We start from the raw sequence: 55,834 nt of genomic DNA, 5'->3' as shown, positions 1-55,834 counted from the left end.
CAAGTCAATTCATGGAATTTTGGACTTGGGATCAAGAAAGTTTAGATTTACTCAGTGAACATATCGAATCAAAACAAACTTTACCAGCCGATCTGCTAAAAGCACTGCAAGATGCACGTTTCTTCCAGTCTGGGATGCAAACATTACGTCAAATTGAATTTGCCATGTTTGACTTAAATATCCATAAGGCCAACCCTGCTTTGGACGCTGCAGGCATCCAACAAACCTTAGACGATATTCGTCAAAAATATGCAGTTGCACCCACTACTTCGTACAACCGTTTCCAACATGGTTTCAGTCATATCTTTGCAGGTGGTTACGCTGCTGGTTATTATTCATACAAATGGGCAGAGGTTTTGGCAAGTGATGCCTTCGACCGATTCGAAAATGAAGGAATTTTTAATACTTCGACTGGCAAGTCGTTTAGACAATTTATTCTAGCAGTTGGCGGAAAAGATACGGCACTTGACGCATTTATCAATTTCCGCGGACGCGAGCCAAAAATAGATGCTTTGCTGCGTCATCAAGGTTGGACGAACGCATCTAAAAACGCTTAAACTAGAGACCTTAGTTAGATTCAAGGTAAGTATGATGACCATTAAACGACGCTTCATTGCAGGTGCAAAATGTCCAAAATGCCAAGCGATGGACCGGGTTGTCATGCTGACCTCTGGCGAAGACGAATGGATCGAATGCATTGATTGTGGTTACAGTGAAAATCGACCGACTCATGTCGATCAACCTGAACAACCTGCCGTGCCAGACGATATCGGTGTGATCCAATTTAAGCCACGTCAGCCTAAATAAAAATTAAGGTCAAGCAATGACAGAAGATCAAAGACATAATCCAAAATTGTTAGTTGGAATCATTGGGGGCTTAACGTTATTGATTGCTATCTTTTTTGCATATCAATGGTTAAGCAGCAGTACAGCAGATAAATCTGCACTTCAAGAAGAACTGGTCGCTGCACCGGCTAAACCGCCTGTTGCAACCCCTGTCCAATCTGAGACTGAAGCATCAGTCCCTGTCGCAGAGACTGAAACCCTTAAATTGGTCGAAGAAGACATTTTAGATGCAGCTGTACCTGAAAATGCCTCTTTAGCCAAAGAGGAAATTGCCAAATTAGATGACATTCAACAACAATTGAATGATCAGGAGCAAAGCTTAAAACAGCAACATTCAGATGCAGATGAGCTGATTAAACTGAAAGAAGAACAAATTAAATTACTCGAAGCACAGTTAGCACAACAAGCAAAATAACCGACCTCTGCTACACCATGCGTACTTATAGGCTAGAATATCATCAGATATTCTAGCCTTTTTGTTATGTCCACTACTACACCACAAAATATCCCCAAAGCAATTGGCTTTCTCATGCTATCAGCGCTGCTTTTTTCCATTATGGGGGTTTGTATACGCTTCGCATCTCACACAGTAGATAATGCCACCATCGTTTTTTTTCGCAATGCGGTTGGCTTATTGATCTTTCTACCTTTGATCCTACAAAAGGGCAGCACATTTTTTAGAACTGAAAAATTGTGGATGCATACATGGCGTTCAATTGTAGGCTTGGTGGCAATGTATGGCTTTTTTTATGCCATTGCCCACTTAAAACTCTCCAATGCCATGGTCTTCACCTATTCCTCGCCGATCTTCATCCCCTTAATTGCATGGTTATTTTTAAAAGAAAAAATGACCCTGAGTATGCTCATTGCCGCAGTCATTGGTTTGATTGGCGTCCTCTTCGTCGCAAAGCCCGATGCAGGAATGTTCAATCAGTTATCACTGATCGGACTGACCGCAAGCTTCTTGGCAGCCATGGCATTTGTCACTGTCCGTGCCCTTACAGCAACTGAACCACCTGAACGCATCGTGTTTTATTTCTGCTTTTTTGGCACGCTCATATCGATGATCCCGATGCTCTGGCTCTGGCGTCCTTATAGTTTAAAGGAGTTAGCTTTTCTGATTACAGCGGGACTTTTGGCCAATATCAGTCAAATTTTTATGTCCAATGCCTATAAGCTTGCACCCGCAGGTCAAATTGGTCCCGTCAACTATATCGCGATTATTTTTGCCGGTATTTGGGGCTTTACACTGTGGCAAGAATTGCCAGATATTTACAGCCTATTCGGCTTTGCTTTTATATTTTTAGCGATTTTGCTTTGTAGTCCGATCCTACAAAATAAATTTAAAGAGTCATAATAGTCTCATTCACTTACCATCAATCGCACAGCCCCTTATTCAATAAAAAAGCACCCGAAGGTGCTTTTTGTATAGCTCACTGCGAATTTATTGGTACCAACCAAACAGTTTCAGAATATAAGGAGCATAAGTCACGATCACCAAAGCTGGGAACAATACAAGGATCGGTAAAATCCAACGTTCATAGCGATAATAGAAATTGGTGTATTGGGCTTTTGCTTCTGCATCTGCTGCCCGCACCTCCTCATCCCCGACGGAGAGTCGTGTCAATAAGTGATTCAGCGCTACAGGTGGCGAAACATAACCGAGCTCAAAGGCAACCAAAACGATCATCCAGAAGTGAATCGGATGAATACCATTTTCATAAGCTACTGGTGCAATCGTTGCTGCAACCAAAATCACTGCCCCGAATGGATCTGTCGTCATACCAATAATCGCCAACAACAATGCGATAAAGGCCAACGAAATATAGATATTGCCCAAATGCGTTGGTAATAATTCAACGATCTCTGTCCGTTCAATCAAACCGCCGACACTTGCCGACAAGGCCATTAAGATAATTAATGCGCCAATGTGTCCAACCGTTTCTGAAGAAGCAAACCAAATTGAACTACCGAAACCACGACGGTTAGCCCCATGTCCACCATGTTCACGCATGAACTCAGAACTTTGCTCATGTTGTAAGCTGAGTTGTTCATGTGCATCTACAGTTTGCGAAGTAAAACGATCTGCAAACCAACGGTCAAACATAATGTAAACAATCAGAATAATCGGTAGAACCACAGGCGCGGTGAACTCATCCATTTGTGTATCTAAACCGTACTTGTAGAAAGCAATCACAAGCAAGGTCAGTACAATATACGGAATCACGGGAATGAATGCTTTGAGCATGCCCGGAATAGCCACTTTCGGCGATGCCACACGGAAACGTGTTTCTGCCAAGAATAGTGAAATACCCAAGAACAAGAATGCTGTTAGCCAGAACACATAGATACCGTGATCAAATAGTTCATCTGACGTGACATGGCGGCTATCAAGCATCGAGATCAAGATAATCAATAGACACGGACGAATGACCACACCTAAGGAACCTGACATTGCAGATACAGCGAGTGCGAACTGTCGACGAGAGCCAGAGTTCCACACTTCTTTATAAATAATTGCACCGGCTGCCACAACGAAAATCCCTGAAGCACCGGTATAAGCGGTTGGAATCGCCGCGGCAATCAGAATTAACCACGTCAAGGTCTCAGGTGCTAAGTTCCATGGACGTAAAATCCCCAAGAACAAATCCATCACACGCGTTTGGGTCAATAACATCCCGGCCCAAATAAACAGTGCAAGGTTCAGGAAAATCCCAGAGAATTCGACCAATTGTCCGAGGTAAATCCCCTGACCCATTGGGTAGTCCATAAAGAAGGTAAATGCTACACCCGTAATAATCGCCATAAAGGCATACAACGGTACACTCAATAGCGCAAAACCAATATTCCCCGCCCCCTGCTCTTTCGCCGCAGGTGGTTTAAAGAACTGATAAATACTGATGAGGGTGACAATACCAAACAGGGCTAACCACAACCAATATACCGCCAAAGTTTCTGTGGTCGATTTCACCCCAGAATTCAGGACTGAATTAAATTGGCTATATACCGAGAAGGTTAATAGGCCATTACCAATCGCCATGAATAAAGCATAGACTTTATAATCCAAGCGTGTTGTTGGCGCACGTAGACCGATATGGTGAAATTTCACTGAAGCGGTAATGGCAGATACCAAGACCATCAATAAAAGAATCAATACACGGTTTTCAGAACCAAATTTAAAGATGCCAAAGAATGTCGTTTCAATCGCACGATAAGTACGAATACTTGGATGCTCATCTAAATAAGCTTTTGCTTTGTCATAAAATTGGAATTTTTCTTCACATTGCTGTACACCTGCCATGACTGATGCACGTACATCGGATTCAGATGCTGTACCAAAAATGTCAGCAAATTCATCCGCCGCATTGGCTTTCATTTGCGTTTGCACCATTTTTTCTACATCTGGGTGGCGGTCACAATCTGGCTTGGTCGGTTCTGCACGTAAAAATGAATACTGCATCCCAATGCTTTCATTACCATACAAACGCTCACCAGTACGCAGAAGCTGACCATGAATCATCTCCCCTGTCCCGATAATCAATGTAAGCAGAAGCAAGATCAACACGACTAGAGTCGAAATCCATTCTGTCCAGACATACCTTAACAGCCCGACGATGCCGGATCTGTTTTGTGTATCATTTTGCATGAGTCTTCCTATTTTTTATTTTGGAGCCTAGCGGGGCTAAGCATCCTTTTCCTTATCGGCTCGAGAAGTTCCTTTCCCTGACCTAACTGTTTTATTATTACGTTTAAATTTGCATCAATATTCAAAACATTAAAATGACAATATGTATTTTCTTTTCGGTTTTTTTTGTCAACCCAATCACCTAAAGTGCGTTAGCGATCCCAGAAATAATTACCAATAAGATAAAACACGGCGATGACAATGCCCCAAATCACCCCCAATAAATGGGCTTCGACTAAAACGGGGCTTCCTATTAATTCTGCCGTTCCGGTATTCCCTACGGTATTTTCCCACACCAATTTTGCCAAAATCAGCAAGAGGACAAAGGCTGCAAAATTTCGCTCCCGCTTATACATTAAATGTACGCAAGCGACCGCAACATAGGCGCCATGCAAGACACCAGATAATCCTGCATAGGCTTCAATATCGGGAAGGAAAAAATAGAAACTTAGACTGATTAAAGGGGATAAAATCAATAAGATGGCAACAAAGTGCCATATTGAAACTCTTGGAAAAATAAACGGTAAGCAGATAAAGGCCAACATATTTAAAGCAAAATGAATCCAACCAACATGAACCCAATGGGCCGTCCATAAGCGCCAAAAGTCATGAAATAAATCATCTTGCCAGTAGATAAAATAGTCTTTAAATACCTGTAGCGAGGCACAGATCGAAACGAATACGGCAAGAAAGACAATTTTCGGAATTAAAAATTGTGTTTTCATTTTCGCTCCTCCTGTACCTCACATTTGGACTACATGCTTTATTAATTTGTTGCAGCACCACTCGTTTCTGTAGCACCACTGCTTTCAGCATCACCACTAAACAAATCATCAAGCTCGGAACTATTGGCACTTTCATCCCAGAAATGTTCCATACCATCATCACCGGTACGAACGCCTGTATGTTCAGTCCAATAACGATCTGAAATCCCTTTCACCATGCTTTCAGCCATACTGTCGATAAGCTTAAATTGCGGGTTAACAGGTTTTTCATCACTACGCGCTTGTGCAAAGGTACGTAAGGCATCACGGATTTTCGCATCATCGCCACTGGCTTGTGCAGCAACTGCATATAACGCATGTGACAGTCTTACGCCTTTTTGCTCACCAATTTGCGCCGATTGTTTTAAGGTTTGGTATGGATCAGGTTTTCCATCTCCTGCACCCGGCAATAACGTCCAGATCACAGCGCGGGTTGCATTTGGTGCGCCCCAGAATTTTTCATTATTCAGACACACCATACCGCGTTCAACGATCGCAGCAATGTCTTTCGGAACGTTTACCGCCCCACCTGAGTTAATATCATTGGTCATGGCCTGTAAGCCACTTAACATTCCCAACATATACACTGTTTGGTCAATGTCGCTGTTCATTTTTGGACAGCCTTCACCTAGACTTTTCTTATACTTCTTTTCAAAACGATCTTGAAATAATTGATAGCCGGTATATTGACGCTGTGCCGCAAGTGCCGCCCAACGCTTTTGCTCAACACGGGCATCCTGTGCTTCGGTCACTTGGTTGGCTTTAGATGCACGTAAATAGCGTAACTCTGCGTCCAAGGCTTTTTGTTCTGCACAAATCCCTGCTGCTGAATACATCAACACAGCCACACGTGTTGGGTCTGCGCCCATATCTTTGGTGGCCATAATGGCTGGAGTTAATGAATTACCTGAATTACACACCATTTCAGCATCTTCCATGGCTAAAATGGGTGGCACAATATGTTTTTCGGTAAATCCGAGTGCGACATTAGCACCGGTTTTTACAACCTGCGAACAACCCGCGAATAATGTACTTGTTATTGCTACAACTGCCACACCCTGGCATATTTTTTGGACGCTCGACATTTTCCTGTCCTCTATAATTGTGTTATGTCCATCACGACAAACATATCAGAAGCAAAAAATGAATAAAAGAGTATTTGCTCTAATTTGAACGACACACTGTGCCATGAATCACGCTGAATGCAATTGACTGATTTTTTAGAAAGACTAAATTTTAGGCAAAAAAAAGTAGCATAGCGACGGTTCGGCACATGCTACTTATTAACTGTGAAAGCGTTTGACTGCTTATTTTTGAGTTAACTGTTCCTTCAGCACTGTTCCTAGTCGTCCTATAACAATTGCTAACACAATCGCTATTACCAGAAACATCCAAGTTGGCATCATCATGATGATTTCCTTTAAGGGCTGTTGGTAAGGCTAATATATAGGCAGAGAATCACCGCACAGCTTAAAATTGTCTGACAATTTAAATATTTTGCCAATAAAATCCAATCCTGTCAGACAAGATTATTTTACCTACAAGATAAGATAATGAAATATTTGTATTTTATTGAATTTTAAAAAATAAGGTTGTCTAACAATTAGATCATTTTGGCCAATACTTTGAGTGATTTCCACTGTTTCAATGACAATTGATCGCGCCAAATAATCACCGGTTTTGCACGTGCATGCATAAAGTACACCACAATATACATTTGATGATCCAAAATATGGCTAATTTGAACACGTTGTACTGGGCGGTTCAGTCGTTGCAAAGACCAATCAGTTCCATCCAAATATTCTAGACTGGTGACGTGTAAATGCTTACGGAAAAACAGAACATAAACCACTAGCCCGATGAGAAAAAATATCCCCCAAAGCATGGGTGTTAGTAACTGATAAAGCAGCGTCATCAATACCGCAAAAATAAAAAACTGAAACGCATGCGATAAAAAACTGCGTTTCAGTTTGAATTGCCGATTATCCATGAACGTAATGTTTTAATTTTTGAATAAACGTTTTTAATTCAGGACGTGGCGGTTCACTAACTTCCATAAACCAATCCAACAAATCTGGATCTTCTGCAGCAACGAGTTCTGCAAACATGTCTTTTTCAGCTGCATCGGCTTGTAAATAGTAATTTTTGACGTAGGGATCAAAATAAACATCAATCTCTTTTAAACCACGACGTGCACGGTAGATCACTTTACGCTCTTCTAAGCTGATTTCATCAGTCATTGTCTTCCCCAATCGTTGAACCCGTCTAGTGTAACTCATCCACCCCATTGAAGTGGAGTGTTTTCACAGATTGACCGAATGCTTCATCGCATTTCCTGCTTTTGAATGTTCTGCACATTGCAGTCACTCGCTGCATCTTATAAGTTGAGACAAAGCCATAAAAATGAATAGGATATTCAAAATGCAATCTGGAGCGATTCGCCCACTCAACAACATGCTGCCACGTCAATTATTTAATGCAGAACATGATGCATTTCGTGAAACAGTACGAAAATTTTATGAAAAAGAAGTTGTGCCCAATATCGAAAAATATGAAAAACAACAACATGTAGACCGTGACTTATGGAATAAAGCCGGTGCCATGGGCTTGCTTTGCCCGACCATGCCCGAAGCTTATGGCGGCTATGGTGTAGACCGACTCTATAGCATGATTCTGATTGAAGAGCAGGCCTATGCCATGGACTCCTCTACTGGCTTTTCACTGCATTCCGACATCGTGGCCAATTATATTCATAACTTTGGCAATGAAGAACAAAAGCTGCATTGGCTGCCGAAAATGGCTTCTGGCGAAACCGTGACTGCCATTGCAATGACCGAACCGGGCACAGGTTCAGACCTACAAGCCGTACGCACAACTGCTACAGAAGATGGTGATGACTATATTATTAATGGGTCAAAAATTTTTATCACCAATGGCTATTTATGTGACATGGCGATTGTGGTCTGTAAGACAGGCAATAGTGAAAAAGGCTCAGCTAATTTATCGCTAATTATCGTCGAGGCAGATCGCGTCGGTTTTAGTAAAGGCAAACCTTTAAACAAAATTGGCATGAAAGGTCAGGATACCTGTGAACTGTTCTTTGATAATGTCCGCGTCCCTAAAAGCAACTTACTCGGCATGCAAGGTATGGGCTTTATGATGCTGATGAAGGAATTGGCTTGGGAGCGCATGTTGGTTGCGATTATTTGCCAAGCCGGTGCAGAAGCAGCCTTTGCGCACACAGTTCAATACACCAAAGAACGTAAGGCATTTGGCAAAACGGTATCAAGTTTCCAAAACACCCGTTTTAAATTGGCAGAACTACGTACTGAAATCGATTTTTGTCGAGCTTATCTAGATCGCTGTATGGAACTACAACTTGAGGAACAGCTCGGTATTGACGCTGCAGCCGCTGCTAAATACAAAATTTCAGAAATGTTTTCCAAAGTCGTGGATGAATGTCTGCAGTTGCATGGTGGCTATGGCTATATGCTTGAATATCCAATTGCACGGGCTTATATCGACAATCGAGCCAATCGTATTTATGCAGGTACCAATGAAATTATGAAAGAGCTGATTTCCCGCTCTTTATAACAACAAAGCCCATCATCTGATGGGCTTTTTTCATTCTTTCGATATCAACTTAAATCATTCACAAAATCACAGATCAGTGCAGTGGCCAATGCGGGTTGCTCTTTATGCGGCATGTGATGAAGCCCTTCCAAAATCTCTAGTTCAGCATCACCTTGTATACCCGAAAAAAGTTTCTGAGCTTGTGCTGTCGTCCCGTATTCATCCAGTTCTCCATGGATGATCAAGCTTGGACACTGTACTTTTCCAACATATTGCTCGAGGTTCCATTGACGAAAACTCGGTGAGAGCCAAGTTTCAGTCCAAGCATCCAAAACCCATTGGGCTTTATCCCCATGATATTTAGCCAAGCGTTCAAGTTGTCCCAGCTGCGCAAACCCTGTTTTAGCTTCACGTATACCCGATAATGTCAGTTCTTCCACTTCATACTGTGCTGCTATGGTGATCAGACCTCGACATTGTTCAGTATATTCACTGGCAATCACGACAGACATTCCCCCACCAACACTATGTCCCATCACGATAAACTGTTGAATGGAATAATGTTGAAGTAGCACCTTAAAGCCCTGCTGTGCTTCGGCATAGACAAAATCAGTACTTAATACATCAGGATTTGCTGACGAACGACCAAAACCCAACCGATCATAAGCAATCACCTTTCTGCCAGACTCAGCAGCCAATTGCGCAGGAAAATCACGCCACAAATCCACACTCCCCAGTGAATCATGCATCAATATAATCGGGGCCAAAGTTACATCTTTATCTGCTGTTTCAGGCTGCCAAGCTTTGGTATATAGCTCATAAGCATTTAATTTTATAAATTCTGAATGTTCTTGAATATTCACATTAACCCTGTGTACTTTTCCTTATTTTCAACATGATATATTTTTCAACAAATAAAGCGCATCAAATAAAACCCTAAAGTCACTCATCTAAAGCAAAAAAAAGGAGCATGATGCTCCTTTTTCTATAACTGACTTAAGAAACTAATCTGGGTTTAGCCGCCACTTGATCTGACTTTTTTTCAAATTTCAGCACTCCATCTTCAAATGAAGCATGCTTTAATTCTTTACGATCTGCCAAATAGTTGTTACTGACTTTCCACGGTGCATGTTTACCCTGTTTTGGCATCACATCCGCTGCACGTGCAATATAGCCTGACGTCAAACTTCCCATTACGGTATCTTCTAACAACTCGGTCGCATCGCCTTGTGGAATCACTTGGTTATAACCATTTTGATCCATATAGTTAATCAATTTACAGATGTATTCAGAAGCAATATCGACTTTTAATGTCCATGAAGCATTAATATAGCCAATAATCATCGCCATATTGGGTACATCACTGACCATCACGCCACGGTACAACATATGTTTAGAGGTATTTAATGGCTGTCCATCAATTGTGGCACTGATCCCGCCTAAAATTTGAATATTTAGACCTGTAGCTGAAATTACTACGTCCGCATCAAGATGCTTGCCTGATTTCAATTGAATGCCATTTTCAGTAAAACTTTCAATTTGATCGGTTTCAACAGATGCACGGCCTTCACGTAAAATTTTAAACAAATCACCATCTGGCACCACACAAAGGCGCTGATCCCAAGGATTGTAATCTGGGGTAAAGTGCTTCATATCCACTTTACCTTTCAATTGTAACTCAATTGATTTTAATAAAAACTTACGTAGTAATTTAGGTTGCTTTTGTGCAACAGCATAAACAGCCCGTTGGACACCGATATTTCGTGCACGGGTCAGTTTATAAGCAACATCTTCAGGTAATACTTTACGCATTTTGTCATAAATGATGTCAATAGAAGGCACTGAGGCAATATATGTCGGAGAGCGCTGTAGCATAGTCACATGCCCTGCACCGCCTTTTGCCATAGCTGGCACAAGGGTAATTGCTGTTGCGCCACTACCAATAATGACCACTTTTTTACCTGCGTAATTAAAATTTTCAGGCCAATGTTGTGGATGAATGAAGGTACCTTTAAAGTTTTCCTGCCCTTTAAACTCAGGCTGGAACCCTTGGTCGTAATTATAATAACCCGTACAGCCAAAGACGAAATTTGCAACCCAGGTTTGTTGTTTCTTCTTCGCATCTTCAATAACAACAGACCATTTACGAGTTTGTGAATCGTAATTCGCACTCACAACACGGTGCTGAAAATGAATTTTTTCTTTAATCTTATATTCATCAATCACTTCAGAAAGATAGCCTTTGATCGAAGGACCGTCTGCAAGCACACTAGATTTTTTCCACGGCTTAAAATTAAAGCCAAAAGTTGACATGTCCGAATCAGAACGAATACCCGGATATTTAAAAAGATCCCATGTACCACCGAAACTTTCACGACGTTCAATAATTTCAAATGAACGATTTGGACAATTTTTTGAAAGATGCGCAGCCAAACCTACACCGGAGATCCCTGCACCTACAATGAGAATATCAACTTGTTTTTCCATGTTGTTCTTTTAACCTATCTTAGATTTATATTTATTAAATCACATTTTTGACAATGCACAATGTCAAGTTTAAGCAAAAGGCGTTTTATTTTTATCTTTTAAGGACAAATTGAATTATTGTCTAACAATATACAGCTAACACAAAACTGCAGGCATTAAAAAAGGTCGGTTAAAAACCGACCTTTTTTAGAACAACGTACGCTGCTCTTCACGAAATTAGTTAACTTCGCGATCTACTAGCTCAACGTAAGCCATCGGTGCAGCATCACCTGCACGGAAGCCCGCTTTAAGAACACGTAGATAACCGCCGTTACGCTCTTTGTAACGAGGGCCAAGAACGGTAAATAATTTACCAACAGTTGCAGCTGAACGAGTACGAGCAAACGCTAAACGACGGTTTGCTACAGAATCGACTTTAGCTAAAGTGATTAAAGGCTCAGCAACACGACGTAATTCTTTTGCTTTAGGAACAGTAGTTTTAATTAACTCATGTTCGAACAAAGAATTAGCCATGTTTTGGAACATCGCTTTACGATGACTGCTTGTACGGCCTAATTTCACACCACTATTACGATGACGCATGGTGATAGTCCTACTTAATTAACGGCTACGATAAGCAAAGCGATCGTCCATGCGGAGGCTAGCCGGTGGCCAGTTCTCTAAACGCATGCCCAATTGCAAGCCTTTCGATGCCAGAACATCTTTAATCTCAGTCAACGATTTTTTACCTAAGTTAGGAGTTTTAAGCAACTCAACTTCAGTACGTTGAACAAGATCGCCAATGTAGTAAATATTTTCTGCTTTCAAACAGTTAGCAGAACGAACAGTAAGCTCTAGATCATCTACTGGACGAAGCAAAATCGGATCAACTTCTTCACGAGGCTCTTGAGCAACTGGTGCTTGATCTTTCTGAAGATCAACAAAAATTGCAATTTGTTGTTGCAAGATTGTTGCCGCTTTGCGGATTGCTTCTTCAGGATCAACAGTACCGTTGGTTTCAAGATCAATGATCAATTTATCAAGGTCAGTACGTTGTTCTACACGAGCGTTTTCCACTGTATAAGACACACGTTTGATTGGGCTGTAAGAAGCATCTAATTGTAAACGACCCACTGGGCGAGTTTCGCCTTCAGGGAAGCGTGAATCAGAAGTCTCATAACCACGACCTTGAGAAACTTTCAGGCGCATTTTTAATGAGCCAGAAGCACTTAAAGTACCGATCAAATGTTCAGGGTTAACCACTTCAACATTGTGTGGTAAACGAAGATCAGCGGCTGTAACGTCGCCAGGACCTTGTTTTTCCAATGTCAGATAAGCTTCATTTTGATCGAACAGCTTAATAGACAATCCTTTTAGGTTCAGCAAGAGCTCGACGATGTCCTGCTGCAAGCCTTCCAAAGTACTGTACTCGTGCTCGACACCTTCAATCTCTACTTCAACCACGGCTGCGCCAGGTAAAGAAGACAAAAGGATACGACGTAAAGCATTACCAAGAGTATGACCAAAGCCACGCTCTAATGGTTCTAGAATAACTTTTGCCGAGGTCCCGCTTGCCGCTTCGACCTTGATCGCTTGCGGAGTTAGAAACTCATTTGCAGTACGCGTCATTATTGCTACCTCAAGGATTATTTAGAATACAATTCTACAATCAAGCTTTCGTTGATTTCAGCAGGTAAATCAGAACGATCTGGTGCAGCTTTGAACGTACCTTCCAATTTAGAATGATCAATTTCAATCCAAGCTGGAATGCCACGTTGAGTCGCTAACTCAACTGCGTTTTTGATACGCAATTGTTGTTTAGCACCTTCGTGAACTGCAACAACGTCACCAGCTTTAACTTGGATAGACGCGATGTTAACACGACGACCATTTAAAGTGATTGAACGGTGAGATACAAGCTGACGAGCTTCTGCACGTGTAGAACCAAAACCCATGCGATAAACAACGTTATCTAGACGGCTTTCAAGAAGTTTCAACAAGTTTTCACCTGTTGCGCCTTTAACACGAGCAGCTTCTTTGTAGTAGTTACTAAATTGACGCTCTAAAACACCGTACATACGACGTACTTTTTGTTTTTCACGTAATTGTAGTGAGTACTCAGATTGTTTGCCGCCACGAGCGCCACCATGTTGGCCAGGTGCTTTAGCAGCTTTTTTTGTTTTGACGTCAAATGGTTTAACGCCAGATTTTAATTGCAGGTCTGTCCCTTCGCGGCGAGAGAGTTTGCATTTTGGACCAATATAACGAGCCATGAATGTTTCTCCTTACACGCGACGTTTTTTAGGTGGACGGCAACCGTTGTGCGGGATTGGCGTCACATCGGTAATGCTGTTAATTTTATAACCCACTGCACCTAAAGCACGAACCGCAGATTCACGACCTGGACCAGGACCTTTTACAAGGACGTCCAAGTTTTTCAAACCGTAATCTAAAGCAGCTTTACCAGCAACTTCAGCAGCTACCTGAGCAGCAAACGGAGTTGATTTACGTGATCCACGGAAGCCTTGTCCACCAGAGGTAGCCCAAGCCAGTGCATTACCTTGACGATCGGTAATAGTCACAATGGTGTTATTAAAAGAAGCGTGAATGTGTGCAACACCTTCAGAGACGGTACGAGTGACCTTCTTGCGTGTGCGAGTATCTTTAGCCATCTTTTAGCTTCCAGAAATCTTATTTCTTAATAGGTTTGCGCGGACCTTTACGGGTACGTGCGTTAGTTTTGGTGCGTTGACCACGGACAGGCAAGCTGCGACGATGACGAAGACCGCGGTAGCAGCCTAAATCCATTAAACGTTTAATGTTCATGGAAATTTCGCGACGTAAATCACCTTCGGTAGGAACCTTAGTAACTTCTGCACGAATCGCATCAAGCTGAGCGTCATCTAATTCACGAATTTTAGTTGTTGGTGCAATACCAGCAGCAGCTAAGATAGCTTTTGCAGTGTGGCGACCAATACCAAAAATGTACGTTAGAGAGATAACAGCATGCTTGTTATCCGGAATGTTTACACCGGCAATACGAGCCATTCAATTTTCTCCAAAAAGGCAGTTAAGATAATCAACCGCCCGACAAAATCTTTGAGGGGCGGATAATAACCTAATTAGCCTACTGAAATCAACAGGTCTTGATCAGATTAACCTTGACGCTGCTTATGACGAGGTTCTGCGCTGCAAATTACGCGAATAACCCCATTACGACGGATAACTTTACAGCTACCACAAATTTTCTTTACAGAAGCTTGAACTTTCATAATGAAACCTCTAAGTGCGCTTATCCTTTCGGATGAGCAGTCGTTTTACGCATTAACGATTGATTGTCATATTGATGCGATGTGAGATGAGCTTGAAGCTGAGCCATAAAGTCCATCACCACCACCACTACGATCAGTAAAGACGTACCACCTAAGCTAAATGGAATACCAAATGAACTTTGTAGAATCATCGGCATTAAACAGATGATTGTGATATAAACCGCGCCAATAAAAGTCAAACGATTCAAAATATGATCTAAATAGCGTGCAGTTTGCTCACCAGGACGAATACCCGGTACATAAGCACCACTACGTTTTAAATTCTCTGACACTTCTTTCGGGCTAAATACTAGCGCAGTATAGAAGTAACAGAAGAAGATAATTAATGCGCCAAATAGCACCAAATACATCGGTTGACCCGGCGACAATACGAGTGCCAAATCTTGTAGGCCACGTTTAATCACGCCAGCATTTGGATCTGCGCTGCCTACCCATTGCCCTAAGCTCGCTGGGAACAATAGCAATGAACTAGCAAAAATTGCAGGAATCACACCCGCCATATTAATTTTTAATGGCAAATGTGTTTGCTGGGCAGTAAATACACGACGACCTTGTTGTTTTTGAGCATAGTTTACCGGAATACGACGCTGCGCCTTCTCAATAAACACAATTGCTGCTAACACTGCAACAGACAGCAATGCAAAAATTGCAAGACCAATTAAACTTGATTGGCCATTATCTACTGAGGTTAAAGATTGCAGAACCAAGTTCGGCAAACCAGCAACAATACCAGCGAAGATGATCATGGAAATACCATTCCCTACTCCACGCTCTGTAATTTGCTCACCTAACCACATCAGGAACATTGTACCTGCAACTAAAGAAGTTACAGCAGGAACGTAAAAAGCAAGTCCACTAGTCAAAGTAATATTTTGACTAATCAGACCTGCACACATCCCAACAGCTTGCACAAGTGCAAGAAACAATGTGCCTTGTCGCGTATATTGATTGATCTTACGCTTACCTTGTTCGCCTTCTTTCTTTAAAGCTTCCAGCGAAGGAACAACCGTAGACATTAACTGCACAATAATCGATGCAGAGATATACGGCATAATCCCAAGAGCAAGAATTGACATACGCTCTAATGCACCACCTGAGAACATGTTAAACAAACCAAGGATCGTACCTTGGTTTGCATTAAACAGATTCTCTAGTGCGGCATTGTTAATGCCCGGTACTGGAATATGTGCTCCCAGTCGAAAAACCAACAACGCCCCGATGAGGAACATCATACGGCGGATAATTTCACGATATTTCACATGAAAAGGCTGGCCTTTCATCATGTTAACATGACCTGTCGAACTAGGAGTCATAGACACTGGGGATTACTCCTCGACTTTACCGCCAGCAGCTTCAACAGCAGCTTTAGCGCCTTTAGTCAATGCAACACCTTGAACAGTGAACGCACGAGTAATTTCACCAGAAAGTACGATACGTGCACGTAACATATCTTTACGTACAACATTAGCAGCTTTTAAAGTTTCAAGAGACACGATGTCACCTTCAACTTTAGCGAGTTCTGATAAACGTACTTCAGCAGTTTTCAAAGCCATTTGGCTAGTGAAACCGAATTTAGGTAAACGACGATATAACGCAGTTTGACCACCTTCGAAACCAGGACGTGTACCACCGCTCTTACGTGAGTTTTGACCTTTGACACCACGGCCACCAGTCTTACCAACGCCAGAACCGATACCACGGCCTAAACGTAGGTTGTCACGCTTAGCACCTTCTGCAGGTGCAATTGTATTTAAACGCAGAGTCATGGCTTATTCCTCTACACTAACCATATAGTAAACTTGGTTGATCATACCACGGTTAGAAGGCGTATCTTGCACTTCAACTGTATGACCAATACGACGCAGACCTAAACCTTTAAGGCTAAGCTTGTGATTTTTCAAGCGATGCGATGAAGATTTAGTCTGGGTAACTTTAATCGTTTTCATGATTGATTACCCTTGAATTTGTGCTACTGATAAACCACGTTTCGCAGCAACTTTCTCAGGAGAAGTCATATCACGCAAACCGTTAAAAGTTGCGTTTACTACGTTAGCAGCGTTAGTAGAACCATAACACTTAGTTAATACGTTACGTACACCTACAGCTTCTAAAACTGCACGCATAGCGCCACCAGCAATTACACCAGTACCTTCAGAAGCAGGTTGCATGTAAACGCGGCTTGCACCGTGACGAGCATTGATAGGGTGCTGAACAGTACCGTCAACAAGGTCAACATTAATCATGTTGCGACGAGCAGCTTCAAGTGCTTTAGAAATAGCAGCTGGAACTTCACGTGCTTTACCACGACCAAAACCTACGCGACCATTACCATCACCCACAACAGTTAATGCTGTGAAAGAGAAGATACGACCACCCTTAACAACTTTGGCTACACGATCAACGGCAACCAGCTTTTCAACAAGACCTTCGTTTTGTTCAACTTTAGCCATGATTAGAACTCCAAGCCGTTTTCACGAGCAGCATCAGCCAAGGCTTTGATACGACCATGATATTTGAAACCAGAACGGTCAAATGCAACTTTAGTTACACCAGCCGCTTTAGCACGTTCTGCAATTAAAGCACCAACTTTCTGAGCCGATTCAACGTTACCAGTAGTACCAGCACGTAGAGTAGCGTCTAAAGTAGAAGCTTGCGCTAATACTTTGCCACCATCTGCAGAGATAACTTGAGCATAGATGTGACGCGGAGTGCGGTTTACACACAAACGAGTCGCACCCAATGCACGGATGTGCAAGCGTGTGCTTTTCGCACGACGCAAACGGGATTGTTTCTTTTCGTTCATAAGAACCTCGCGCCTTATTTCTTCTTAGCTTCTTTACGAAGTACAACTTCATCAGAATAACGAACACCTTTACCTTTATAAGGCTCTGGCGGACGGTAACCACGGATTTCTGCAGCAACTTGACCTAATTTAGCTTTATCAGCTGATTTAAGTACAATTTCAGTTGCAGTAGGAGTTTCTGCAGTTACACCTTCAGGAAGGTTGTAGTCGATCGGGTGAGAGAAACCAAGGTTAAGGTTAACAATGTTACCTTTAACCGCAGCTTTATAACCAACACCGATAAGCTGTAACTTACGTTCGAAACCTTCGTTAACACCTTTTACAAGGTTGTTAAGCACAGCGCGAGCAGTACCAGCCTGCATCCAAGCATCTTTAGATTCAGCTTTAGGAGCAATAACTAGAGTACCGTCTTCCTGTTTTAGCTCGACCAGCGCATGCAGGTTGAAAGACAATGTACCTTTGCTGCCTTTCACTTCGACCTGCCGGCCGTTCTGAGTAACTGTAACACCGTTAGGTACAGTTACTGGGGCTTTAGCCACACGAGACATGAGGAATCACCTATTAAGAAACAAAAGCAATAACTTCACCACCGATACCTGCAGCACGTGCAGCGCGATCAGTCATGATGCCTTTGCTTGTAGAAACAATTGCAATACCTAAACCTTGCTTAACGCTAGGAAGTGCATCTTTACCGCGATATTGACGTAGACCAGGACGGCTTACGCGTTTCACAGTATCGATAACTGGTTTGCCTTCGAAATATTTTAAAGTAATCGTTAAAGTCGCTTTGCCTTCATTGTCAGCAACAGCTACATCAGCGATATAACCTTCTTGTTGAAGTACGTTAGCAATCGCAACTTTCAACTTTGAGTTTGGCATAGAAACAGTTTGTTTCTTTGCCATTTGTGCGTTACGAACACGTGTTAGCATGTCGGCAACGGTATCTTGCATACTCATTTATAGTGCTCCTTACCAGCTTGCCTTAACAACGCCCGGTACATCACCTTGCATTACTGTTTCACGTAATTTGTTACGGCTTAAACCGAACTTACGGAAGTAACCATGAGGACGACCAGTTAAACCACAACGGTTACGTAGACGTACTGGAGACGCATTACGTGGTAATGCTTGAAATTTCATCATCGCTTCGAAACGTTCTTCGTCTGATGCATTTACGTTTGCGATAATTGCTTTTAATTCAGCACGTTTCGCAGCGTATTTAGCAACAGTAGCTTCGCGTTTCAATTCGCGATTAATCATACCTTTCTTAGCCATATCGACCTCTTATTTGAACGGGAAGCCGAATGCACGCATAAGCGCACGGCCTTCGTCATCGGTGCGAGCAGTCGTAGTGATGGTAATATCCATACCACGAATACGATCAATCTTATCAAAATCGATTTCAGGGAACATGATTTGTTCCTTAAGACCCATTGAGTAGTTACCACGACCATCAAATGATTTCGCAGAGAAACCACGGAAGTCACGGATACGAGGGATCGCGATAGAGATCAAACGGTCTAAGAATTCGTACATACGTTCGCCACGTAAAGTAACTTTACAGCCGATCGGCCAACCATCACGGATTTTAAAACCAGCGATAGATTTACGAGCTAAAGTAAGTACTGGTTTTTGACCAGCAATTGCTTGCATATCAGAAAGAGCGCCATCTAACAATTTCTTGTCAGCTGATGCAGCACCAACACCCATGTTGATGGTAATTTTTGTAATGCGAGGGATATCCATCACATTCTTAACGCCCAATGTTTCTTTTAATTGAGCCTTAAGTTCGTCGTTGTAACGCGTTTTAAGTCTGGCCATTGCCTAGTCAACCTATTACTTCGCTACCGCCACTGATTCACCATTAGATTTGAATACGCGAGTTTTCACGCCTTCAATCACTTGGTAACCAACACGGTCAGCCTTTTGGGTTGTAGCATTAAAAATTGCCACGTTAGAGATATGAAGCTCAGCTTCTTGAGTTACGATGCCGCCTTCAGCGCCAGTAGCTCGGTTAGGCTTTTGATGCTTCGTTACCAAGTTAAGGCCTTCAACCTTAACACGGTCATTTGAAACAGACAAAACAGTACCTTGTTTGCCTTTTTCTTTACCTGCGATCACAATTACTTGATCGCCCTTTTTAATCTTAGCCATGAGTGCCTCTTATAGAACTTCAGGAGCCAATGAAATAATTTTCATGAACTGTTCAGTACGAAGTTCACGAGTCACTGGTCCGAAAATACGAGTTGCAATCGGCGCTTTGTTGTTGTTCAAAATAACAGCTGCGTTATCATCGAAACGAATAACTGAACCATCTGCACGACGGATGCCGAATTTTGTACGTACAACTACAGCATTCATCACGTCACCTTTTTTAACACGTGCGCGTGGAATAGCTTCTTTTACAGTAACTTTAATAATGTCGCCAACAGAAGCATAACGACGATGTGAACCACCAAGTACTTTAATACATTGTACGCGGCGAGCACCACTGTTGTCTGCTACGTCGAGCATACTTTCGGTTTGAATCATTGCCCTACTCCAAAACCGAGCATCACCGGTCGCAATTTCGAAAGGCTCAAAGAGTACTCGAAATTGACCGATGATGCAAGAACGTTTAATTACTCAGCAGCAGCTTCAACAACTTCAACTAAAGTCCAAGACTTAGTTTTAGACATTGGGCGGCTTTCTTTGATGCTTACTACGTCGCCAACTTTAGCAACATTGTTTTCATCATGAGCGTGTAATTTAGTTGAACGGCGGATTAATTTGCCATACAACGGGTGTTGAACGCGGCGTTCGATAAGAACAACGATAGACTTGTCCATCTTGTCGCTAACTACTTTACCGGTTAACGTGCGAACTGTTTGTTCACTCATTGTCCGTTCCCCTGTTTTTCGGTAAGGAGGGTCTTAATACGAGCAATTGTCTTACGAGTAAGCGCAACTTCGTGCGATTTACCCAATTGACCAGTTGCTTTCGCCATACGAAGACGGAATTGGTTAAGCTGTTGCTCATCAAGCAAAGCTGTCAACTCTTCTACCGACTTTTCACGTAGATCATTAGTTTTCATTACATTACCGTCCGAGTCACGATAGTGGTTTTAAACGGAAGTTTTGCAGCAGCAAGCGTAAACGCTTCGCGAGCAAGTTCTTCGTTAACACCATCAATTTCGTACAAGACTTTACCTGGTTTGATTTGGCAAACCCAGTATTCCACAGAACCTTTACCTTTACCCATACGAACTTCTAATGGTTTTTCAGTAATTGGTTTGTCTGGGAAAACACGGATAAAGATCTTACCACCACGTTTAATACGACGGCTGATTGTACGACGCGCTGCTTCAATTTGACGTGCTGTCATTTGACCACGTTCAACTGATTTAAGTGCAATAGTACCAAAAGATACTGAGCTACCGCGATGTGCTAGACCAGTGTTACGGCCTTTTTGCACTTTACGGAATTTAGTACGTTTAGGTTGTAACATGGATTATTCTCCTTTTTCAGCAGAACGATCATTGCGACGACCACGACGCTCTTGACCTTCACCACGACCACGGCCACGTTTAGCTGGACGTTCTTCAGCTGGAGCTGGGTTCATGACTTGTTTCATGCCGCCCAAGATCTCACCACGGAAGATCCATACTTTAACGCCGATCGTACCGTAAGTAGTCTCAGCACGCATAGTAGCATAGTCGATGTCAGCACGAAGAGTATGAAGAGGTACACGACCTTCACGATACCATTCAGTACGAGCAATCTCAGCACCACCTAGACGGCCTGAAACTTCTACTTTGATACCTTTAGCACCAGCACGCATAGAGTTTTGAACCGCACGCTTCATAGCACGACGGAACATTACACGTTTTTCTAATTGAGAAGCGATTGCTTCAGCAACTAAACGAGCGTCTAAATCTGGGCGATCGATTTCGTTGATACTTACTTGCGCAGGAACACCCATAATGGCTGTTAATTCGCGTTGTAATTTCTCAATGTCTTCGCCTTTTTTACCGATCACGATACCAGGACGTGCAGTGCTAATAGTTACTTTAGCTGCGCCTGTAGGGCGTTCGATAAGAATATTGCTCACCATCGCATTCTTAAGTTTTTTAGTTAAAAACTCACGAACTTGAAGATCTTTTAGCAAATATTCAGCATATTGTTTCGGATTCGCATACCAGTTAGCGTTATGACGTTTCACAACACCTAGGCGGATACCGATTGGATGAACCTTCTGACCCATATCAAACCCCTACCTTAACGGTAATGTGACAAGTACGCTTAGTAATACGATCTGCACGGCCTTTAGCACGTGGCAAAATACGTTTCAGGCTCATGCCTTCATCAACGTAGATCGTAGAAACTTTAAGGTCGTCTACATCTAAACTGTTATTGTGTTCAGCGTTTGCAATCGCAGATTCCAATGCTTTTTTAACTAAAACTGCAGCTTTTTTGTTGCTGAAGTTTAAGATATTCAAAGCATGCGCAACAGATTTGCCGCGAATTAGGTCTGCAACCAAACGTGCTTTTTGTGCCGAGATAGCGGCACCGCGTAATTTAGCAGTTACTTCCATCATAGCACCTATTAACGTTTAGACTTCTTGTCAACACCGTGACCACGATAGGTACGAGTTGGCGCGAATTCACCTAATTTATGACCAACCATATGCTCAGATACAATCACTGGAACATGGTTACGGCCATTGTGTACAGAAATTGTTAGACCAACAAAATCCGGTAAGATCATCGAACGACGCGACCAAGTTTTGATCGGCTTACGGTTATTAGCCGCGATAGCCGCTTCAACCTTAGCGAACAAGTGCGCATCGACGAATGGGCCTTTTTTCAGAGAACGAGGCATTGTCAGATTCCTTTACTTGTTACTTAACGCGACGGTCGCGAATGATCATCTTAGTCGTACGCTTGTTGGTACGTGTTTTGTACCCTTTAGCTTTTTGACCCCATGGACTTACAGGTTGAATACCTTTGTTACGTCCTTCACCACCACCATGTGGATGGTCTACTGGGTTCATCGCCATACCACGTACGGTAGGACGAACGCCACGCCAGCGTGATGCACCTGCTTTACCAAGTGAACGAAGGTTGCTTTCTGAGTTAGAAACTTCACCTAACACAGCACGGCATTCAACGTGTACTTTACGCATTTCGCCTGAACGAAGACGAATGATAGCGTAAGAACCGTCACGACCCAACAATTGAGCAGATGTACCAGCAGAACGTACTAATTGTGCGCCTTTACCGATTTTAAGCTCGATGTTGTGAAGAGTAGAACCGATAGGCATGTTGCGAAGTGGCAAGCAGTTACCTGGACGGATTGGAGCATCGTTACCAGACTGAACTTGATCACCAGCGCGAAGGCCTTTAGGTGCAATAATATAGCGACGTTCACCGTCAGCATATTTCAATAAAGCAATATGAGCTGTACGGTTTGGATCGTATTCAATACGCTCAACTACAGCTGGGATGCTGTCTTTGTTACGTTTGAAGTCTACGATACGGTAGTGCTGTTTATGACCACCACCAACGTGACGAGTTGTAATGTGACCGTTGTTATTACGACCGCCAGTACGTTTTTTAGCTTCAACCAACGGAGCATATGGCGCGCCTTTGTGAAGGTGGTTATGAACCACTTTCTCTACAAAGCGACGTCCTGGAGACGTTGGCTTACATTTTTGAATCGGCATAATTTTCGTCCTTATTCCGCTGCGTTTTCAGCGGTATCGCCCAAGTCAGCCATTTCAACATCTTGGCCAGCTTTCAGGGTGACGTATGCTTTTTTAACATCAGAACGACGTCCTAATGTTTTACCAAAGCGTTTAGTCTTACCTTTAGTGATCGTTGTGTTAACTTTAACAACTTGAACACCAAATAGTTGCTCAACAGCTTTTTTGATTTCAAGTTTGTTTGCATCTAGTGCAACTTTGAACACTTGAACACCAGCAGTTTCGCCTAAAACTTGTGCTTTTTCTGAGAATACAGGTCCTTGTAGGACTTGATAGATACGTTCGTTGTTCATCCGAGTTCTACCTCAATTTTCTTAGCAGCAGCAACAGACATAACAACTTTATCGAACGCGATCAAGCTAACAGGATCGATTGCAGCAGCATCAACCACATCAACGTGTGGAATGTTGCGAGCAGCAAGATACAAGTTCTCATCAACAGCATCTGTAACGATTAATGCACGAGGTGCATTCAAGTCGTTAAGTTTTGCAAGCAATTCTTTAGTTTTTGGAGCTGCAACAGCAATCTCTTCAACTAAAACAAGGCGATCTTGACGAACAAGCTCAGCCAGGATGCATTGCATAGCACCGCGATACATTTTACGGTTTACTTTTTGAGACCAGTCTTGTGGACGAGCAGCAAAAGTTTTACCACCGCCAACCCAGATTGGGCTACGAATAGAACCAGCACGAGCGCGGCCAGTACCTTTTTGACGGAAAGGTTTTTTACCACCGCCAGAAACGTCAGCACGTGATTTTTGCGCTTTAGAACCTTGACGACCACCAGCTAAGTAAGCTGTAACAACTTGGTGTACAAGAGCTTCGTTAAAATCACGACCAAACGCAACTTCAGATAACTCAACAGCAGAGCCGGAAACAGTATTTAAATTCACGTTATTTCCCCTCAGGCCTTGATAGTAGGACGAACAGTAACGTCGCCACCAGTAGCACCAGGAACCGCGCCTTTAACAACTAGAACTGAACGTTCTGCGTCGATAGCAACGATTTCAAGACCCTGTGTAGTTACACGTTCAGCACCTAAGTGACCAGGCATTTTTTTGCCTTTGAACACGCGACCAGGAGTCTGGTTTTGACCTGTAGAACCGATAACACGGTGAGATACAGAGTTACCATGTGTAGCGTCTTGAGTACGGAAGTTCCAACGCTTAACACCACCTTGGAAACCTTTACCTTTAGATGTACCAGTAACGTCAACAATTTGACCCACTGTAAACACATCTACACCGATAGTTCCGCCAACTTCACGACCTTCAAGATCAGCTTCTGTAGCGCGAAATTCTTGAACTAGACGACCAGCAGCAACACCAGCTTTCGCAAAGTGACCTTTCTGAGCATTAGTTACGCGAGATTCGCGACGTTCACCAGTAGTGATTTGAATCGCTTGATAACCATCAGTTTCAAGCGTTTTGATTTGTGTGATGCGGTTAGGATCAACCTCAATCACTGTTACAGGTACAGAAACACCAGCATCTGTAAAGATACGTGTCATACCGCACTTGCGACCGACTAAACCAATAGCCATGTGCATAAACCTCTAAAAAAGCGGCCTAATTAACTTAGAGCGTTAATTAACCGAAAGCCTTAACCCAAAGCGATCTGAACATCAACACCAGCTGCAAGATCTAACTTCATCAATGCATCAACAGTTTTATCTGTAGGTTGAACGATGTCGATCAAACGTTTGTAAGTGCGGATCTCGTATTGGTCACGCGCATCTTTGTTAACGTGTGGTGATGTTAAAACGTTAAAACGTTCGATACGTGTAGGCATCGGGATTGGACCACAAACTTGTGCACCAGTACGTTTTGCTGTTTCTACGATTTCTTGAGCTGATTGATCAATTAGACGGTGATCAAAAGACTTAAGACGGATACGAATTCTCTGGTTAGACATACCAGTTAACTCCAAGCCAAATATATAAAGAATCACCCTTGACGCATCTCACCCCACTTTAAAAGAGGCAAGTGTCAAGAGCAGTGAAATATCACTAAGGTCACGATCGATGCCGTGACTGTCACGATGTTAACTACTTTATTCGTAGCTAACCCCCTTCATCAAAGGGTCGCCCATTATAGCTATTGTTTAATGCATAAGCAAATCCCTTTTGCTGTTTTTCTTATATTTTTCATTTTTTATGCAAGATCAATTGCTTAACTTTTAATCAACAGGCATTATTTCTTAATACATACTCTATTGCTTGGTTTAGTATTTGATTTCCCTCAATAAATTTGTTTTTTTCGCTTTTCCGCAGATCATGTACTGGCTGTACATGTGTTCCTGAAAAATATGCCACTTCTTCATCATTTTCCAAAAATAAATCGAGTACTTCAGGGGTAATTTCAGGATGAAATTGAAAGCCCAAAACATTTTGTCCAATTTGATACATTTGATTACGACATGCATCATTTTCCGCCAGTAATACCGCTCCTTTGGGAATTTCAAATGTTTCACTGTGCCACTGCATGACTTTAAACTCTTCCGGTAGTTTGAAACAGCCATGCGGTACGTTAGCGACCTTACGGATGGTCGTCCAACCCAATTCTTGTTGTGCATTTCGACTCACCGCACCACCCAAAGCATTAGCAATCAATTGCCCACCTAAGCAAAGCCCGATTGCGGGTTTTCCGAGTGCTAAATAGCGTCGCAGCCATCGTTTTTCTATTTTTAACCATGGGAAATTTGCCTCATCATTTACGCTCATGGCCCCACCCATGATGATGAGTAAATCTACATCTTCAACATGCGGCAAAGCCTCGAGATCTAAGGCTTGATCGACAGGTAATGCAAAGAATTCTGTGGCCGTAATTTTGGCCTGATGCTGTTTTAAAAATTCATAACAACTGCCGAACCCTTCGCCAGCAATATGCTGAAAATAATGTACTTTTAAATGCGACTTCATGCGCTAAACCTATTATTGTTGCTCTGATATCGGTTTTGCAAGAATGAAGCCAACTTTGCTTTTCACTTAATTTTCTATACAAAAGCATCGTAAATCCATGCGTTTTAGTCGTATTCTTTTGAACATTCATTATTATTTTGATCATTTCAGAGCGCCAAGTGAAAAAGAATCCTCAAACTGAACTCATTCATGCACCAAGAAAGGCACCGCAATACATCAATAGTGTTCAACCTCCCCTGTTTCGTGCATCCACTATAATTTTCGAAAATACAGATGCGCTATTTAATCGCCATTGGACTGATGATTATGACTATAGCTATGGCACACATGGTACCCCCACGACATTTACCCTAGGCGATCAGATTGCTCAGATTGAAGGTGGCTTGTATCACTTACTCGCACCAAGCGGTTTATCTGCAATTAATTTGGTCAATTCATGTTTTTTAAGTCAAGGGGATGAAGTGTGGGTCGCAGATAATATCTATGGCCCAAATATGGACCATTTACGCAATTTAGAAACCCGCTATGGCATCGTGGTCAAGGTTTATAACCCTATTGATGTCGATTCATTTAGCCCTTCAGCGCAAGCCAAGCTTATCTGGTTAGAAGCGGCGGGTTCTGTCACTTTAGAGTTTCCAGATTTAGTCGGCTTGGTCAAAAAAGCTCAAGCGCATAACATTCTCACTGCACTGGACAATACGTGGGGCGCAGGACTTGCCTTTAATGCTTTTGATTTTAGTGCTGAGCACCTGGGTGTCGATATCAGTGTGCATGCCTTGACCAAATACCCAAGTGGCGGTGGCGATATTTTAATGGGCTCGGTAATTACACGAGATAAAAAGCTTCATCACAAACTGTTTCGTGCGCACGCCATTCAAGGCATTAGCATCTCTGGTGATGATGCCGCGCAAATACAACGCAGTCTGCCTTCAATGCGCCTGCGCTATGAACACCAGTCCCAAAGTGCTTTAACTGTATTGAATTGGCTAAAACAACAGCCAGCCTTTGTACAGGTTTTACATCCTGCCGATGAAGCTTCCGCAGGACATCAGTATTGGAAAGAAATTTGTACAGAACAACACAGTGCCGGCTTGGTCAGCGTGGTATTTAATGAAAAATATAGCTTGCAAGATGTACGCCGTTTTTGCGATGCGCTGAAACTATTTAAACTCGGTTTTAGCTGGGGTGGCCCAGTCAGTTTAGTCATGCTATATAACTTAAAAGATATGCGTATACTCGAACATTCACACATTCAAGCTGGCTTACTTGTTCGCTTTTGTATAGGACTAGAACATCCTGCAGATTTAATACAAGATATAGAAAACGCACTACAACATTTAAATAAACAGCAACTCGAATAAATACAGGAACATCTATGGGTACACCAATAATTATTGGCAAAAAAACACAAGACACCACACAGGATGTGGTGCTTCATTCACAATTTGCAAACCGCCATGGTTTGATTGCTGGGGCCACAGGTACTGGTAAGACGGTGACGTTGAAGGTGTTGGCAGAAAGTTTTTCTCGGCTGGGTGTACCTGTATTTTTAGCTGATGCCAAAGGGGATGTTTCTAGCCTTGCCAAAGCAGGTGAAAGCAATCCTAAGTTTGACGAACGAATTAAAAGTTTAAATATCGAGAGCATTCCTTTTGCTGCCTCCCCAGTGGTGTTTTGGGATTTGTTCGGTGAACAAGGACATCCCATTCGCACCACCATTTCTGAAATTGGCCCACTGCTCCTTGCCCGAATTCTCAACTTAAATGACACGCAAGAAGGTGTGTTATCTGCGGTCTTTCGTATTGCCGATGATCAGGGCTTATTGCTCATCGACTTTAAAGACTTAAAAGCCATGATCAGCTACGTCAGTGAACATGCAGCAGAATTTAAAAATGAATATGGCAATTTATCACCTGCAAGCTTAGGTGCAATTCAACGTAATTTGCTCGCATTGGCAGATCAAGGTGGTGACAAGTTTTTTGGTGAGCCTGCGCTCAATATCATGGATTTCATTCAAACGGATGAGCAAGGTCGTGGCAACATCAACCTGCTCGCAGCCGACAAGTTAATGAATACCCCTAAGCTCTATGCGACTTTCTTACTTTGGATGCTGTCAGAACTATTTGAACAATTGCCCGAAGTTGGAGATATGGATAAACCCAAACTGGTGTTCTTCTTCGATGAAGCGCATTTATTATTTGATAATGCCAGCCCTGCTTTACAAGAAAAGATTGAACAAGTGGTTCGTCTGATTCGCTCTAAAGGGGTCGGCATTTACTTTGTAACGCAAAATCCACTTGACTTACCTGAAAGTGTTTTAGGCCAACTGGGTAACCGCGTTCAGCATGCGCTACGTGCATTTACCCCGAAAGATCAGAAAGCTGTTAAGACGGCAGCAGATACTTTCCGAGCCAATCCTGCGTTTAAAGTCGATCAAGTAATTACGGAACTGGCTGTAGGTGAAGCACTGATTAGCTGTTTAGATGAACAAGGCACACCACAAATCGTTGAACGTGCTTGGGTGATGCCACCCTACTCTTCATTTAGCCCAATTGCTGTAGAAGAACGCAAAGCACTCATGGCAAATAGCGTTGTTGCAGGTGTGTATGACACCGAAGCAGACCGTGAAAGTGCCTATGAACTTTTACAAAATAAAGTGGCGGAGCGCCAACAACAAGCCGTCCAAGCGGAACAAGATAAAATACAAGCCAAAGAACAAGAAGCGTTAGCCAAACAACAAGCCAAAGAAGCAGATGCACTCGCCAAACAGCAAGCGCGTGAACAAGAACGACTTGCACGCGAACAACAAAAAGAAGCTGAGCGTTCAGCCAAACAACGTGAAAAACTGATTCAAGACACGGTAGGAACTTTTGCAAAAAGTGCTGCACGCAGCTTGGGTGGGTCGACAGGTCAGAAAATCGTACGCGGTTTGCTAGGTTCACTGTTTGGTAAAAAATAATTCGCCATTACGATTATCTATGCTGAATTTATGGGATATTTTAATATCCCATATTTTTTTTATGGTTTTTACTAAAACATGTATTGCGCGGATGTATTTAAAAATGTATTTTAAATACATCTTATAAATAACAGCCATGAGAGATCAGCTATGACTCCGCAGCAAATTGACCTAGTAAAAGCTACTGTTCCTGTTCTACGTGAAAATGGTGTCGCGCTGACTGGTTACTTCTATAATCGTATGTTGGGCAATAACCCTGACCTCAAAGAAACCTTTAACATGGGACATCAGCGCAGCGGTGCTCAGGCACAAGCCTTGGCGGGTGCTGTATTGGCTTATGCTGAAAATATTGAGGACCCATCTGTACTTTTACCAGTTGTAGAATTAATTGCGCATAAACATGTGAGTCTTAACATTCAAGCTCCAGACTATAATATTGTCGGCGAAAATTTGCTGCACTCGATCAGTGAAGTATTAAGCATTTCAATGGAAGATCCACTGATTGCAGCTTGGGCAGCAGCATATGGACAATTGGCAGACTTGTTTATCAGCACTGAAAAAGCGATTTATGAGCAACATCAGCAAACTAAAGGCAGTTGGTTAGGTTGGCGTAATTTCAAAATCGCGAAAAAAGTGGCTGAAAGTGATGAAATCACCTCATTCTACCTTGAGCCTTCTGATGGTGGTGATTTACCAAAATATGAAGCAGGTCAGTACATCTCTGTACGTGTATTGGTCGATGAGCTGGGTCTAAAACAACCACGTCAATATACACTGTCTACCAGCCCACAAGACAACTACTTACGTATCTCTGTAAAACGTGAAGATCAGAAAGGTGACTTGGTTCCAGGTTGGGTATCAAATACACTGCATGGCTTGGAGATCGGTTCAGAAATCGAAGTGTCTGCACCAACAGGTAATTTCTTCCTGATTGATTCACAAAAACGCAATGTCTTTATCAGTGGTGGTGTAGGTCTAACACCAATGATTGCGATGCTGAATCAGTTGGTGACTTTAGACATGCCACAACCTGTAACCTTTATCCATGCCTGCCGTAGCAAACAAGTGCATGCAATGCATAAACACATTCAGGATTTGGAAGCAAAATACCCACGTCTTAGCACTTTTACAGCGTATGAGTTCCCTCATGCTAATGATAAATTAGGTGAAGATTATGATGCTGCTGGTCGTCTAGACTTAGGCAGCATGGATACTGCACTGTTACCGATCAATGCGGATTATTACCTTTGCGGTCCAATGCCATTTATGGCTGAACAACAGAAAGCTTTAATTGCTCGTGGTATTCCTGCTAGCAATATTCACAGCGAAGCTTTCGGCACTGGTGGTGTAAAACACTAACTAAGCTATTCACCTGAAATACAAAGGGTTAGTTTAGTTATGCTAGACTAGCCCTTATTTATTTCTCTCAGACTCACAGTATTATCATGCAACTCAATAAATTCACCGATTATGCATTACGCATTTTGCTCTATATCGCACGTCCTCGTGATGTGCCTTATAACATTGCTGAAATTGCAGAAGACCTGCACGTTTCGCGTAATCACTTGGTGAAAATTGTGCATTTTATGGCAAAGCAAAACTGGTTAATCACCAGCCGCGGCAAAGGTGGCGGTATTCGTCTAAACCCTGAAGCACTTGAGGCTCAGCTCGGTCAAATTGTGCGAATTTTGCAAGGTAATCACCAGATTGTTGAATGCAATGACCCACCCTGCGTACTGCGCAGTCAGTGTGGTTTAAAAAGCATCTTAGACCAAGCTTTAGAACAGTTTTATCAAAGTCTCGATCAGTACAAACTTGCTGACGTCTTACAACCAAGCAGCGCATCTAAATTTACAACACAATCTCCAATTAAAATGATCAATCTCTAATTTCACTTTGCCTGCGACAAAATTCGCTTGCCTGCCCGACTTCCTTTATAATGCGTGTTGTTAAATCAGTTATTGAAGTTGGGTTATGCATCAGCACAGAGGAAAATCACGAAACAGTAAAGCGGCCAATGCGCCGAAGCAAAAGATTACTTATGAGAAAAAAGTAGACTCTGCGATTACTGAATATGCTGTGCGCTCGCTCAACTGGCTACGCAAAGCTGAGTTCTTAATGAGTGCGCCTAAACTCAACCTCTGCGTTGAAGATACCGGCTATGAAATTGCCTTTGCTGGCCGCTCAAATGCGGGGAAGTCGAGTGCCATTAATGCGCTCACCAACCAAAAGCAATTGGCTCGTGCGTCGAAAAAACCGGGTCGTACCCAAATGATCAACTTTTTCAGTTTAGGAAATCCTGATCAGCGTTTGGTCGACTTACCGGGTTATGGCTATGCTGCTGTACCTGAAGCGATGAAAATCGTGTGGCAAAAAGAGCTAGAAAACTATCTAATACACCGTGAAAGTTTACAAGGTCTTGTGCTGTTGATGGATATCCGTCATCCACTACAACACTTTGATGTCATGATGTTGGAATGGGCACATTCACGTAAATTGTTCGTGCATGTACTGCTCACCAAATCAGATAAACTAAACCGTGGCCCAGCCTCTAAAGCACTACAAGAAGTGAAAGCAGCATTGAAAAAAATGAAGCTGAACTTCTCTATCCAATTGTTCTCATCATTGAATAAACAAGGTTTAGAAGAGTTAGCGAGTGTCATGGCGGGTCGTCTTAACTTCACTTTAGAACAATCAACAGAGTTTGATCTCGATAGCATTCCTGAAGCATCCGAAGATGATATTGAAATCGATGCAGATGCGGAAACATTCGATGACGTCGATACAACATCTGAAGATTTACCCCAAGCTGAAGGCAAAAATTCAGACCACTAATCCAGTAATTTTAAAGTCAGCGCAAGGATGATTGTCTGACAAAAAGTATCATCTGAAGATAATGAAATGTCCTGTATTGCTAATCACAATGCAGGATTTTTTTTGGATACTGAATACATCAGATGTGCACTCGATCACATAAAAACAAGGATAGGTCATGAAATTACTCTCCCGCTTGAAAAACACAAAACTTGGATCATCAATCGAATATAAAATTAAGCCACGTAAAGTGAAATTTGAGTGGCAAGATACTCAAGTTGACTGGGTACCCAACCAACCTTTTGTCAGCTATTTTATTAATGAAATTAATATGATCTTACCGGCAGGTGAGTTTTGGTTTTGCCGTCTGTATAACAAAGTATTGCCACAAATTAGAGATGAAAAACTAGCAGAGGACGTTAAAGCATTTATCCGCCAAGAAGCCATGCATGCTCAGGCACATAACTCTGCTAATAAAGAATACTTATCTCAGCGCAATATCAGTATTCAACGCAACCTTGAGATCATGGACTTTCTCTTTGGCAAACTGCTTGCGGACCAACCTCTAGGGCTCAACGTACCTAAAGCTTTGGATCATCAATGGGATCTCTTTCGTTTAGGGGTAATTGCAACAGTTGAGCACATGACCTGTGTACTAGGCAAATATGCTTTATATAATAAAGAGTGGGAACGCCTCGGTGCTGATCCGAATATGCTCGATCTAGTAAAATGGCATGGTGCAGAAGAAATAGAGCATCGTACCGTGGCCTTTGATTTGTATCGTCACCTTGGTGGGGGCTATATTTCTCGCTATTATCAAAGTGTGATTGTGATTGCTGCCGTACTTGGTCTATGGGTCGATGGTGCTGCACATATCATGCAGCAAGACTCGCGCTATGCATCGATTAAACCTGCCGTATATAAACCGTGGATTTGGCGTGAATGGGCGCGTATCGCGCAAAAAGACAATCGCTTATTGCCACATCCGCTTTGGTTAGTGTCGCAGCAATTGGGGTATTTAATGCCTTGGTACGATCCTGTGCATGAAGCGAAAACTGAAGATGCGATTGCTTACCTCGACAACTCTCCTGCTGCAAAGCGTGCCGCACTGAAAGTTGCTTAAACACCATTTAAAATCTGTATTAAGCAGGGTTCGCCCTGCTTTTCTTTGTGCTCACATCCATTACGCTCCATTTTTTTTATTGCGCAATCAACACACTCAAGATGGATAGGATCATAAGTTCGATGTTTAAAGTACAGTTATTCCGAACTCCCTATTCTCTTTAAAATGCATTTATATTCAGCCTCATCCTAAAATAAAAATACATCGTTCAGGAGCATCTCCATGCACGCTCACATCTCCGTCATTACACTGGCCGTGAATGATTTACATGCTGCATTTGCGTTTTATCAGGAGGGTTTAGGTCTAAATAGCGCAGGGATTATTGGGACTGAATTTGAACATGGCGCTGTGGCATTTTTTGATTTACAACACGGTTTAAAGCTCGCACTCTGGCCGCAAGATAGCCTTAGTCATGACACAGACATCAATACATCAGTATTTTGTCCAACTCAAATGTCTCTCGGACATAACGTCAACAGTCCCGCAGCCGTCGATCAAATCATGCAACAAGCCCAACGCGCTGGTGCAAAAACAATTAAGCCCGCACAACCCACATTTTACGGTGGTTATGCAGGCTATTTTCAAGACTTAGATGGGCATCTATGGGAGATCGTCTACAACCCACATTTTAGCTCTTAATTTGCTTAATTCGACAACGCTGGTTCATCTACATCTCGTGTATGACGATCCACCACCACACTAATCATCATATCGCCCTGTACGTTCACCACAGTCCGTACTGTATCTAAGAGTCGATCTATCGGCAGTAAAATCGCAATCGCTTCTGCAGGGAGTCCGACTGATTGTAAAACCATAATCATCGTCACCATTCCAGCACTTGGAATGCCCGGTGCGCCGAGTGACGCAATCATGGCGGTTGCACAGACAATTAACTGCTGCCCCAAGGTTAAATCTAAACCCATCAAGTTGGCAATAAATAATGCCGCAGCAGCTTCATATAGCGCAGTACCATCCATATTCAACTGCGTGCCCAATGGAATTACAAAGCCTGCCGTTTGAGGACGTACACCTAAATTTTCCTGCGCACATTTCATCGACAGTGGCATCGTTGCTGAACTTGAACTGGTTGCAAAAGCAGTGATTAAGGCAGCTCGTGTTCCTCTAAAAAACGTCAGAGGACTCATTTTCCCAAAGATCCAAAGCAGCAAAGGTAACACCACTGCCCCATGGAAAATCGTGGTCCCTGTGACTACGGCAGCAAACTCCGCGAGGCGACTCAACACCGAAATATCTTCTGTAGCAATCAATTTAGCCAATAATGCAAAAATACCAATCGGTGCAAGCTTCATCACCCAGCCGATGATCATCATCATGATGTCGAAAAATTGCTGACTGAGCTTTCTCACGCTTCGGAACTTTTCACCGCCTTTGACCAAGGCCACACCTAGAAATAGTGAAAACACCACGACAGCGAGTACATTGCCATCACTAAAGGCTTTAAACGGATTAATCAGTGTATTTTGAATAAAATTGGTAAAGAATGAACCTGCTGTGAGGGTGTCAGGACTTTGATGCTGTTGCATTGCATCTTGGAACATGACGATGTCCACGCCCTGCCCGACTTTAAAAATATGCGCGCATGCTAGACCCAAGATCAGTGCCAAAGTTGTGGTGGTGACGCAGCACGCTAAGGTAATTTTCCACGTTCGACTCAGCTGACCACCCGCTTGTAAATTCGATACCCCCACCACAATCGAACTAAAGATCAACGGAACCAAGATCATTTTCAGCAAGCCAATAAAAATACTACTGGCAATCCCCAAGCCATACAGGCTGGCAGACAAAAACTGCGTCTCTGGAAACTGAATTAATAAAAAGCCAAATGCCACACCCAATATTGCGGCAATTAAAATCTGCGTATTTAAGCTCATTGTGCCTTGCATTTATCATCCTTTATTTAGGCACTATGCCATGCGACCCTTTGGGAATCGAGGAATTTTTTGTCACATGTTCTGCTACAATTCTGCAAAGCGCGAATTCAGCTCAATTTAACCTATGCTGAAAGACACTAACGAGATAGATCAAATCTACGAGTAGGCTCATACAGATAAATAAAGGTAATAAAAAAAAACCGAATCAGAAGATTCGGTTTTTTGAGTATTCAACTTTTACTGCTAAATACATCTTACTCACTGATGTTACGCAGTAACATCAAAGCGCAATTTGCTTCAAATAAAACAACGATACGCGGTAAGGTCATCCGCAAGTGTTTGAGACAGGACTCCGTCTAATCAAAAATGTTTTTTTGCGATGCTTTGAATAATTTGACGGTAGTGAACGAGTTTTGCGGATGACAATGGTTTTGGGTACTTTTGCCGAAACAAAAGTACCTCCAGCCGAAGGCTAAGCCTTTATTCAAACCCTAGATGCAAGACTCCGTCGAATAGGCTTAAAAATCATTTTAAAAATGTGAAATTACTTTTATGTGTGTAACATCAGTTACTCAAAGCTTATTGGGTTTCAATTTCGCGTAAACGGATCAAGCCTTCTTGTGTCGTACTACAGACTAACTCACCGTTTTGCCACATGCGACCGAAATTTAAACCACGTGAACTAGCACTGACTGTGGCATCCATGTCATAAAGCATCCACTCATCCACACGGAATGGCTTATGGAAATACATGGCATGGTCAATACTCGCACACTGCAAACTTGGTGATAAATAACTTAAACCATGTGGACGTAGTGCAGTCGTCATCAGCGTAAAGTCTGAATAGAATGCCGCAATGGCCTGATGTAATGAGATATCATCAACATCGGCAGCAATCGTGTCATGGGTACGAATATAGTGTGCATACGATGGCGCAGCAGGCTGCGGTTGGTACGGGTTTTGTGGATCAATCGGGCGAATTTCTACGTGACGGTCGCGCATAAAAGACGCACGGACGTTTTCAGGGACAAACTCCACCATCATTCGTTTTAGCTCAGCTTCAGATTTTAAATCCTCTACAGCTGGATATTCTGGCTCTGCAACTTGGTAGTTCAACCCTTCTTCTTGCTCTGCAAATGACACCATACACATAAAAATGGTTTTACCATGTTGAATCGCACGAACCTGACGACTCACAAAACTGCGTCCATCGCGAATACGATCCACTTCATAAATGATCGGTGCATTGATATCACCGCCGAATAAGAAATAGGCATGTAAGGAATGGGCAGGTCGATCTGTTGTATAAGATGCCGCACGTAGCGCCTGACCTAAAACCTGTCCACCAAAGACACGTTTCCCGACCAAATTTCGGCTTTGCCCACGAAAAATATTTTCTTCTAATTTTTCAAGACTGAGTAAATCAACCAACTCTTGTGTTAAGGCATTCATAACAAACCTATCTATCATTCGGGATTAAGCTAATGCAGGCAACATCAACAGATGTTTAAATATATTTTCCATTTTGCCATAAATCCAGACTAAAACCCTAAAGATTCGCTGACTGATCTGTCACCTTGCTGATGCAATATAACTGCTAAAAATACGTTTTTTAACGATAAAATCTTACAATATCTATGCAATTTGTCAGAAAATGACATACAGTTTTTAAGTACAATTACGCAGAATAGATTCCCCTCAGAATCTCTGTGGTTTGGTCATGAAAAGTAGGAGTTTGTATGTCCAAGAGCGGCTTTGGTCAGATGTATCGAAAGCTTTCGAGTAAACTGCTTGACCTTGTGGTAACACCGCATGTTTTAGGTGAAGTCCCTGTAGAACCTGTAGTGACTGAACCCGATACAGATACCGGCGTACAGACAACGAAAATTACCTGCTACGTTCTGCAAAATCATTCACGGAGTAATGCTTTAATTGTCGATGGTGAAACCCGTCGTTTAAAGCTACACCCTGCACTCGACCCAATGACTGTGGGTACGCAAACAGAAAAAGCCTCTGTGGTGTTTTTACAACATCATGATGAAGACAACTTACTCAATCCACCGCCACATGCCTTTCCACCTCGTTTATTGCGTTTAATTGAGGTTTTGGAAAAAAATCCTGATGCGGATGTTGAGCTCGTTCCTGTAACCGTGCTGTGGGGTCGTGAACCCGATAAAGAAGATTCTTGGTTTAAATTATTATTTACCGATACATGGTCTACACCAAGCAAAGTGAAGCAGTTGGTCAATATTGGTTTGCACGGTCGTCAATCGTACCTTGAATTCCATGAGCCACAGTCTTTGCGTCGTTTGGTTGAATATGCCAAAACTACACATCCAAACTTGTCACCTGCGACTTATATTGTCAGCACACTGAATGACTATTTAGATGCGCAGCGTGAAGTGGTTTTGGGTCCGGATTTATCTGACCGTCGTAATGTGATGCACGGCCTAATCAAATCTACAGATGTGCAAGATGCGATTCGTCGTGAAAGCATTCGCAGTAAAATCAGTATGGTTGAAGCTGAACGTCGTGCGATTGGTTATTTAAATGAAATCGTTTCTGACTATTCTGCATCAACAGTACGTTTTGCTGACTTAGCCCTGACTCGCCTATGGACACAGCTTTATGATGGCGTAGAAGTACATAACTTCAGTACCGTTCGTGAACTGGCCAAAGACTACGAGATCATTTACACCCCATGTCATCGTAGTCATATCGACTATTTATTATTGTCATATGTGATCTATAAACGTGGCTTGATGGTGCCGTACATTGCTGCGGGCGATAACTTAAACATGCCATTTGTCGGGCAAATTTTACGTGGCGGCGGCGCGTTCTTTATTCGTCGTTCATTCCGTGGCAATGGTCTCTACACCACCGTATTTAAAGAATACCTCTACAGTATTTTGGCGCGTAATACACCGCTTGAATACTTCATCGAAGGGGGTCGTTCACGTACTGGTCGTTTATTACCACCGAAGACCGGCATGCTCGCCATGACTGTCCATGGTCATTTACGTAATCCAGCCAAACCGATCGTGTTCTTACCGACCTATATCGGCTATGAGCGTTTAATGGAAGGTGCGACCTACGTTGGCGAAATGAATGGTAAGCCGAAAGAAGGCGAATCGATCATTGGGATTATGAAAACTCTGCGTAAGATCGAACGTATTTTCGGTAAAGTGCATTTGAACTTTGGTGAGCCGGTTTTCCTTGATGATATGTTGAAACAGCATAATGCAAGCAACATCAAAATCGAGAAAAATGACGACCCAATTCCGCCAGAGGTTTCGGATGCCATTAACAGTTCTGCACACGTGATTTTAGAAAATATTAACCGTGCAGCAGTGGTGAACCCGGTTTCATTGCTTTCACTGATTTTATTGGCGACATCTAAACATACTTTAGATGAAGAGATTTGCATTAAGCAGTTAGATACCTATCGCGATCTTTTAAATGCCTTACCTTACGATGAACGCATGCAAGTGACACCGCTATCGGGTAAAGAAATCATTGCTTATGGCTTGAAACTCAAGCTGATTAAACGTGTTAATCATGTCCTTGGCGATATTATTGCCATTGCTGATAATCAAGCGGTGCTGTTAACCTACTTCCGTAACAACATCCTGCACGCATTTATTTTGCCATCACTCATTGCCGCTTTGGTTGAACATAATGGTTCTATTCGCCGTGGTGATTTGATTAATGTCATTCGTACACTCTATCCATTCTTAAAAGCTGAGTTATTCCTCAAGTGGAATGATGAAGAGCTTAAAGATCAGATCTGTGCGTATGCAGAAGTACTGATCAAAGCCAAGCTAATTTCTGAAGATGCAGAAGGCAACCTGATCTCCCCTGCGCCTAACTCAGAGCAGCACAATCAGTTAGTGGTCTTAGCTGCACCTGTGATGCAAAGTCTTGAGCGTTACTACATGACTTTGGCTTTAATCACACAACGTGGTTCAGGCAACATCTCAACCCGTCAAGTTGAAGAACTCAGCCACTTGGTTGGTCAACGTCTATCTGTGTTGTATGAATTTAACTCGCCAGAGTTCTTTGATAAGGCCTTGTTCCAAAGCTTTATTAAAGTCTTAACGCAACAAGGTTATATCAGTACCAATGAAAACAACGCCATTGTGTTTGATGAAAATTTCCAAAATGTTGCGCAATATGCCAACCTCGTTTTGGATGATGTGACCCTGCAAATGTTGCAGCACATTACAACCTTTAGTGATGAAGAGTTAAAAGAAGCTCTGGATAAAGTTGCTGCGGAACAAGCCAAAAAGCGCCTGAAACGTAAGAAGAAATAAACAGTTCTGATTTTTTCGCCATAAAAGCGGAAGAAGATGAGCAGAATCAGGGACAAGTTGTAAAAAGCTTGTCTCTTTTTTTTGGACTATACAAAAGTATTTAATATTTTCTTTTTTAAAATTAAGGTATGTACATTCCAAAATTTTGGAGTTCCATTGGCTAGCGGTTTATTGCCTTTAAATTCATTGATATAAATAATATCAAAGTCCGCATCAAACAATTGTTTAAGCTCTTCCTGTTCAAAACCTATAAATTTTTCAGAAAAATTATTTACCCAATCATCATCTTTCCCTAACAGTTGTATGAGTAAGATGCCTTGCTCACTTAAGGATTCCTGCATTTTCTTTAAAACACTTTCAAGCGAATCCGTTGAACAAAAAATAAACTGAATAAAGCAATAATTAAACTAGCTTTAGGAAAGCTATAGTCTTCAAAGGCCTGATTAGAAAATAAAAAATTCTTATTGTCTTTAAATTTACTTAGACAGATATTTTTAGCGTCAACAGATGGATCAAATGCATATACTTTAAAATTATGACGGAGTAGAAATGATGATTCATTTCCTGCACCACAACCACAATCAATCGCGATCTTTGGTAAATTCTCAAAATAACTCAAAGCTTTTTCCAAAATCGGTCTATGGGGTAGATTCTGAGTAAGTTCAGCAAATGATTTTGTCATTATTTAAATTTTATCCTTTGAGATCCATTCGAAAATTTGAACAATACATGTTGTAAAAGACCTATTTTATTCATTTATAGAATTTCTTTTAATACTCACCAAGCTACACTGAATTTTATACATCACCCCCAATTTTACACTACACATCACAATCAATCGTGCGCTAACTTAAAACCACTCTTCGTCATCCGCGTTGCATAAATCTTTTTCCCTGTTTCTGCTTCGCTCTCTAAAACCAATTCGGGTAAATGCATAGCTCTTTGCAAATCCAAGATTCGCTCATGCAAAGGTTGAGGTTGGTTATTAGTACAAATATATGATTTTTCATGATGTTCCACGTGAAGTAGATGACACAGAAATTTTGCCAAATCATCGATATGTATTCGATTTGACCAATGGATATTGGGATAGTGATGAGTCGTTTCTGCCAGTTTCTGCATTCGTGTTGTCGATGTGCCATAAATCCCAGATGGACGTACAATCACGCATTCGGTAGGAAATGCTTGTGAGTAGCGATGCTCCATTTCGCGTAACAACATCCCCTGCTCATCGATCGGTTGTGGCACAGTGTCATCATCAATGCGCTCCCCCGCATGCTCACCATAGACACGAGTGGACGACACCACGATTAAACGTTGTATTGGATGATGTGCTAATGCTTGAACAATTGGCTGTACAGAATCGACATAAGTGTGTCGGTAAACATCCACAGCATTGAATTGAGCATGGCGTGCAGGAGCCAAAAGAACATAGACAGCATCAATCGGTTGAACCTGCGACAAATCCAGTTGGTGAATATCTTGGATTAAATGTTCTGCAAAATCATCCTCTTTCGCACTACGACTCACTGTGGTAATTTGGTGACCTTGCTGAAATAATTGTTTAGCAACACGTTGCGATGTTTTACCATAACCGATAAATAGAATATGCATCAAACGACCTATTCTCAGAACTGATCCATTTAGATCATATAAACCGAAGTTGAGGGGACATGGCTTCCGTCCATCAATTGCAAGGGGTTGGCAATGCCGCCGCTGCTTTACTTGAAAAACTAAATATTTTCACGACAGATGATCTTTTGTTTCATCTGCCACGCGACTATGAAGATCGTAGCACGATCATCCCCATGAACCAATTGACCGTAGGGCGTAGTTATTTACTGGAAGGCACCGTCAAAAGTATCGACTTTCCACCCGGAAAGCGTAAATCGATGGCCGCCCTTTTGGATGACGACTGTGGCAAAGTCACTTTACGTTTCTACCATATCTACAAAGGCATTACTGATCGGGTGAAACCCGGCAATCGTTTACGGATTTTTGGTGAAGTCCGTGTTGGTGCTCGTGGCTTAGAAATGTATCATCCTGAACTACAGGTGATTACTGAACACACGCCTTTACCACAAACCCAACTCACTGCGATTTACCCTGCAACCGAAGGCTTAACACAGCCCAAACTACGTGAATACGTCAAACAAGCACTACAGTTATATAGTGATGACTTACCTGAATTACTGCCGGAAAAATTCACCAATGGCTATGCACTAAAACAGGCTTTGGACTATATTCATCATCCCCCTGTCGATGCCAATATGTTGCAACTCAGCCAAGGTTCTCATCCTGCACAGCAACGTTTAATTTTCGAAGAATTGGTTGCCCATCAGGTCAGTTTGCTCAGCCGCCGTGCTTATATTCAACAAATCGAAGCACCGTCATTCTCTACAAGTAAGAACTTCACCAAACAACTTTTAAGTACACTGCCATTTGAAATGACCGGCGCACAAAAACGTGTGTCCAAAGAAATTGCGGTCGATCTGAAAAAAAACAAACCTATGCTGCGACTCGTACAAGGTGATGTAGGTGCAGGTAAAACCCTAGTCGCAGGCGTTGCAGCCTGTCATGCGCTCGAGGAAGGTTGGCAAGTGGCCATGATGGCGCCGACAGAAATTTTGGCCGAACAGCATTATCTAAATTTCAAAAAATGGTTTGAGCCTATGGGTCTAACCGTGTCTTGGCTTTCCGGCAAGCAAAAAGGTAAAGCTCGAGCTGCTGCAGAACAAAGTATTCAAGATGGTTCAGCCAATTTAGTGGTCGGCACACATGCTTTATTTCAAGACAATGTACAATTTGCCAAATTGGGTTTAGTGATTATTGATGAACAACACCGTTTTGGCGTCGATCAGCGTTTGGCGCTACGAAACAAAGGTCTCAATGGCATGACACCGCATCAACTGGTGATGACAGCAACCCCTATTCCTCGTACCTTGGCCATGTCGGCTTATGGCGATTTAGATACCTCCGTCATTGATGAACTGCCACCCGGTCGTACACCGATTCAAACAGTCACTATTCCACTTGACCGTCGTGAAGAAGTGCTACAGCGGATTGCCAGCAATTGTGCTGAAGGTAAACAAGCCTATTGGGTCTGCACCCTAGTGGAACAATCAGAAACTTTAGATGCTCAGGCCGCTGAAGCGACTTTTAATGAAATTAAAGAACGCTTTCCAGACCTCAATATTGGTCTTGTTCACGGCAAAATGAAGGCCGATGAAAAACAAGCAGTGATGCAGCAATTTAAAAATAATGAATTGCAATTACTGATTGCAACCACAGTGATTGAAGTCGGTGTTGACGTCCCAAATGCCTCAATCATGGTAATTGAAAATGCAGAACGCTTAGGGCTTTCACAATTACATCAGCTACGTGGTCGTGTAGGGCGTGGTGCCAAAGCCAGTTTCTGTGCTTTGCTGTATAAAAATCCTTTATCGCAAAATGGGCAAGAGCGTTTACGCATCATGCGTGAAACCAATGACGGCTTTATTATTGCTGAAAAAGATTTGGAAATTCGCGGCCCCGGCGAGCTCCTCGGCACTAAACAAACGGGAGATATGGGCTTTCGTGTAGCCAAATTGGAGCGAGATGACCATTTACTCAATCAGGCACACTATGTGGCTCAACAAGTCCTAAATGATTATCCTGCACAGGCTCAAGCGCTTTTAAAACGCTGGCTGCCTGAAGCACCCCGTTATGCCTATGTATAATTAGGATGATGGTTCGATCATCCTAATTATACAGATTGGCTTTAACGAATAAGCTTGTCGAACAGGTTTCTGTGGTGTCGTGATTGCACTTCACAGCAATCTGTGCAAAATACTCAAAAAAGAATGATTAGAATAAAAATATGCTCCAATCCATCCAACATTTCATCCGAAAAGGAATGCAGAGCGTTTCCCCTTGCCTGCTCTGTGGTATCGATCGACAACAACATCATTCGCTTTGTACTGACTGCTGGGAACAACTGCCTTGGTTTAAAAAAATGGTTAATCGCCATGAACACAGCATCTCTTGTGCCTTTCACTATGATTTTCCAATAGATCGCCTCATCCAAAGCTATAAGTATGAGCAACAATTGCACTATCAAAATTTACTGGCACAGAGCCTTTTAAGCATGCGCTTAGCTCGAGTTCAGGCCATTGTTCCCATGCCTATTTCAGTTGAACGCCTCAAAGACCGTGGATACAACCAAATGCTGCTCGTTGCACACATGATGGCAAAGCAATTGCGCATCCCTGTTTGGCAACCCGTGATTCGTCAAGCACAGCACGCTCAAAAAGGTTTAAGTCGGCTAGAACGCCTAGAAAATATCGAACAGCAATTTATTATCGACCCAACTGAAAAACGCCGTTTCCGTAAAGTCCTCATTATCGATGATGTGGTGACCACGGGAAGTTCAATCCATGCATTAAGTACGCTGTTACATCAGCTACATTGCACGCAGGTATATGCCGCATGCATTGCAGCGGCACAACCTTAGTTTCAAACATCAACCACTAATAAAGAAACTGAGCAAGCGAAGCGGTTTAGCTTTCAGCAAGAGATCGCGCCTGCTGCTTCACCCAAGGAATCACCACCTCACGTGTTAAAGGGGCGAGTTTTGTTTGTGTATCATCCAAGCTGACCCATTGCATCGCTGCAATTTCCGCATCAATTTTCGGTTCACCTTGCAACTGAACAAGATAGACATAACTCACCAATAGATGATCGGGTTCATTCGCAGCTGCCGTTTCAAAACGACCAATGAATTGCTCAATCTGCGCAGCGCAGCCAATTTCTTCCTGAATTTCACGCAGCATGGTGATTTCAGGAGCTTCATGGGGTTCTAACTTGCCGCCTACTTGCATAAAGAATGCCGTGTGTTTTTTACGAACCACTAAAAGTTCATGCTGTTCATTTAAAATAATGGCTGCGGCAACAGTGATAATTTTCATCAATCTTGTTCCAAATCGGCGATAAAGGCTGTACGTTCAACCATGCCCCATTTCGGCTCTGGCGCAGTGAAATGTTGAAACTGCTCAACAATCGTTTCAATATTATCTTCTGCAATTAAGCCTTCGATAAAACGCGGATGGGTAAAGCCTTTTTCTGCAGTTGTTTTTAGAAAATTCAATAAATCGTCATAAAAACCATCTACATTGAGAAAGGCACATGGCTTTAAATGAATGCCCAATTGAGCCCACGTCCACTGCTCAAAAATTTCCTCTAAAGTCCCTGCTCCACCTGGAATCGCTACAAATCCATCCGAGAGTTCAGACATTTTGGTTTTCCGTTGTTGCATATTTTCTACCACATGCAATTCGGTTAAATCTGGATGTGCCAATTCTTTATCGACCAAGACTTTTGGAATCACCCCAATGACTTGCCCACCTGCACGCAAAGCACTATCTGCCACAACACCCATCAAACCTGAACGGCCACCACCATAGACTAATGTAATACCTTGGGCCGCTAAATGACGACCGACTTTTTCAGCCACCTGTAAATAGGCAGGATTGTTACCAAGGGCGGAACCACAGAAAATTGCGATAGATTTCATTTATAATCACCATCAGATCAGGAACGCTATGCTGGAAAAATCAACTTTAAACAGATTTTTTCATAAATTAAGCATTAGAACAGTGTTTTTCAGCAAATCCTTGTCTAAAATACACCCATTCATTTTTAACTTACTGCGTAAGGGGAAAAGACAACATGCTTGAAGCCTTTTACGCCACAGAGCGCGGTAGCCTGGAAGATGTCACCATCAATGGTGACTTCGATTTACATCAGGATTTAGTCTGGCTCGATCTCATTGCCCCGTCTCAGGAAGAGCAGCAATGGATTATGGATGCCTATGATCAAAATTTACCCACATTAAAATCATTAGAAGATATTTCATCGAGTGCACGATTCTACCGTGATGACGATGGTATTTTGCACATCAGCACCTATTTTTTAACGAAAAATAAAAATTTCCAGGTCGATGGCGAACCCGAAGAAAATGCCAGCACCTTAGCTACCGTGCAGACAGTTGCCTTTATTTTGCATAAAGAGCGCTTATTCACTTTACGGGGTGAAAAGCTGGTGGCTTTCCGTGCCTTTCGTGCCCGTGCGCGTCGTAATGACTATGAAATTGACTATAAAGATCCAACTTGGATTTTATTGGGTCTTTTAGAAGCCAAACTCGATGAGCTTGCGGATATCTTGGAAGATATCCACAAGGACTTAGAAAAGTATTCCACAGAAGTGCTGAATAACCGTCATCGTGAGATGATTTTAGACTTAGATGACATGATTACCCGACTTGCGCATTTAGAAGATATGCTCGGGAAAGCACAGCTGTGTCTGATCGATTTACGTCGTGTTCTCACCTTCCTATCACGTCCTCGCGCCTTGGGCAGTCATATTTATGATGCCGACATCCGAGAACTCAGTGAAGACGTGCGCTCTCTTGTTGAGCATGATGCCTTCTTGTTCCAAAAGGTTCGATTCTTACTGGATACCACTTCTGGGTTCATTAACACCGAACAGAACGATACGATTCGTCGATTCTCGATTTTACCAAGTATGCTTGCGCCACCGATGTTAGTAGCTAGCGTCTATGGAATGAACACCGATGTACTGCCATTCGCGCATGGTACAACCAGTTTTATCGTGGTCAGCTTAATCATCGTGGCATTCTTTATTGGCCCATTGATGTACTTCCGCTGGAAGAAATGGATTTAATCCGTTCCTATTGCGTAGACTTGCGAGAGTTTCTTGTCCCGCTAAAATAAAAAAAGCACCTTACGGTGCTTTTTTTTAGATCAATTGCAAGTCATGCTCAAGATGACAGGCTTGAATAATCTTCATCATTTTTTCAGGGACTGCTTTAAACTGTAAACCTTGCGCTTTTGGCGTTTGACGTAACCAACGGACCAAAACAGCTAAAGCCAAAGTACTGCCATGCTCAAGCTCAGCAAGATTGACCACTAAGGGAAAAGCTTGCTGCTGCTGTTGAATCAATTTCAAGCCGTCTTGATAGTACAATTCGGCATTGTTGTAATCGATTTTGCCTGAAACCATCAATTCTTGTTGATGAAGTTTAATCACACATCACCTATCTTATTTTTTCTTGTCTAATGCTGCATCAGCATCAGGTTTGAAGTTCGCAATTGCTTTATCAATGTTACCGCCATTACGTTTTACAGTTGCCGCAAACTGATTACGGAATTGTAAGCCTAGGTCGATACCCGAAACGTTGATATTACGAATTTTCCATTGTGAACCTTTATCCGCCAACTGGAAAGAGACTGGAATTTTTTCACCGTTGTTATGGAAATCAATCGTTACAACAGGGTTCTTACTGTTCGATGCTTTATATGGACGCATGCTATATGTTTGGTTACTAAACTTAGCAAAAGCTGAACCATAGTTTTCGATCAGTGTTGCACGGAAGTTACGTTCAAACTGCGCACGTTGAGCCGCTGAGCTGTACTGATTCGTTGCATAAGTACCCATCACAATACGTGTAAACGCTTGTGAATCGATATACGGGTCTAAGTTTTGACGAACAATCGTTTTCACAGCCGCAGGGTTATTTTGTAGTTTTGCGTGGTCTGCTTTTAAACGTGTAATGAGGCCATCAGCCACTTTTTTTACAAATGCAGGTGGTGCTTCGCTTGGAGCAGCAAAAGCTGTACCTGCCATCATAGTTGATAAGATACTTGCTGTAAGCGTATGTTTTAACAATGTGTTCACTTAATTTCTCCTAAAAATTATTCAACAAATGCAGGTTCTTCTGCCGTTGTTGTGTCAGCAGCTTCTGTTTTTTGTTCAGCATCTGCTGTGTTGTCAGATTTGTTCCCTGCACCACCGGTCACAAATTTAGACACCAAATCTTCGATTTCCATCGTACCTTGGGTATTACCAATTTGGTCACCACGTTTTAAGAAGTTGACACCACCACCCGGTACAATTTTCAAATATTTCTCGCCCAATAAACCATTGGTTGCCACCATAATGTAAGCATCTTCATCGATATTGGTGATGGATTTCATGTTAGCAATCAGTTGCTGTTCCATTTCTTTTTGTTTCGCAGGTGTTGCTGCTTCATAGTCTGATGTGTAACGCAGTTCTTCGAGTGCATTCTTTTGCACTTCTTTTAACTGTTCTGCGTTATAAGAGGTTAATGAGCCATCCATAATCAGATGTGCTGTCACTAAGCGCGTCACAGGATCGAGTTTCAATGATTCCACTTGACCAACTTTGACACCACTTAAGGTCACTTTGGCACGGGGTTTAATCCCGTTTACATTTTCAAATGTCGCGGTCAATTCATAACTGTCTTCGATGTTATTGCCGACCAAACCACTCACACGCATAGCCAAGAAGAAAATAGTGATAGCAAACAGAATGACAAAAAAACCGACGGCCAGTTCACTCGTACGTGATTTCATTAAATACCTCCGAACATGACCGCAGTCAACACGAAATCTGAACCTAAAACACACAACGAAGAATACACGACAGTACGTGTGGTCGACGTTGCAATACCTTCTGAAGTTGGGACACAGGCATAACCCTGATAGACCGCAATCCAAGTACAAATTAATGCAAAAACAAAACTTTTGATGATGGTGCCATTAAAGACGTCTTTAAAGAATTGCACACTGTTCTCGATGCCACTCCAATAAGAGCCTTCATCTGCACCCAGAAAATCAACACCCACCAATTTACCGCCCATGATGCCGACCGCAGCGAAAATCACCGACAACATTGGTAAGCTAAAAATACCGGCCCAAAGTCTAGGCGAGATCACTCGTTTTAATGGATCGACCCCGATCATTTCCATACTCGACAACTGCTCAGTGGCTTTCATCAAACCAATTTCAGCTGTCAAAGCAGAACCTGCACGACCAGCAAAGAGTAAAGCCGCAACCACAGGTGCAAGTTCACGCAGTAAAGTCAGTGCAACTGCGGTGCCGAGCATCGCTTCACTACCAAAGGTCGACAGAATGCTATACATCTGCAAACCCAGTACCGAGCCAATAAATAAGCCAGATACCACAATAATCAGTAATGAGAGCACACCAACACGGTACATCTGATAAATAAACAATTTCACGCCAAGTAAAGTCGGCATGGAAAAAAGAATCTGCAGCAACATAATGGTTGCTACGCCGATTCCTCGAACACGTTCAATGACGCGTCTACCTAATGCGGCAATAGCATTCATGAACGAACCTCATGATTTAAATAGGGCTGATGACTGAATTGATAATCGACTGGACCTTCTACCGAACCCGTCAAGAACTGCTTCACAAACGGCGAGGCATGTGCTTTTAACTGCTCAGGTGTTCCCTCGCCCTGCACTTTTCCTTCAGCCACGACGTAGATGTAATCTGCAATTGATAAAGTTTCAGCTACATCATGCGAAACAATAATCGTGGTTAAATCTAAAGCTTCACGTAGCGAACGAATCAAGCGGGTTAAAACCCCCATCACAATCGGGTCTTGCCCTGCAAAGGGTTCGTCATACATGATCAGCTCAGGATCGAGTGCAATTGCACGGGCCAAAGCCACACGACGATTCATACCACCCGATAGTTCAGAGGGCATCATTTGTTCCGCGCCACGTAAACCAACAGACTCTAATTTCAACGCAACAATTTCAGCGATCAAATGCTCTGGCAACTTGGTATGGGCACGAATTGGAAAGGCTACGTTTTCATATACCGACATATCGGTAAATAATGCACCGCTCTGAAACAACATCCCCATACGCGCACGCGCAGCGAAGAGTTCCTGACGTGACATCTGTGCAATGTCCTGCCCATCAAGCAACACTTCTCCATTATCGGGAGTCAATTGACCACCAATTAAACGGAGTAAAGTCGTTTTACCTGTACCAGATGGACCCATAATTGCAGTGATCTGACCACGACGAATTTTTAAACTGACATTGTCATAAATGACGCGCTCTCCTCGCTTAAAACTCAGGTTTTTCACTTCGATCAGTGCCTGAGTCTGAGAAGACGTTTGATTATTCATAGCTGAGGATTTTCCTGCATTTTTTTCAGCATGCATACTATAAAGGATTGAAGTTTAAAATGTTACCATTGCATGAGCGCATATCCCTGCATTCCATCAGGTAAATTGTTTTTTATTATTAATGCGATTTTATAGAGGCTGTCTTCAACCCAATAGAAGAATTTAGTTAAAATAATTGTATATATAGTAAACGATATTACACAATAAGAGTGTCAAACCGATATAAGGCATAAGTACCTCGATCATCACTGTACGCATATTTGCCAACGCGTTTCCATTCATATTAATTATCATTAAACACATAAAGTTTGATCAAGTATACATTTTTCTGATTAAAAAGCTAATTTAAATCCATAAAAAAAACCAGTGTTTCCACCGGTTTTTTCGATATTTCTTTCGAAATTCAATTAGTCATTGAATTTACGACGTGGACGATCTTCACCGAAAGTGCGTTCGCCACGTGGTTTATCATCACCGAAACGTTTTGGACGGTCATCGCCGAAACGTTTTGGACGATCTTCACCAAATGAACGTTGAGGACGGTCACCGTTGAATTCACGACGTGGACGATCTTCACCAAATGAACGTTTTGGACGATCGCCATAACCTTCACGAGCTGGTTTGTAATCTACACGGTTACCACGGTTGTCATCGTTAGAACGACGGTCAAAACCACCTTCACGACGTGGACGATCGCTGTTAAATTCGCGACGTGGACGATCTTCAAAACCGCCTTCACGACGTGGACGATCGTTGTTAAATTCACGACGTGGACGATCTTCGAAACCGCCTTCACGACGTGGACGATCGTTGTTAAATTCGCGACGTGGACGATCTTCGAAACCACCTTCACGACGTGGACGATCGTTGTTGTATTCGCGACGTGGACGATCTTCGCCACCGAATGAACGACGTTCGCCATCACGGTTGCCTTCACGACGTTTGAAGTTTGATTCACCTTCAAAACGACGACCGCCACCGAAGCCACCACGACCACCGCGACCACCATCACGACGACCACGACCGCCATCACGGCTACCGCGTGCAGGAGGTGGAGATGGCTCAAGACCTTCAATTTCAGACACATTTAAACGTGCATCCAAGAAGTCTTCTAAAGCACGGATTTTACCGCGTTCACGGTAAGTCGCTAAAGTAATCGCGTTACCAGTACGGCCCGCACGACCTGTACGACCGATACGGTGTACATAGTCTTCGTTCTTCATTGGAAGACCGAAGTTAATTACGTGAGAAATAGTTGGTACGTCTAGACCACGTGCAGCAACGTCAGTCGCAACTAAGATTTTTGCACGACCTTCACGAATGCTGCGTAAACGACGGTTACGTACAGTTTGTGGCATTGCACCGTGAAGAGCGACAACTGAGTGACCTGCTTCTGCAAGTTCTTCAGCCAACATATCTGTATCTTCTTGAGTAGATGCGAATACAACTGCTTGATCTACAGACTCATCAGATAACCAGTGAGTCAAAAGTTTTTTCTTGTGTTCGAAACCGTCAGTCCAGTGAAGAGTCTGAGTAATGTCAGTATTTGTAGAGTGACCAGTTTCAATCGCAATACGCTGTGGATCATTCATCATGCGTTCTGCAAGTGTAATGATACGCGGCGCAAATGTTGCAGAGAACATTAATGTTTGTTTACGGTTAGCAGCCAAGTCGCTAATTGCTTCTAGGTCTTCAGAGAAACCTAAGTCAAGCATACGGTCAGCTTCGTCAACGATTAACGCATCAACGTTGTCTAGTTTAATTTGACGACGGTTCACCAAGTCAAGTAAACGACCTGGAGTCGCTACGACAACTTGTGCACCTTTAAGCTGTTGAATTTGTTTACCGAAAGGCATACCACCCATAATTGCAGCAATACGAACACCTTTCATATGACGTACTAAAGCAATTGCGTCTTGGCTAACCTGTTGAGCCAATTCACGTGTAGGGCAAAGTACAAGAATAGACGGTGCAGTTACCGCTTTCATACGCTCTTTGAAAGACATCAAAGTGTCTTGACCAGCCAAAGCATTCACAGTTGGGAGTAAGAATGCAGCAGTTTTACCAGAACCAGTTTGGCTTGATACAAGAAGGTCTTTACCTTCTAATGCAGCTGGAATTGATTGTTCTTGCACTGGAGTCGGAGTAGTAAAACCTAGACCTTGTAATGCTAGTTGTAACGACTCATGTAAAGGAAAATCAGCAAAAGTTTTGCTCATAGAGTATTTCACCCCAAAAATGGGTGCTCCATTAAAAATATAAATTCAGATGGACATCGGCAAAAAGCGGCACAGCAAAAAACGCTGAAAATATAGAATCAGCGGCGATCCGAGAACGACGATGTGTATAACGCACACATGATTACAGCCGCAACCTGAAGGAATCGCTTAGCGATTGGGTGGGGCGCGAAATATCGTCCTCTCTTTGGACCGGAACGCGCATACACAATGATAGAAGAGAATGTTCAGGTAATGAACGAAATTTAGTGCGTGCGGGGATTATAGCAGAAAGTTTTTAAATGTCACCTGTTTTAGTCAACTTCAGAATGTTTTTTGTAAGAAGCTTTAAATTATAGGTGTTTAAGCCTTTATTTTTGACCGATTAGACAAAAATAAAGCCCTCATAAAGAGGGCTTTATTTCATTATTCTGTCAATAAACTCGAACTAAGCGTTCTATTATTTAGCAGCTTCACCCCAAGCTGGAACAACAGCTTGCATAAGTGGTTTAAGCATTTTCATAGAACATGCAAGTACTTGACCATTGTCCATTGAGTCGTTACCACCACGAGCATCAACCACAGTACCACCCGCTTCTTTTACAATAAGTTCACCCGCAGCGATGTCCCATGGTTTCAAACCAAGTTCGAAATAACCATCGAAACGACCTGCAGCAACATATGCTAGATCAAGAGCAGCAGAACCTGAACGACGGTATTGAGCACCGGCTTCAGTCACATTTAACAATGAGTTGAAATGGTTTTTCGCATAAGAAACCACTTCGCCATTACGAATTTTACGATACGCATGACCCACTGAAAGGAAAGTGTTTTCTAAGCTGTCTTTTACATTTACACGAATACGGCGTTGGTTCATCATCGCACCGCGACCACGGCTTGCAGAGAACAACTCATCTTTCACAGGGTCATAAATAACACCGTGCTGAGTTACACCTTTATGTTGAACTGCGATAGAGATGCAGAAATGTGGAACACCATTAACGAAGTTTAATGTGCCATCAAGTGGGTCGATGATCCAACACCAATCAGCGTCATGACCTTTACCTTCTTGAAGACCAAACTCTTCGCCTAGGAAACTGTGATTTTTATAGCTTTTACGTAGGGTATCGATAGTCAATTGTTCCAAATAACGGTCTACACGCGTTACTGGACCATCAATTCCTTTTTCTTCGACTTGTAGATCGAGTTTATGACGATTTTGATGCGCTTTTAAAAGCTCTTGACCAACTAATTGAGCCGCACGCGCAGCCATAACCACCATAGGTTCCATTGAACACCCACTACAAATTTGAAGATACTGATAAAGAATAATGCATAAAAGCCCTTATATCTTATCAAATATAAGGGCTTTTAGGGAAAAAATGTTTCTAAAAATTAGAAATTCAGCAAACTACAGTTGACTTATGTTTTATCCAGCTTTGTGTCACAGAAGTGATAATGCCTTCAGCATCTAGTCCAGCTTGTTGTAGCATTTGAGCATGTGTCGCCTGATGCATAAATTCATCTGACAAACCTAAATTCAGCATCGGTTTAACAATACTAGCCTGCGCTAAATATTCATTTACCGCACTACCCGCACCCGCCATCACTGCATGCTCTTCAACTGTCACAAACAATTGCGTGCTTGCCGCGATTTGATCGATCAACTGTGTATCTAATGGTTTTACAAAACGCATATTTAGCACACGAACGGCAACATCCAGTTTTTCAGCCAATACTTCAGCCGCCTCAACCGCTGCCTGAACACGGCTACCAAATGCTAAAATCGAAATTGTTGCATCTTGCTGATCATTAAAGCTTATAAGAATTTCACCACGGCCAATTTCTAGCTCGGTCATCTCTTGCTGAATCTCGACACCTAGTCCATTACCTCGTGGGTAACGTACTGCCGCTGGGCCTTTATACAAATAAGCCGTATGTAACATTTGACGACATTCATTTTCGTCTTTCGGCGCCATGATCACCATGTTCGGCACGGTACGCATAAAGGCATAATCATAAGCACCGGCATGCGTTGGGCCATCTTCACCAACCAAACCTGCACGGTCGATACCAAATGTCACGTCGAGATTTTGCAAAGCAACGTCATGAATCAGTTGGTCATAACCACGTTGTAAGAAGGTTGAATAGATTGCAACAACCGGTTTTACCCCTTCACAGGCCATACCTGCAGCCAAAGTCACCGCATGTTGTTCTGCAATGGCAACATCAAAGAATCGCTCAGGGAACTGCTTGGCAAATTGCACCATGCCTGAGCCTTCACACATCGCAGGAGTAATCGCTAATAAACGATCATCCTGTGCAGCTTCATCACATAACCACTGACCAAAAACATCCGAATATTTCGGTGCAGTTGCCACAGCAGCAGGTGCATTCAGTTTACTGATGGCATGGTATTTAATTTGATCTGCTTCGGCAGGTGCAAAGCCTTTGCCTTTTTTAGTATAGACATGCACTAAACGTGGGCCTTTGCGTTTTTTTAAGGCTTCAAACACATGTGTTAATTGTTCAACATCGTGCCCATCAAAAGGACCAAAGTAGTCAAAGCCAATGGCTTTAAATAGGTTGTCTGCAGCATCGGTCGCAGCACAATGTAGGCGTGAGTTATACGCCCATTCAGGATGTGGTTGAATATAGGCTTCGCCATTTTCAGAAATATTCACCGATTGACCACTTTCCCATATCGCAGCCAAATGCTTAGCAAAACCACCGGTACTGCATGAGATCGACATATCGTTGTCGTTCAATACCACCATAAGGTCAGCATTGTGTGCCACCGCATCGTTCATTGCTTCAAAAGCCATACCCGCTGTCATCGCGCCATCACCCACGATTGCCACCACATGACAGGGATCTTGCTTGAAGCGACGTGCCAATGACATCCCAAGACCAGCAGAAATCGCGGTTGATGAATGGCCTACACCAAAGGTGTCAAATTCAGATTCTTCACGGGCAGGAAACGCAGCCAAACCATCTTTGGCACGAATCGTCACTAATTGTTCACGACGACCCGTTAAGGCTTTATGCGGATAGGCTTGATGACCCACATCCCAAATCAGACGATCACGTGGCGTATCAAAACAGTAATGCAATGCCACGGTTAATTCGATCACCCCAAGATTGGCACCAAAATGCCCACCACTTTGTCCGGCCGCATACAAAATAAATTGACGTAACTCATCCGCCACTTGCTCTAATTGGCTGCGCTCGAGTAAACGAAGTTGTTGAGGATGGTTAATCGTATCCAGCAACGGTGTTACAGGGCGTTGAAATGGTATTTCTTTATACAGCATAATGTGGCAAAGCCTTCTAAAGCCTGGCAAATTCCTAAGCTCGGTCTAAATGGGTAACTCGATCATATCGTCGAATTGTATCACCTTACAATCAGCCAAACTTGTAGCGATGTAATTTTTAGCAATGATCTCGTTGGGGAGATTTTGAATGAGTCAGATTATCCTGAATAATCTTCCTATTTATCAACTATTATCGTTCGCTTTATACAAAAAAGAAAATGTTCTGCATAAATTCGTCGTTGCAATTCTACCAATGTCCAAGCATTACGCTATACTTTAGCCAATTTATAATCGAATAAACGGGTTAAGCAGTGCCTATAGAATTTGTCGCAACGTCAAGATTACCGACCGCTTTTGGTGAATTCAATATTACGGTTTTTCAGGATCCTGAAACCGGTGAAGAACACGTCGCACTCTCTAAAGGACTAGAACAAGCTCCCACTGAACCTGTTTTAGTTCGTATCCACTCCGAATGCCTCACCGGTGATGCCTTCGCTTCACTCAAATGTGACTGCGGCCCACAGCTTCAAGCCACCCAAAAATTAATTAATGAAGCAGGTCAAGGGGTGATTTTATATTTACGCCAAGAAGGTCGTGGTATTGGCTTGACCAATAAAATCCGTGCTTATGCCCTACAAGATCAAGGCCATGATACGGTGGATGCCAATTTATTATTGGATCTTCCTGCCGATGCACGTCGTTATGATATGTGCCCTATCATGTTGAATCATCTCAACATTACGGCTGTGCGTCTCATTACCAATAACCCGTTAAAAATTGAAGCGCTCCAAGAGCAAGGCGTGAATGTCGTTGATCGTGTTCCGCTGACTGTGGGTTTAAATCCCTTTAACGAACAATATTTAAAAACCAAACATGATCGTATGTCGCATATGTATCAAAAGGACGATTTTTAAAAATCCTCTCTGTACACGACAAAAATAGATAACTCATTGAAATAATGTCACAATAATTGTTTTCTAACGACGAATACTATGACACATCTCAATGAGTTATATCTTATCTTAAACAAATCTCTAAAATGGAAC

General features: G+C 42.6%; 68 protein-coding genes (1 of these 68 cut by a window edge). 17 read left to right on the top strand and 51 right to left on the bottom strand.

What is annotated here, in order from left to right; genetic code table 11:
* The 4 genes from FTU62_RS14400 to FTU62_RS14385 all read left to right on the top strand — a co-directional run.
* Positions 1-557, top strand: partial view of a M3 family metallopeptidase gene (locus FTU62_RS14400; RefSeq protein WP_180103019.1) — the end only. 1,483 nt of this gene lie to the left of the window's left edge; 557 of the gene's 2,040 nt are visible here — the last part of the coding sequence; its start codon lies beyond the left edge, outside the window; its stop codon occupies positions 555-557.
* A 40-nt stretch (positions 558-597) separates the two neighbouring features.
* A complete protein-coding gene (locus FTU62_RS14395) occupies positions 598-807 on the top strand; it encodes a YheV family putative zinc ribbon protein (protein ID WP_171256675.1) in 210 nt (69 codons plus the stop codon).
* 16 nt (positions 808-823) lie between these two features.
* The gene (locus tag FTU62_RS14390) at positions 824-1,261 is read left to right on the top strand and encodes a hypothetical protein (RefSeq protein ID WP_180103018.1); all 438 of its coding nucleotides are present in this window, start codon (positions 824-826) and stop codon (positions 1,259-1,261) included.
* Between the two features lie 66 nt (positions 1,262-1,327).
* A complete protein-coding gene (locus tag FTU62_RS14385) occupies positions 1,328-2,203 on the top strand; it encodes a DMT family transporter (RefSeq protein ID WP_180103017.1) in 876 nt (291 codons plus the stop codon).
* 87 nt (positions 2,204-2,290) lie between these two features.
* Here the strand turns inward: FTU62_RS14385 and FTU62_RS14380 are convergent, their stop codons facing one another.
* The 5 genes from FTU62_RS14380 to FTU62_RS14360 all read right to left on the bottom strand — a co-directional run bounded on the left by FTU62_RS14380 (position 2,291) and on the right by FTU62_RS14360 (position 7,535).
* Positions 2,291-4,492 carry a TRAP transporter large permease subunit gene (locus FTU62_RS14380; protein WP_180103016.1) on the bottom strand — a complete coding sequence of 734 codons (2,202 nt, stop codon included), beginning with the start codon at positions 4,490-4,492 and terminating at the stop codon, positions 2,291-2,293.
* A 191-nt stretch (positions 4,493-4,683) separates the two neighbouring features.
* The gene (rrtA, locus tag FTU62_RS14375) at positions 4,684-5,256 is read right to left on the bottom strand and encodes a rhombosortase (RefSeq protein ID WP_078192449.1); all 573 of its coding nucleotides are present in this window, start codon (positions 5,254-5,256) and stop codon (positions 4,684-4,686) included.
* A gap of 41 nt (positions 5,257-5,297) precedes the next feature.
* Positions 5,298-6,380: a hypothetical protein gene (locus tag FTU62_RS14370; protein WP_180077067.1), complete on the bottom strand. Its 1,083-nt coding sequence runs from the start codon at positions 6,378-6,380 to the stop codon at positions 5,298-5,300.
* A gap of 518 nt (positions 6,381-6,898) precedes the next feature.
* Positions 6,899-7,285 carry a hypothetical protein gene (locus tag FTU62_RS14365; protein WP_111885419.1) on the bottom strand — a complete coding sequence of 129 codons (387 nt, stop codon included), beginning with the start codon at positions 7,283-7,285 and terminating at the stop codon, positions 6,899-6,901.
* Complete coding sequence (locus tag FTU62_RS14360) at positions 7,278-7,535, bottom strand: succinate dehydrogenase assembly factor 2 (RefSeq protein ID WP_078189264.1); 258 nt, start codon at positions 7,533-7,535, stop codon at positions 7,278-7,280. The genes FTU62_RS14365 and FTU62_RS14360 overlap by 8 nt, the downstream gene beginning before the upstream one ends.
* Before the next feature lie 181 nt (positions 7,536-7,716).
* Between FTU62_RS14360 and FTU62_RS14355 the strand changes: the two genes are divergently transcribed.
* The gene (locus FTU62_RS14355) at positions 7,717-8,889 is read left to right on the top strand and encodes an acyl-CoA dehydrogenase family protein (protein WP_168379120.1); all 1,173 of its coding nucleotides are present in this window, start codon (positions 7,717-7,719) and stop codon (positions 8,887-8,889) included.
* Positions 8,890-8,933: 44 nt separating this feature from the next.
* Here the strand turns inward: FTU62_RS14355 and FTU62_RS14350 are convergent, their stop codons facing one another.
* The 31 genes from FTU62_RS14350 to FTU62_RS14200 form a co-directional block, all read right to left on the bottom strand.
* Positions 8,934-9,731 (bottom strand): alpha/beta fold hydrolase, encoded by a 798-nt coding sequence (locus FTU62_RS14350; protein WP_373886371.1) that lies wholly within the window; start codon positions 9,729-9,731, stop codon positions 8,934-8,936.
* Positions 9,732-9,864: 133 nt separating this feature from the next.
* The gene (locus FTU62_RS14345) at positions 9,865-11,355 is read right to left on the bottom strand and encodes an NAD(P)/FAD-dependent oxidoreductase (RefSeq protein WP_180103015.1); all 1,491 of its coding nucleotides are present in this window, start codon (positions 11,353-11,355) and stop codon (positions 9,865-9,867) included.
* Between the two features lie 216 nt (positions 11,356-11,571).
* The gene (gene rplQ / locus FTU62_RS14340; protein ID WP_005012953.1) at positions 11,572-11,937 is read right to left on the bottom strand and encodes a 50S ribosomal protein L17; all 366 of its coding nucleotides are present in this window, start codon (positions 11,935-11,937) and stop codon (positions 11,572-11,574) included.
* Between the two features lie 18 nt (positions 11,938-11,955).
* A complete protein-coding gene (locus tag FTU62_RS14335) occupies positions 11,956-12,963 on the bottom strand; it encodes a DNA-directed RNA polymerase subunit alpha (RefSeq protein WP_004650465.1) in 1,008 nt (335 codons plus the stop codon).
* Between the two features lie 17 nt (positions 12,964-12,980).
* On the bottom strand, positions 12,981-13,607 hold the full coding sequence (gene rpsD, locus FTU62_RS14330) for a 30S ribosomal protein S4 (protein WP_078189268.1): 627 nt from the start codon (positions 13,605-13,607) through the stop codon (positions 12,981-12,983).
* A gap of 12 nt (positions 13,608-13,619) precedes the next feature.
* A complete protein-coding gene (rpsK, locus tag FTU62_RS14325) occupies positions 13,620-14,006 on the bottom strand; it encodes a 30S ribosomal protein S11 (RefSeq protein WP_001040166.1) in 387 nt (128 codons plus the stop codon).
* A 19-nt stretch (positions 14,007-14,025) separates the two neighbouring features.
* Complete coding sequence (rpsM, locus tag FTU62_RS14320; RefSeq protein WP_078189269.1) at positions 14,026-14,382, bottom strand: 30S ribosomal protein S13; 357 nt, start codon at positions 14,380-14,382, stop codon at positions 14,026-14,028.
* A 107-nt stretch (positions 14,383-14,489) separates the two neighbouring features.
* On the bottom strand, positions 14,490-14,606 hold the full coding sequence (gene rpmJ / locus FTU62_RS14315) for a 50S ribosomal protein L36 (protein ID WP_000867907.1): 117 nt from the start codon (positions 14,604-14,606) through the stop codon (positions 14,490-14,492).
* A gap of 20 nt (positions 14,607-14,626) precedes the next feature.
* A complete protein-coding gene (secY, locus tag FTU62_RS14310; protein ID WP_171263746.1) occupies positions 14,627-15,946 on the bottom strand; it encodes a preprotein translocase subunit SecY in 1,320 nt (439 codons plus the stop codon).
* A 45-nt stretch (positions 15,947-15,991) separates the two neighbouring features.
* Positions 15,992-16,432 (bottom strand): 50S ribosomal protein L15, encoded by a 441-nt coding sequence (rplO, locus tag FTU62_RS14305; RefSeq protein WP_078189271.1) that lies wholly within the window; start codon positions 16,430-16,432, stop codon positions 15,992-15,994.
* A 3-nt stretch (positions 16,433-16,435) separates the two neighbouring features.
* Positions 16,436-16,612, bottom strand: a complete 177-nt coding sequence (gene rpmD / locus FTU62_RS14300; RefSeq protein WP_005012961.1) for a 50S ribosomal protein L30 — start codon at positions 16,610-16,612, stop codon at positions 16,436-16,438.
* Positions 16,613-16,618: 6 nt separating this feature from the next.
* The gene (gene rpsE / locus FTU62_RS14295; protein WP_180103014.1) at positions 16,619-17,116 is read right to left on the bottom strand and encodes a 30S ribosomal protein S5; all 498 of its coding nucleotides are present in this window, start codon (positions 17,114-17,116) and stop codon (positions 16,619-16,621) included.
* Positions 17,117-17,118: 2 nt separating this feature from the next.
* Complete coding sequence (gene rplR / locus FTU62_RS14290) at positions 17,119-17,469, bottom strand: 50S ribosomal protein L18 (protein WP_067762903.1); 351 nt, start codon at positions 17,467-17,469, stop codon at positions 17,119-17,121.
* Positions 17,470-17,483: 14 nt separating this feature from the next.
* On the bottom strand, positions 17,484-18,017 hold the full coding sequence (gene rplF, locus FTU62_RS14285) for a 50S ribosomal protein L6 (protein WP_078189272.1): 534 nt from the start codon (positions 18,015-18,017) through the stop codon (positions 17,484-17,486).
* A gap of 13 nt (positions 18,018-18,030) precedes the next feature.
* Positions 18,031-18,426: a 30S ribosomal protein S8 gene (gene rpsH, locus FTU62_RS14280; protein ID WP_078189273.1), complete on the bottom strand. Its 396-nt coding sequence runs from the start codon at positions 18,424-18,426 to the stop codon at positions 18,031-18,033.
* Between the two features lie 12 nt (positions 18,427-18,438).
* On the bottom strand, positions 18,439-18,744 hold the full coding sequence (rpsN, locus tag FTU62_RS14275) for a 30S ribosomal protein S14 (protein ID WP_067762906.1): 306 nt from the start codon (positions 18,742-18,744) through the stop codon (positions 18,439-18,441).
* Between the two features lie 9 nt (positions 18,745-18,753).
* Positions 18,754-19,290, bottom strand: coding sequence for a 50S ribosomal protein L5 (gene rplE, locus FTU62_RS14270; RefSeq protein WP_067762907.1), 537 nt, complete (start codon positions 19,288-19,290; stop codon positions 18,754-18,756).
* Between the two features lie 15 nt (positions 19,291-19,305).
* Complete coding sequence (gene rplX / locus FTU62_RS14265) at positions 19,306-19,623, bottom strand: 50S ribosomal protein L24 (protein ID WP_078189274.1); 318 nt, start codon at positions 19,621-19,623, stop codon at positions 19,306-19,308.
* Between the two features lie 9 nt (positions 19,624-19,632).
* Positions 19,633-20,001, bottom strand: coding sequence for a 50S ribosomal protein L14 (rplN, locus tag FTU62_RS14260; protein ID WP_005012978.1), 369 nt, complete (start codon positions 19,999-20,001; stop codon positions 19,633-19,635).
* A gap of 89 nt (positions 20,002-20,090) precedes the next feature.
* Positions 20,091-20,348 (bottom strand): 30S ribosomal protein S17, encoded by a 258-nt coding sequence (gene rpsQ / locus FTU62_RS14255; RefSeq protein ID WP_078192456.1) that lies wholly within the window; start codon positions 20,346-20,348, stop codon positions 20,091-20,093.
* Positions 20,345-20,542 (bottom strand): 50S ribosomal protein L29, encoded by a 198-nt coding sequence (rpmC, locus tag FTU62_RS14250; RefSeq protein WP_005012982.1) that lies wholly within the window; start codon positions 20,540-20,542, stop codon positions 20,345-20,347. The genes rpsQ and rpmC overlap by 4 nt, the downstream gene beginning before the upstream one ends.
* Positions 20,542-20,955 (bottom strand): 50S ribosomal protein L16, encoded by a 414-nt coding sequence (rplP, locus tag FTU62_RS14245; protein ID WP_068909575.1) that lies wholly within the window; start codon positions 20,953-20,955, stop codon positions 20,542-20,544. The genes rpmC and rplP overlap by 1 nt, the downstream gene beginning before the upstream one ends.
* A gap of 3 nt (positions 20,956-20,958) precedes the next feature.
* Positions 20,959-21,711: a 30S ribosomal protein S3 gene (gene rpsC, locus FTU62_RS14240; protein WP_078189277.1), complete on the bottom strand. Its 753-nt coding sequence runs from the start codon at positions 21,709-21,711 to the stop codon at positions 20,959-20,961.
* A gap of 1 nt (position 21,712) precedes the next feature.
* A complete protein-coding gene (gene rplV / locus FTU62_RS14235; RefSeq protein WP_035265103.1) occupies positions 21,713-22,042 on the bottom strand; it encodes a 50S ribosomal protein L22 in 330 nt (109 codons plus the stop codon).
* Between the two features lie 11 nt (positions 22,043-22,053).
* Positions 22,054-22,329, bottom strand: coding sequence for a 30S ribosomal protein S19 (gene rpsS, locus FTU62_RS14230; RefSeq protein WP_004281508.1), 276 nt, complete (start codon positions 22,327-22,329; stop codon positions 22,054-22,056).
* A 19-nt stretch (positions 22,330-22,348) separates the two neighbouring features.
* Positions 22,349-23,173, bottom strand: a complete 825-nt coding sequence (rplB, locus tag FTU62_RS14225) for a 50S ribosomal protein L2 (RefSeq protein ID WP_078189278.1) — start codon at positions 23,171-23,173, stop codon at positions 22,349-22,351.
* Between the two features lie 11 nt (positions 23,174-23,184).
* A complete protein-coding gene (gene rplW, locus FTU62_RS14220) occupies positions 23,185-23,505 on the bottom strand; it encodes a 50S ribosomal protein L23 (RefSeq protein WP_005012992.1) in 321 nt (106 codons plus the stop codon).
* Positions 23,502-24,104, bottom strand: coding sequence for a 50S ribosomal protein L4 (rplD, locus tag FTU62_RS14215; protein WP_078189279.1), 603 nt, complete (start codon positions 24,102-24,104; stop codon positions 23,502-23,504). Before rplD ends, rplW begins: the two co-directional genes overlap by 4 nt.
* 11 nt (positions 24,105-24,115) lie before the next feature.
* Complete coding sequence (gene rplC, locus FTU62_RS14210) at positions 24,116-24,754, bottom strand: 50S ribosomal protein L3 (RefSeq protein WP_078189280.1); 639 nt, start codon at positions 24,752-24,754, stop codon at positions 24,116-24,118.
* Between the two features lie 59 nt (positions 24,755-24,813).
* On the bottom strand, positions 24,814-25,125 hold the full coding sequence (gene rpsJ, locus FTU62_RS14205) for a 30S ribosomal protein S10 (RefSeq protein WP_000070912.1): 312 nt from the start codon (positions 25,123-25,125) through the stop codon (positions 24,814-24,816).
* 268 nt (positions 25,126-25,393) lie between these two features.
* The gene (locus FTU62_RS14200; protein ID WP_078192457.1) at positions 25,394-26,131 is read right to left on the bottom strand and encodes a type 1 glutamine amidotransferase; all 738 of its coding nucleotides are present in this window, start codon (positions 26,129-26,131) and stop codon (positions 25,394-25,396) included.
* 158 nt (positions 26,132-26,289) lie between these two features.
* Between FTU62_RS14200 and FTU62_RS14195 the strand changes: the two genes are divergently transcribed.
* From FTU62_RS14195 to FTU62_RS14165, 7 genes are all read left to right on the top strand, one after another.
* Positions 26,290-27,492, top strand: a complete 1,203-nt coding sequence (locus FTU62_RS14195; protein WP_180103013.1) for a PLP-dependent transferase — start codon at positions 26,290-26,292, stop codon at positions 27,490-27,492.
* Positions 27,493-27,506: 14 nt separating this feature from the next.
* The gene (locus FTU62_RS14190) at positions 27,507-29,090 is read left to right on the top strand and encodes a helicase HerA-like domain-containing protein (protein WP_180103012.1); all 1,584 of its coding nucleotides are present in this window, start codon (positions 27,507-27,509) and stop codon (positions 29,088-29,090) included.
* A 150-nt stretch (positions 29,091-29,240) separates the two neighbouring features.
* On the top strand, positions 29,241-30,449 hold the full coding sequence (hmpA, locus tag FTU62_RS14185) for an NO-inducible flavohemoprotein (protein ID WP_078192460.1): 1,209 nt from the start codon (positions 29,241-29,243) through the stop codon (positions 30,447-30,449).
* Positions 30,450-30,535: 86 nt separating this feature from the next.
* Entirely contained in the window at positions 30,536-30,979 is a 444-nt protein-coding gene (locus FTU62_RS14180; protein WP_180103011.1) for an Rrf2 family transcriptional regulator, read from the top strand.
* An 85-nt stretch (positions 30,980-31,064) separates the two neighbouring features.
* Positions 31,065-31,925: a ribosome biogenesis GTP-binding protein YihA/YsxC gene (gene yihA, locus FTU62_RS14175; protein WP_180103010.1), complete on the top strand. Its 861-nt coding sequence runs from the start codon at positions 31,065-31,067 to the stop codon at positions 31,923-31,925.
* 157 nt (positions 31,926-32,082) lie between these two features.
* Positions 32,083-33,027 carry a metal-dependent hydrolase gene (locus tag FTU62_RS14170; protein ID WP_180021608.1) on the top strand — a complete coding sequence of 315 codons (945 nt, stop codon included), beginning with the start codon at positions 32,083-32,085 and terminating at the stop codon, positions 33,025-33,027.
* Positions 33,028-33,249: 222 nt separating this feature from the next.
* Positions 33,250-33,666 carry a VOC family protein gene (locus FTU62_RS14165; RefSeq protein WP_180103009.1) on the top strand — a complete coding sequence of 139 codons (417 nt, stop codon included), beginning with the start codon at positions 33,250-33,252 and terminating at the stop codon, positions 33,664-33,666.
* Positions 33,667-33,671: 5 nt separating this feature from the next.
* On the opposite strand, the gene FTU62_RS14160 is transcribed toward FTU62_RS14165, so the two are convergent.
* Positions 33,672-34,931: a dicarboxylate/amino acid:cation symporter gene (locus FTU62_RS14160; protein WP_171525930.1), complete on the bottom strand. Its 1,260-nt coding sequence runs from the start codon at positions 34,929-34,931 to the stop codon at positions 33,672-33,674.
* Positions 34,932-35,498: 567 nt separating this feature from the next.
* On the bottom strand, positions 35,499-36,371 hold the full coding sequence (locus tag FTU62_RS14155; RefSeq protein ID WP_180026061.1) for an acyl-CoA thioesterase II: 873 nt from the start codon (positions 36,369-36,371) through the stop codon (positions 35,499-35,501).
* Between the two features lie 287 nt (positions 36,372-36,658).
* On the opposite strand from FTU62_RS14155, the gene plsB reads away from it, so the two are divergent.
* Positions 36,659-39,232 (top strand): glycerol-3-phosphate 1-O-acyltransferase PlsB, encoded by a 2,574-nt coding sequence (gene plsB, locus FTU62_RS14150; RefSeq protein WP_180103008.1) that lies wholly within the window; start codon positions 36,659-36,661, stop codon positions 39,230-39,232.
* 86 nt (positions 39,233-39,318) lie between these two features.
* Here plsB and FTU62_RS17655 read toward each other — a convergent pair whose 3' ends face one another.
* The 3 genes from FTU62_RS17655 to FTU62_RS14140 all read right to left on the bottom strand — a co-directional run bounded on the left by FTU62_RS17655 (position 39,319) and on the right by FTU62_RS14140 (position 40,846).
* Complete coding sequence (locus FTU62_RS17655; protein WP_373686672.1) at positions 39,319-39,573, bottom strand: hypothetical protein; 255 nt, start codon at positions 39,571-39,573, stop codon at positions 39,319-39,321.
* A gap of 5 nt (positions 39,574-39,578) precedes the next feature.
* Positions 39,579-39,914 carry a class I SAM-dependent methyltransferase gene (locus FTU62_RS17650; protein ID WP_373886370.1) on the bottom strand — a complete coding sequence of 112 codons (336 nt, stop codon included), beginning with the start codon at positions 39,912-39,914 and terminating at the stop codon, positions 39,579-39,581.
* A 152-nt stretch (positions 39,915-40,066) separates the two neighbouring features.
* The gene (locus tag FTU62_RS14140; protein WP_180103007.1) at positions 40,067-40,846 is read right to left on the bottom strand and encodes an NAD-dependent epimerase/dehydratase family protein; all 780 of its coding nucleotides are present in this window, start codon (positions 40,844-40,846) and stop codon (positions 40,067-40,069) included.
* A 59-nt stretch (positions 40,847-40,905) separates the two neighbouring features.
* Between FTU62_RS14140 and recG the strand changes: the two genes are divergently transcribed.
* On the top strand, positions 40,906-42,951 hold the full coding sequence (recG, locus tag FTU62_RS14135; protein ID WP_180103006.1) for an ATP-dependent DNA helicase RecG: 2,046 nt from the start codon (positions 40,906-40,908) through the stop codon (positions 42,949-42,951).
* Positions 42,952-43,091: 140 nt separating this feature from the next.
* Complete coding sequence (locus FTU62_RS14130; RefSeq protein ID WP_180103005.1) at positions 43,092-43,724, top strand: ComF family protein; 633 nt, start codon at positions 43,092-43,094, stop codon at positions 43,722-43,724.
* A 46-nt stretch (positions 43,725-43,770) separates the two neighbouring features.
* Here the strand turns inward: FTU62_RS14130 and FTU62_RS14125 are convergent, their stop codons facing one another.
* Together FTU62_RS14125 and FTU62_RS14120 are read right to left on the bottom strand one after the other, a co-directional pair.
* Complete coding sequence (locus tag FTU62_RS14125; RefSeq protein ID WP_180103004.1) at positions 43,771-44,178, bottom strand: NUDIX domain-containing protein; 408 nt, start codon at positions 44,176-44,178, stop codon at positions 43,771-43,773.
* Entirely contained in the window at positions 44,178-44,783 is a 606-nt protein-coding gene (locus tag FTU62_RS14120) for a TIGR00730 family Rossman fold protein (RefSeq protein ID WP_180103003.1), read from the bottom strand. Before FTU62_RS14120 ends, FTU62_RS14125 begins: the two co-directional genes overlap by 1 nt.
* Before the next feature lie 155 nt (positions 44,784-44,938).
* Here FTU62_RS14120 and FTU62_RS14115 point away from each other — a divergent pair, with 155 nt between their 5' ends.
* Entirely contained in the window at positions 44,939-45,952 is a 1,014-nt protein-coding gene (locus FTU62_RS14115; RefSeq protein ID WP_078189297.1) for a CorA family divalent cation transporter, read from the top strand.
* 75 nt (positions 45,953-46,027) lie between these two features.
* On the opposite strand, the gene FTU62_RS14110 is transcribed toward FTU62_RS14115, so the two are convergent.
* The 8 genes from FTU62_RS14110 to dxs form a co-directional block, all read right to left on the bottom strand.
* Positions 46,028-46,291 carry a lipid asymmetry maintenance protein MlaB gene (locus FTU62_RS14110; protein ID WP_218948628.1) on the bottom strand — a complete coding sequence of 88 codons (264 nt, stop codon included), beginning with the start codon at positions 46,289-46,291 and terminating at the stop codon, positions 46,028-46,030.
* 39 nt (positions 46,292-46,330) lie between these two features.
* Entirely contained in the window at positions 46,331-46,966 is a 636-nt protein-coding gene (locus FTU62_RS14105) for a phospholipid-binding protein MlaC (protein WP_078189299.1), read from the bottom strand.
* A gap of 17 nt (positions 46,967-46,983) precedes the next feature.
* On the bottom strand, positions 46,984-47,664 hold the full coding sequence (locus FTU62_RS14100; protein WP_180103001.1) for an outer membrane lipid asymmetry maintenance protein MlaD: 681 nt from the start codon (positions 47,662-47,664) through the stop codon (positions 46,984-46,986).
* Positions 47,664-48,443, bottom strand: a complete 780-nt coding sequence (gene mlaE / locus FTU62_RS14095) for a lipid asymmetry maintenance ABC transporter permease subunit MlaE (RefSeq protein WP_078189301.1) — start codon at positions 48,441-48,443, stop codon at positions 47,664-47,666. Before mlaE ends, FTU62_RS14100 begins: the two co-directional genes overlap by 1 nt.
* Positions 48,440-49,258, bottom strand: a complete 819-nt coding sequence (locus tag FTU62_RS14090; protein ID WP_111885426.1) for an ABC transporter ATP-binding protein — start codon at positions 49,256-49,258, stop codon at positions 48,440-48,442. The genes mlaE and FTU62_RS14090 overlap by 4 nt, the downstream gene beginning before the upstream one ends.
* Before the next feature lie 407 nt (positions 49,259-49,665).
* Positions 49,666-51,477, bottom strand: a complete 1,812-nt coding sequence (locus FTU62_RS14085; RefSeq protein ID WP_078189302.1) for a DEAD/DEAH box helicase — start codon at positions 51,475-51,477, stop codon at positions 49,666-49,668.
* Between the two features lie 457 nt (positions 51,478-51,934).
* On the bottom strand, positions 51,935-52,765 hold the full coding sequence (locus tag FTU62_RS14080) for an inositol monophosphatase family protein (RefSeq protein ID WP_078189303.1): 831 nt from the start codon (positions 52,763-52,765) through the stop codon (positions 51,935-51,937).
* A gap of 112 nt (positions 52,766-52,877) precedes the next feature.
* The gene (dxs, locus tag FTU62_RS14075) at positions 52,878-54,788 is read right to left on the bottom strand and encodes a 1-deoxy-D-xylulose-5-phosphate synthase (protein WP_180103000.1); all 1,911 of its coding nucleotides are present in this window, start codon (positions 54,786-54,788) and stop codon (positions 52,878-52,880) included.
* 311 nt (positions 54,789-55,099) lie between these two features.
* Between dxs and ribA the strand changes: the two genes are divergently transcribed.
* Positions 55,100-55,702, top strand: a complete 603-nt coding sequence (gene ribA / locus FTU62_RS14070; RefSeq protein WP_168379100.1) for a GTP cyclohydrolase II — start codon at positions 55,100-55,102, stop codon at positions 55,700-55,702.
* The last annotated feature ends 132 nt before the right edge of the window (positions 55,703-55,834 follow it).

It is taken from the genome of Acinetobacter sp. YH12126, from assembly GCF_013418745.1.
Classification (GTDB): Bacteria; Pseudomonadota; Gammaproteobacteria; order Pseudomonadales; family Moraxellaceae; genus Acinetobacter; species Acinetobacter amyesii.
This window is presented reverse-complemented; position numbering and strand designations above follow the sequence as displayed.

What these genes read in the sequence shown, in the direction of transcription:
- rplQ (WP_005012953.1), bottom strand. Translation starts at nt 11,937, where the DNA reads ATGCGTCATCGTAATAGTGGTGTGAAATTAGGCCGTACAAGCAGTCAT.
- rpmD (WP_005012961.1), bottom strand. Translation starts at nt 16,612, where the DNA reads ATGAAAACGATTAAAGTTACCCAGACTAAATCTTCATCGCATCGCTTG.
- rpsJ (WP_000070912.1), bottom strand. Translation starts at nt 25,125, where the DNA reads ATGTCTAACCAGAGAATTCGTATCCGTCTTAAGTCTTTTGATCACCGT.
- rplO (WP_078189271.1), bottom strand. Translation starts at nt 16,432, where the DNA reads ATGACTCTGCGTTTAAATACAATTGCACCTGCAGAAGGTGCTAAGCGT.
- rplW (WP_005012992.1), bottom strand. Translation starts at nt 23,505, where the DNA reads ATGAACAACGAACGTATCTATCAAGTCCTACAAGGACCTGTATTCTCA.
- FTU62_RS14115 (WP_078189297.1), top strand. Translation starts at nt 44,939, where the DNA reads ATGCTTGAAGCCTTTTACGCCACAGAGCGCGGTAGCCTGGAAGATGTC.
- FTU62_RS14125 (WP_180103004.1), bottom strand. Translation starts at nt 44,178, where the DNA reads ATGAAAATTATCACTGTTGCCGCAGCCATTATTTTAAATGAACAGCAT.
- rpsC (WP_078189277.1), bottom strand. Translation starts at nt 21,711, where the DNA reads ATGGGTCAGAAGGTTCATCCAATCGGTATCCGCCTAGGTGTTGTGAAA.
- FTU62_RS14370 (WP_180077067.1), bottom strand. Translation starts at nt 6,380, where the DNA reads ATGTCGAGCGTCCAAAAAATATGCCAGGGTGTGGCAGTTGTAGCAATA.
- rplV (WP_035265103.1), bottom strand. Translation starts at nt 22,042, where the DNA reads ATGGAAGTAACTGCTAAATTACGCGGTGCCGCTATCTCGGCACAAAAA.
- FTU62_RS14160 (WP_171525930.1), bottom strand. Translation starts at nt 34,931, where the DNA reads ATGCAAGGCACAATGAGCTTAAATACGCAGATTTTAATTGCCGCAATA.
- recG (WP_180103006.1), top strand. Translation starts at nt 40,906, where the DNA reads ATGGCTTCCGTCCATCAATTGCAAGGGGTTGGCAATGCCGCCGCTGCT.
- FTU62_RS14180 (WP_180103011.1), top strand. Translation starts at nt 30,536, where the DNA reads ATGCAACTCAATAAATTCACCGATTATGCATTACGCATTTTGCTCTAT.
- FTU62_RS14090 (WP_111885426.1), bottom strand. Translation starts at nt 49,258, where the DNA reads ATGAATAATCAAACGTCTTCTCAGACTCAGGCACTGATCGAAGTGAAA.
- FTU62_RS14365 (WP_111885419.1), bottom strand. Translation starts at nt 7,285, where the DNA reads ATGGATAATCGGCAATTCAAACTGAAACGCAGTTTTTTATCGCATGCG.
- FTU62_RS14100 (WP_180103001.1), bottom strand. Translation starts at nt 47,664, where the DNA reads ATGAAATCACGTACGAGTGAACTGGCCGTCGGTTTTTTTGTCATTCTG.
- mlaE (WP_078189301.1), bottom strand. Translation starts at nt 48,443, where the DNA reads ATGAATGCTATTGCCGCATTAGGTAGACGCGTCATTGAACGTGTTCGA.
- rpsN (WP_067762906.1), bottom strand. Translation starts at nt 18,744, where the DNA reads ATGGCTAAGAAAGGTATGATTAATCGCGAATTGAAACGCGAAGCTACT.
- FTU62_RS17650 (WP_373886370.1), bottom strand. Translation starts at nt 39,914, where the DNA reads ATGACAAAATCATTTGCTGAACTTACTCAGAATCTACCCCATAGACCG.
- FTU62_RS14140 (WP_180103007.1), bottom strand. Translation starts at nt 40,846, where the DNA reads ATGCATATTCTATTTATCGGTTATGGTAAAACATCGCAACGTGTTGCT.
- yihA (WP_180103010.1), top strand. Translation starts at nt 31,065, where the DNA reads ATGCATCAGCACAGAGGAAAATCACGAAACAGTAAAGCGGCCAATGCG.
- rplN (WP_005012978.1), bottom strand. Translation starts at nt 20,001, where the DNA reads ATGATTCAAACCGAAAGTATGCTCGACGTAGCAGACAACAGTGGTGCT.
- rpsD (WP_078189268.1), bottom strand. Translation starts at nt 13,607, where the DNA reads ATGGCTCGTTATATTGGTCCAAAATGCAAACTCTCTCGCCGCGAAGGG.
- rpmC (WP_005012982.1), bottom strand. Translation starts at nt 20,542, where the DNA reads ATGAAAACTAATGATCTACGTGAAAAGTCGGTAGAAGAGTTGACAGCT.
- rpsM (WP_078189269.1), bottom strand. Translation starts at nt 14,382, where the DNA reads ATGGCTCGTATTGCCGGTGTAAACATTCCGGATAACAAGCATGCTGTT.
- rplB (WP_078189278.1), bottom strand. Translation starts at nt 23,173, where the DNA reads ATGCCGATTCAAAAATGTAAGCCAACGTCTCCAGGACGTCGCTTTGTA.
- rpsE (WP_180103014.1), bottom strand. Translation starts at nt 17,116, where the DNA reads ATGGCTAAAGTTGAACAAAACGAAGGTCTTGTTGAAAAGCTGGTTGCC.
- FTU62_RS14385 (WP_180103017.1), top strand. Translation starts at nt 1,328, where the DNA reads ATGTCCACTACTACACCACAAAATATCCCCAAAGCAATTGGCTTTCTC.
- FTU62_RS14190 (WP_180103012.1), top strand. Translation starts at nt 27,507, where the DNA reads ATGGGTACACCAATAATTATTGGCAAAAAAACACAAGACACCACACAG.
- rplF (WP_078189272.1), bottom strand. Translation starts at nt 18,017, where the DNA reads ATGTCTCGTGTGGCTAAAGCCCCAGTAACTGTACCTAACGGTGTTACA.
- FTU62_RS14380 (WP_180103016.1), bottom strand. Translation starts at nt 4,492, where the DNA reads ATGCAAAATGATACACAAAACAGATCCGGCATCGTCGGGCTGTTAAGG.
- FTU62_RS14110 (WP_218948628.1), bottom strand. Translation starts at nt 46,291, where the DNA reads ATGGTTTCAGGCAAAATCGATTACAACAATGCCGAATTGTACTATCAA.
- FTU62_RS14390 (WP_180103018.1), top strand. Translation starts at nt 824, where the DNA reads ATGACAGAAGATCAAAGACATAATCCAAAATTGTTAGTTGGAATCATT.
- FTU62_RS14155 (WP_180026061.1), bottom strand. Translation starts at nt 36,371, where the DNA reads ATGAATGCCTTAACACAAGAGTTGGTTGATTTACTCAGTCTTGAAAAA.
- FTU62_RS14080 (WP_078189303.1), bottom strand. Translation starts at nt 52,765, where the DNA reads ATGGAACCTATGGTGGTTATGGCTGCGCGTGCGGCTCAATTAGTTGGT.
- rpmJ (WP_000867907.1), bottom strand. Translation starts at nt 14,606, where the DNA reads ATGAAAGTTCAAGCTTCTGTAAAGAAAATTTGTGGTAGCTGTAAAGTT.
- rplC (WP_078189280.1), bottom strand. Translation starts at nt 24,754, where the DNA reads ATGGCTATTGGTTTAGTCGGTCGCAAGTGCGGTATGACACGTATCTTT.
- rplE (WP_067762907.1), bottom strand. Translation starts at nt 19,290, where the DNA reads ATGGCCAGACTTAAAACGCGTTACAACGACGAACTTAAGGCTCAATTA.
- FTU62_RS14360 (WP_078189264.1), bottom strand. Translation starts at nt 7,535, where the DNA reads ATGACTGATGAAATCAGCTTAGAAGAGCGTAAAGTGATCTACCGTGCA.
- FTU62_RS14165 (WP_180103009.1), top strand. Translation starts at nt 33,250, where the DNA reads ATGCACGCTCACATCTCCGTCATTACACTGGCCGTGAATGATTTACAT.
- FTU62_RS14130 (WP_180103005.1), top strand. Translation starts at nt 43,092, where the DNA reads ATGCTCCAATCCATCCAACATTTCATCCGAAAAGGAATGCAGAGCGTT.
- rplP (WP_068909575.1), bottom strand. Translation starts at nt 20,955, where the DNA reads ATGTTACAACCTAAACGTACTAAATTCCGTAAAGTGCAAAAAGGCCGT.
- rplR (WP_067762903.1), bottom strand. Translation starts at nt 17,469, where the DNA reads ATGAACGAAAAGAAACAATCCCGTTTGCGTCGTGCGAAAAGCACACGC.
- hmpA (WP_078192460.1), top strand. Translation starts at nt 29,241, where the DNA reads ATGACTCCGCAGCAAATTGACCTAGTAAAAGCTACTGTTCCTGTTCTA.
- rpsQ (WP_078192456.1), bottom strand. Translation starts at nt 20,348, where the DNA reads ATGAGTGAACAAACAGTTCGCACGTTAACCGGTAAAGTAGTTAGCGAC.
- FTU62_RS14085 (WP_078189302.1), bottom strand. Translation starts at nt 51,477, where the DNA reads ATGAGCAAAACTTTTGCTGATTTTCCTTTACATGAGTCGTTACAACTA.
- rpsH (WP_078189273.1), bottom strand. Translation starts at nt 18,426, where the DNA reads ATGAGTATGCAAGATACCGTTGCCGACATGCTAACACGTGTTCGTAAC.
- FTU62_RS14345 (WP_180103015.1), bottom strand. Translation starts at nt 11,355, where the DNA reads ATGGAAAAACAAGTTGATATTCTCATTGTAGGTGCAGGGATCTCCGGT.
- rplX (WP_078189274.1), bottom strand. Translation starts at nt 19,623, where the DNA reads ATGGCTAAGATTAAAAAGGGCGATCAAGTAATTGTGATCGCAGGTAAA.
- FTU62_RS17655 (WP_373686672.1), bottom strand. Translation starts at nt 39,573, where the DNA reads ATGCAGGAATCCTTAAGTGAGCAAGGCATCTTACTCATACAACTGTTA.
- rpsK (WP_001040166.1), bottom strand. Translation starts at nt 14,006, where the DNA reads ATGGCTAAAGATACTCGCACACGCAAGAAGGTCACTCGTACCGTCTCT.
- FTU62_RS14355 (WP_168379120.1), top strand. Translation starts at nt 7,717, where the DNA reads ATGCAATCTGGAGCGATTCGCCCACTCAACAACATGCTGCCACGTCAA.
- rrtA (WP_078192449.1), bottom strand. Translation starts at nt 5,256, where the DNA reads ATGAAAACACAATTTTTAATTCCGAAAATTGTCTTTCTTGCCGTATTC.
- FTU62_RS14200 (WP_078192457.1), bottom strand. Translation starts at nt 26,131, where the DNA reads ATGAAGTCGCATTTAAAAGTACATTATTTTCAGCATATTGCTGGCGAA.
- secY (WP_171263746.1), bottom strand. Translation starts at nt 15,946, where the DNA reads ATGAAAGGCCAGCCTTTTCATGTGAAATATCGTGAAATTATCCGCCGT.
- dxs (WP_180103000.1), bottom strand. Translation starts at nt 54,788, where the DNA reads ATGCTGTATAAAGAAATACCATTTCAACGCCCTGTAACACCGTTGCTG.
- FTU62_RS14120 (WP_180103003.1), bottom strand. Translation starts at nt 44,783, where the DNA reads ATGAAATCTATCGCAATTTTCTGTGGTTCCGCCCTTGGTAACAATCCT.
- FTU62_RS14335 (WP_004650465.1), bottom strand. Translation starts at nt 12,963, where the DNA reads ATGACGCGTACTGCAAATGAGTTTCTAACTCCGCAAGCGATCAAGGTC.
- rpsS (WP_004281508.1), bottom strand. Translation starts at nt 22,329, where the DNA reads ATGCCTCGTTCTCTGAAAAAAGGCCCATTCGTCGATGCGCACTTGTTC.
- FTU62_RS14170 (WP_180021608.1), top strand. Translation starts at nt 32,083, where the DNA reads ATGAAATTACTCTCCCGCTTGAAAAACACAAAACTTGGATCATCAATC.
- plsB (WP_180103008.1), top strand. Translation starts at nt 36,659, where the DNA reads ATGTCCAAGAGCGGCTTTGGTCAGATGTATCGAAAGCTTTCGAGTAAA.